This is a genomic window from Herbiconiux sp. VKM Ac-2851 (assembly GCF_013205105.1).
Classification (GTDB): Bacteria; Actinomycetota; Actinomycetes; order Actinomycetales; family Microbacteriaceae; genus Herbiconiux; species Herbiconiux flava.
In genome coordinates this window covers 53,614-107,983 of the sequence record NZ_JABMLJ010000005.1, presented here as the reverse complement: position 1 = coordinate 107,983, position 54,370 = coordinate 53,614, and the positions used below count along the sequence as shown (strand labels likewise).

At 63.0% G+C, this 54,370-nt stretch carries 57 protein-coding genes and 2 pseudogenes (2 of these 59 running past the window's edge); 27 read left to right on the top strand and 32 right to left on the bottom strand.

What is annotated here, in order from left to right; all coding sequences use genetic code 11:
- From HQQ85_RS20495 to HQQ85_RS20455, 9 genes are all read right to left on the bottom strand, one after another.
- Positions 1–58 carry the 5' end (the start) of a recombinase family protein gene (locus HQQ85_RS20495; protein WP_173184650.1) on the bottom strand. Its footprint begins 500 nt before the window's first position, so only the first 58 of its 558 coding nucleotides appear in the window; its start codon is at positions 56–58; its stop codon lies off the left edge, out of view.
- Positions 59–355: 297 nt separating this feature from the next.
- A complete protein-coding gene (locus tag HQQ85_RS20490; protein ID WP_173184648.1) occupies positions 356–1,387 on the bottom strand; it encodes a hypothetical protein in 1,032 nt (343 codons plus the stop codon).
- Positions 1,380–2,075 (bottom strand): pyridoxamine 5'-phosphate oxidase family protein, encoded by a 696-nt coding sequence (locus HQQ85_RS20485; protein WP_173184647.1) that lies wholly within the window; start codon positions 2,073–2,075, stop codon positions 1,380–1,382. The genes HQQ85_RS20490 and HQQ85_RS20485 overlap by 8 nt, the downstream gene beginning before the upstream one ends.
- Before the next feature lie 189 nt (positions 2,076–2,264).
- The gene (locus HQQ85_RS20480) at positions 2,265–3,113 is read right to left on the bottom strand and encodes an alpha/beta hydrolase (RefSeq protein WP_216851945.1); all 849 of its coding nucleotides are present in this window, start codon (positions 3,111–3,113) and stop codon (positions 2,265–2,267) included.
- A 20-nt stretch (positions 3,114–3,133) separates the two neighbouring features.
- A complete protein-coding gene (locus HQQ85_RS20475; RefSeq protein ID WP_173184646.1) occupies positions 3,134–3,400 on the bottom strand; it encodes a hypothetical protein in 267 nt (88 codons plus the stop codon).
- Positions 3,401–3,417: 17 nt separating this feature from the next.
- Positions 3,418–4,173, bottom strand: coding sequence for an alpha/beta fold hydrolase (locus tag HQQ85_RS20470; RefSeq protein ID WP_173184645.1), 756 nt, complete (start codon positions 4,171–4,173; stop codon positions 3,418–3,420).
- A gap of 148 nt (positions 4,174–4,321) precedes the next feature.
- A complete protein-coding gene (locus HQQ85_RS20465) occupies positions 4,322–5,185 on the bottom strand; it encodes an alpha/beta fold hydrolase (RefSeq protein WP_173184644.1) in 864 nt (287 codons plus the stop codon).
- Positions 5,186–5,272: 87 nt separating this feature from the next.
- The gene (locus HQQ85_RS20460) at positions 5,273–5,842 is read right to left on the bottom strand and encodes a TetR/AcrR family transcriptional regulator (RefSeq protein WP_173184643.1); all 570 of its coding nucleotides are present in this window, start codon (positions 5,840–5,842) and stop codon (positions 5,273–5,275) included.
- A 49-nt stretch (positions 5,843–5,891) separates the two neighbouring features.
- The gene (locus HQQ85_RS20455) at positions 5,892–6,656 is read right to left on the bottom strand and encodes a tetratricopeptide repeat protein (protein ID WP_173184642.1); all 765 of its coding nucleotides are present in this window, start codon (positions 6,654–6,656) and stop codon (positions 5,892–5,894) included.
- A 132-nt stretch (positions 6,657–6,788) separates the two neighbouring features.
- On the opposite strand from HQQ85_RS20455, the gene HQQ85_RS20450 reads away from it, so the two are divergent.
- From HQQ85_RS20450 to HQQ85_RS20425, 6 genes are all read left to right on the top strand, one after another.
- Positions 6,789–10,055 carry a BTAD domain-containing putative transcriptional regulator gene (locus tag HQQ85_RS20450; RefSeq protein WP_216851944.1) on the top strand — a complete coding sequence of 1,089 codons (3,267 nt, stop codon included), beginning with the start codon at positions 6,789–6,791 and terminating at the stop codon, positions 10,053–10,055.
- Between the two features lie 69 nt (positions 10,056–10,124).
- Complete coding sequence (locus HQQ85_RS20445) at positions 10,125–11,762, top strand: cyclic nucleotide-binding domain-containing thioredoxin-disulfide reductase (protein ID WP_173184641.1); 1,638 nt, start codon at positions 10,125–10,127, stop codon at positions 11,760–11,762.
- On the top strand, positions 11,759–12,391 hold the full coding sequence (locus tag HQQ85_RS20440; protein WP_173184639.1) for a DNA-3-methyladenine glycosylase: 633 nt from the start codon (positions 11,759–11,761) through the stop codon (positions 12,389–12,391). The genes HQQ85_RS20445 and HQQ85_RS20440 overlap by 4 nt, the downstream gene beginning before the upstream one ends.
- Before the next feature lie 267 nt (positions 12,392–12,658).
- Positions 12,659–12,958 (top strand): hypothetical protein, encoded by a 300-nt coding sequence (locus HQQ85_RS20435; protein WP_173184638.1) that lies wholly within the window; start codon positions 12,659–12,661, stop codon positions 12,956–12,958.
- A 256-nt stretch (positions 12,959–13,214) separates the two neighbouring features.
- Positions 13,215–13,607 (top strand): hemerythrin domain-containing protein, encoded by a 393-nt coding sequence (locus HQQ85_RS20430; protein WP_254069631.1) that lies wholly within the window; start codon positions 13,215–13,217, stop codon positions 13,605–13,607.
- 96 nt (positions 13,608–13,703) lie between these two features.
- Complete coding sequence (locus HQQ85_RS20425; RefSeq protein ID WP_371741984.1) at positions 13,704–14,294, top strand: M23 family metallopeptidase; 591 nt, start codon at positions 13,704–13,706, stop codon at positions 14,292–14,294.
- A 537-nt stretch (positions 14,295–14,831) separates the two neighbouring features.
- Here HQQ85_RS20425 and HQQ85_RS20420 read toward each other — a convergent pair.
- Positions 14,832–15,773 carry a helix-turn-helix transcriptional regulator gene (locus HQQ85_RS20420; protein WP_254069644.1) on the bottom strand — a complete coding sequence of 314 codons (942 nt, stop codon included), beginning with the start codon at positions 15,771–15,773 and terminating at the stop codon, positions 14,832–14,834.
- Positions 15,774–16,429: 656 nt separating this feature from the next.
- Between HQQ85_RS20420 and HQQ85_RS20415 the strand changes: the two genes are divergently transcribed.
- Positions 16,430–16,678 (top strand): hypothetical protein, encoded by a 249-nt coding sequence (locus HQQ85_RS20415; protein ID WP_173184635.1) that lies wholly within the window; start codon positions 16,430–16,432, stop codon positions 16,676–16,678.
- Positions 16,675–17,304, top strand: coding sequence for a CDP-alcohol phosphatidyltransferase family protein (locus HQQ85_RS20410; protein ID WP_173184634.1), 630 nt, complete (start codon positions 16,675–16,677; stop codon positions 17,302–17,304). The genes HQQ85_RS20415 and HQQ85_RS20410 overlap by 4 nt, the downstream gene beginning before the upstream one ends.
- 183 nt (positions 17,305–17,487) lie before the next feature.
- Here HQQ85_RS20410 and HQQ85_RS20405 read toward each other — a convergent pair whose 3' ends face one another.
- Entirely contained in the window at positions 17,488–17,880 is a 393-nt protein-coding gene (locus HQQ85_RS20405; protein WP_173184633.1) for a ChaB family protein, read from the bottom strand.
- 936 nt (positions 17,881–18,816) lie between these two features.
- Complete coding sequence (locus HQQ85_RS20400; RefSeq protein ID WP_173184632.1) at positions 18,817–19,056, bottom strand: hypothetical protein; 240 nt, start codon at positions 19,054–19,056, stop codon at positions 18,817–18,819.
- A gap of 397 nt (positions 19,057–19,453) precedes the next feature.
- Here HQQ85_RS20400 and HQQ85_RS20395 point away from each other — a divergent pair, with 397 nt between their 5' ends.
- Positions 19,454–19,786, top strand: a complete 333-nt coding sequence (locus tag HQQ85_RS20395) for an ATP-dependent DNA ligase (protein WP_173184630.1) — start codon at positions 19,454–19,456, stop codon at positions 19,784–19,786.
- On the top strand, positions 19,783–20,001 hold the full coding sequence (locus HQQ85_RS20390; protein WP_173184628.1) for a hypothetical protein: 219 nt from the start codon (positions 19,783–19,785) through the stop codon (positions 19,999–20,001). Before HQQ85_RS20395 ends, HQQ85_RS20390 begins: the two co-directional genes overlap by 4 nt.
- 10 nt (positions 20,002–20,011) lie before the next feature.
- Here the strand turns inward: HQQ85_RS20390 and HQQ85_RS20385 are convergent, their stop codons facing one another.
- A complete protein-coding gene (locus HQQ85_RS20385) occupies positions 20,012–20,356 on the bottom strand; it encodes a hypothetical protein (RefSeq protein ID WP_173184626.1) in 345 nt (114 codons plus the stop codon).
- 419 nt (positions 20,357–20,775) lie between these two features.
- Positions 20,776–21,200 (bottom strand): annotated as a pseudogene (locus HQQ85_RS20380) (recombinase family protein); the annotation flags it as partial.
- A gap of 1,014 nt (positions 21,201–22,214) precedes the next feature.
- On the opposite strand from HQQ85_RS20380, the gene HQQ85_RS20375 reads away from it, so the two are divergent.
- The 4 genes and pseudogenes from HQQ85_RS20375 to HQQ85_RS21750 form a co-directional block, all read left to right on the top strand.
- Entirely contained in the window at positions 22,215–22,442 is a 228-nt protein-coding gene (locus tag HQQ85_RS20375; RefSeq protein WP_173184624.1) for a hypothetical protein, read from the top strand.
- A gap of 418 nt (positions 22,443–22,860) precedes the next feature.
- The gene (locus HQQ85_RS20370; RefSeq protein ID WP_173184622.1) at positions 22,861–23,202 is read left to right on the top strand and encodes an ATP-dependent DNA ligase; all 342 of its coding nucleotides are present in this window, start codon (positions 22,861–22,863) and stop codon (positions 23,200–23,202) included.
- A 191-nt stretch (positions 23,203–23,393) separates the two neighbouring features.
- Entirely contained in the window at positions 23,394–23,528 is a 135-nt protein-coding gene (locus tag HQQ85_RS21415) for a hypothetical protein (protein WP_256430743.1), read from the top strand.
- Positions 23,529–23,630: 102 nt separating this feature from the next.
- Positions 23,631–23,768, top strand: a pseudogene (locus HQQ85_RS21750) (helix-turn-helix domain-containing protein); the annotation flags it as partial.
- 897 nt (positions 23,769–24,665) lie between these two features.
- On the opposite strand, the gene HQQ85_RS20360 reads toward HQQ85_RS21750, so the two are convergent.
- Positions 24,666–25,679: a YhcG family protein gene (locus HQQ85_RS20360; RefSeq protein ID WP_173184620.1), complete on the bottom strand. Its 1,014-nt coding sequence runs from the start codon at positions 25,677–25,679 to the stop codon at positions 24,666–24,668.
- A gap of 647 nt (positions 25,680–26,326) precedes the next feature.
- Between HQQ85_RS20360 and HQQ85_RS20355 the strand changes: the two genes are divergently transcribed.
- The 4 genes from HQQ85_RS20355 (at position 26,327) to HQQ85_RS20340 (ending at position 32,901) form a co-directional block, all read left to right on the top strand.
- Positions 26,327–26,869, top strand: a complete 543-nt coding sequence (locus HQQ85_RS20355) for a DUF4365 domain-containing protein (RefSeq protein ID WP_254069643.1) — start codon at positions 26,327–26,329, stop codon at positions 26,867–26,869.
- A 23-nt stretch (positions 26,870–26,892) separates the two neighbouring features.
- Positions 26,893–28,035 carry a hypothetical protein gene (locus HQQ85_RS20350; RefSeq protein WP_173184616.1) on the top strand — a complete coding sequence of 381 codons (1,143 nt, stop codon included), beginning with the start codon at positions 26,893–26,895 and terminating at the stop codon, positions 28,033–28,035.
- Positions 27,983–28,657 carry a GNAT family N-acetyltransferase gene (locus HQQ85_RS21745; RefSeq protein WP_371741983.1) on the top strand — a complete coding sequence of 225 codons (675 nt, stop codon included), beginning with the start codon at positions 27,983–27,985 and terminating at the stop codon, positions 28,655–28,657. Before HQQ85_RS20350 ends, HQQ85_RS21745 begins: the two co-directional genes overlap by 53 nt.
- 767 nt (positions 28,658–29,424) lie before the next feature.
- On the top strand, positions 29,425–32,901 hold the full coding sequence (locus tag HQQ85_RS20340) for an N-6 DNA methylase (protein WP_173184612.1): 3,477 nt from the start codon (positions 29,425–29,427) through the stop codon (positions 32,899–32,901).
- Between the two features lie 250 nt (positions 32,902–33,151).
- On the opposite strand, the gene HQQ85_RS20335 is transcribed toward HQQ85_RS20340, so the two are convergent.
- The gene (locus HQQ85_RS20335; protein WP_173184610.1) at positions 33,152–33,730 is read right to left on the bottom strand and encodes a recombinase family protein; all 579 of its coding nucleotides are present in this window, start codon (positions 33,728–33,730) and stop codon (positions 33,152–33,154) included.
- A 444-nt stretch (positions 33,731–34,174) separates the two neighbouring features.
- Here HQQ85_RS20335 and HQQ85_RS20330 point away from each other — a divergent pair, with 444 nt between their 5' ends.
- Positions 34,175–35,914, top strand: coding sequence for an LPXTG cell wall anchor domain-containing protein (locus tag HQQ85_RS20330; RefSeq protein ID WP_173184608.1), 1,740 nt, complete (start codon positions 34,175–34,177; stop codon positions 35,912–35,914).
- 355 nt (positions 35,915–36,269) lie between these two features.
- On the opposite strand, the gene HQQ85_RS20325 is transcribed toward HQQ85_RS20330, so the two are convergent.
- The 9 genes from HQQ85_RS20325 to HQQ85_RS20285 form a co-directional block, all read right to left on the bottom strand.
- Positions 36,270–37,379, bottom strand: a complete 1,110-nt coding sequence (locus HQQ85_RS20325) for a DNA alkylation repair protein (protein WP_173184606.1) — start codon at positions 37,377–37,379, stop codon at positions 36,270–36,272.
- A gap of 12 nt (positions 37,380–37,391) precedes the next feature.
- The gene (locus HQQ85_RS20320; RefSeq protein WP_173184604.1) at positions 37,392–37,880 is read right to left on the bottom strand and encodes a MarR family winged helix-turn-helix transcriptional regulator; all 489 of its coding nucleotides are present in this window, start codon (positions 37,878–37,880) and stop codon (positions 37,392–37,394) included.
- A gap of 69 nt (positions 37,881–37,949) precedes the next feature.
- On the bottom strand, positions 37,950–38,537 hold the full coding sequence (locus HQQ85_RS20315; protein WP_173184602.1) for a GyrI-like domain-containing protein: 588 nt from the start codon (positions 38,535–38,537) through the stop codon (positions 37,950–37,952).
- Positions 38,534–39,151 carry a TetR/AcrR family transcriptional regulator gene (locus HQQ85_RS20310; protein WP_173184600.1) on the bottom strand — a complete coding sequence of 206 codons (618 nt, stop codon included), beginning with the start codon at positions 39,149–39,151 and terminating at the stop codon, positions 38,534–38,536. The genes HQQ85_RS20315 and HQQ85_RS20310 overlap by 4 nt, the downstream gene beginning before the upstream one ends.
- Positions 39,152–39,291: 140 nt before the next feature.
- Complete coding sequence (locus HQQ85_RS20305; RefSeq protein ID WP_173184598.1) at positions 39,292–40,140, bottom strand: alpha/beta fold hydrolase; 849 nt, start codon at positions 40,138–40,140, stop codon at positions 39,292–39,294.
- 98 nt (positions 40,141–40,238) lie between these two features.
- Entirely contained in the window at positions 40,239–41,090 is an 852-nt protein-coding gene (locus tag HQQ85_RS20300) for an enoyl-CoA hydratase/isomerase family protein (RefSeq protein WP_173184596.1), read from the bottom strand.
- Positions 41,087–41,821 (bottom strand): alpha/beta fold hydrolase, encoded by a 735-nt coding sequence (locus HQQ85_RS20295; protein WP_173184594.1) that lies wholly within the window; start codon positions 41,819–41,821, stop codon positions 41,087–41,089. Before HQQ85_RS20295 ends, HQQ85_RS20300 begins: the two co-directional genes overlap by 4 nt.
- A gap of 152 nt (positions 41,822–41,973) precedes the next feature.
- Positions 41,974–42,528: a TetR/AcrR family transcriptional regulator gene (locus HQQ85_RS20290; RefSeq protein WP_173184592.1), complete on the bottom strand. Its 555-nt coding sequence runs from the start codon at positions 42,526–42,528 to the stop codon at positions 41,974–41,976.
- Positions 42,529–42,625: 97 nt separating this feature from the next.
- Positions 42,626–43,969, bottom strand: coding sequence for an MFS transporter (locus HQQ85_RS20285; protein ID WP_173184728.1), 1,344 nt, complete (start codon positions 43,967–43,969; stop codon positions 42,626–42,628).
- Positions 43,970–44,145: 176 nt separating this feature from the next.
- Here HQQ85_RS20285 and HQQ85_RS20280 point away from each other — a divergent pair, with 176 nt between their 5' ends.
- Complete coding sequence (locus HQQ85_RS20280; RefSeq protein WP_173184590.1) at positions 44,146–44,454, top strand: hypothetical protein; 309 nt, start codon at positions 44,146–44,148, stop codon at positions 44,452–44,454.
- Positions 44,455–44,477: 23 nt separating this feature from the next.
- On the opposite strand, the gene HQQ85_RS20275 is transcribed toward HQQ85_RS20280, so the two are convergent.
- The 3 genes from HQQ85_RS20275 to HQQ85_RS20265 all read right to left on the bottom strand — a co-directional run bounded on the left by HQQ85_RS20275 (position 44,478) and on the right by HQQ85_RS20265 (position 46,143).
- Positions 44,478–44,831: a hypothetical protein gene (locus HQQ85_RS20275; RefSeq protein ID WP_173184588.1), complete on the bottom strand. Its 354-nt coding sequence runs from the start codon at positions 44,829–44,831 to the stop codon at positions 44,478–44,480.
- A 4-nt stretch (positions 44,832–44,835) separates the two neighbouring features.
- Positions 44,836–45,666: a helix-turn-helix transcriptional regulator gene (locus HQQ85_RS20270; RefSeq protein WP_216851942.1), complete on the bottom strand. Its 831-nt coding sequence runs from the start codon at positions 45,664–45,666 to the stop codon at positions 44,836–44,838.
- Positions 45,667–45,750: 84 nt separating this feature from the next.
- Positions 45,751–46,143 carry a nuclear transport factor 2 family protein gene (locus HQQ85_RS20265; protein WP_173184586.1) on the bottom strand — a complete coding sequence of 131 codons (393 nt, stop codon included), beginning with the start codon at positions 46,141–46,143 and terminating at the stop codon, positions 45,751–45,753.
- A 145-nt stretch (positions 46,144–46,288) separates the two neighbouring features.
- Here HQQ85_RS20265 and HQQ85_RS20260 point away from each other — a divergent pair, with 145 nt between their 5' ends.
- The 6 genes from HQQ85_RS20260 (at position 46,289) to HQQ85_RS20235 (ending at position 51,827) form a co-directional block, all read left to right on the top strand.
- Entirely contained in the window at positions 46,289–47,350 is a 1,062-nt protein-coding gene (locus tag HQQ85_RS20260) for an aldo/keto reductase (RefSeq protein WP_173184584.1), read from the top strand.
- A 68-nt stretch (positions 47,351–47,418) separates the two neighbouring features.
- Positions 47,419–48,588 carry a low temperature requirement protein A gene (locus tag HQQ85_RS20255; protein WP_173184582.1) on the top strand — a complete coding sequence of 390 codons (1,170 nt, stop codon included), beginning with the start codon at positions 47,419–47,421 and terminating at the stop codon, positions 48,586–48,588.
- A gap of 155 nt (positions 48,589–48,743) precedes the next feature.
- Positions 48,744–49,655: an alcohol dehydrogenase catalytic domain-containing protein gene (locus HQQ85_RS20250; protein ID WP_173184580.1), complete on the top strand. Its 912-nt coding sequence runs from the start codon at positions 48,744–48,746 to the stop codon at positions 49,653–49,655.
- A 104-nt stretch (positions 49,656–49,759) separates the two neighbouring features.
- The gene (locus HQQ85_RS20245; RefSeq protein WP_173184578.1) at positions 49,760–50,539 is read left to right on the top strand and encodes an SDR family oxidoreductase; all 780 of its coding nucleotides are present in this window, start codon (positions 49,760–49,762) and stop codon (positions 50,537–50,539) included.
- Between the two features lie 161 nt (positions 50,540–50,700).
- Complete coding sequence (locus HQQ85_RS20240) at positions 50,701–51,441, top strand: SDR family NAD(P)-dependent oxidoreductase (RefSeq protein ID WP_173184576.1); 741 nt, start codon at positions 50,701–50,703, stop codon at positions 51,439–51,441.
- Between the two features lie 164 nt (positions 51,442–51,605).
- Entirely contained in the window at positions 51,606–51,827 is a 222-nt protein-coding gene (locus tag HQQ85_RS20235) for a hypothetical protein (RefSeq protein WP_173184574.1), read from the top strand.
- 65 nt (positions 51,828–51,892) lie between these two features.
- Here HQQ85_RS20235 and HQQ85_RS20230 read toward each other — a convergent pair whose 3' ends face one another.
- Together HQQ85_RS20230 and HQQ85_RS20225 are read right to left on the bottom strand one after the other, a co-directional pair.
- Positions 51,893–52,096, bottom strand: coding sequence for a hypothetical protein (locus tag HQQ85_RS20230; protein ID WP_173184572.1), 204 nt, complete (start codon positions 52,094–52,096; stop codon positions 51,893–51,895).
- Between the two features lie 41 nt (positions 52,097–52,137).
- Entirely contained in the window at positions 52,138–52,944 is an 807-nt protein-coding gene (locus HQQ85_RS20225; protein WP_173184570.1) for a hypothetical protein, read from the bottom strand.
- A 103-nt stretch (positions 52,945–53,047) separates the two neighbouring features.
- Here HQQ85_RS20225 and HQQ85_RS20220 point away from each other — a divergent pair, with 103 nt between their 5' ends.
- Complete coding sequence (locus HQQ85_RS20220; RefSeq protein WP_173184568.1) at positions 53,048–53,251, top strand: hypothetical protein; 204 nt, start codon at positions 53,048–53,050, stop codon at positions 53,249–53,251.
- A gap of 212 nt (positions 53,252–53,463) precedes the next feature.
- Here the strand turns inward: HQQ85_RS20220 and HQQ85_RS20215 are convergent, their stop codons facing one another.
- Together HQQ85_RS20215 and HQQ85_RS20210 are read right to left on the bottom strand one after the other, a co-directional pair.
- Positions 53,464–53,901: a DUF4913 domain-containing protein gene (locus HQQ85_RS20215; protein WP_173184566.1), complete on the bottom strand. Its 438-nt coding sequence runs from the start codon at positions 53,899–53,901 to the stop codon at positions 53,464–53,466.
- Positions 53,894–54,370 carry the final stretch of a type IV secretory system conjugative DNA transfer family protein gene (locus HQQ85_RS20210; protein WP_173184565.1) on the bottom strand. 1,341 nt of this gene lie beyond the right edge of the window, so the window shows 477 of its 1,818 coding nt (coding positions 1,342–1,818); the start codon falls outside the window, past its right edge; its stop codon occupies positions 53,894–53,896. The genes HQQ85_RS20215 and HQQ85_RS20210 overlap by 8 nt, the downstream gene beginning before the upstream one ends.

The window sequence follows — 54,370 nt, the reverse complement described above, 5'->3', positions numbered from 1 at the left end:
TCTGTCCGTCGGGATTCTGATCCCGGGTCGAGACGCGCGCGTAACCGATCGTTACCATGCCTCACTGTAACGCGAACGCCGCTCGCTTTACGTAGATTGCGAACACGAGTCATGAGACACGACACGCCGTTCTCGGATCGAAGGGCGTCGACCGTCTCGCAAACGTTCGTACGTGTACACGACATGACGTCATTTGAGACCTCTTCAGTGACGCCGCATCCCGGCAGCAAGGCCCTGCCGCACGCCGAGGGGTGCAACATCCGCCTGAGCGTGAATTTGAACACTTTGCCATGGGGTGGCGTGTTGGTCGAAGTGGCTGCTGTGCCGGCGAGCTGGTCGAACGGCGACAAATTGTCTACTTCCGTTCGACCGCGTTGTCGGCACGGCGAAGCACGCTCTCTGCTCGCTGCACTCCGCGACTGACGCTTGTGACGAGCACGAGGGACCGGATACCGATGAGGATCACCACCACGGTCACGAGTGCCACGAGAAACCAGGCAAGGTATTGCCAACCTTGGAATTCTGCGATGGACAGCCATTCCATTCCGTAGCCGCCGGCGGCAGCGAGCGGGAAGGTGAATGACCAGAACCCGAGAGAGAACGGTAGCGTGCGGTAGCGCGGAATCAGCGCCACCTGTTGCAGCGCCATGATCACGAGCAGGCCCAACAGGGCTGTCGATATGAGATCGGGGTGTTCGCCGTTGATGGTGAACCAGGCTGCTCCTGCGACGGCCGGCGGGGCCAGCAGGATTGCACATGTCGGGGTGAGTGCTGCCGGCAGGGGGGCGAAGAAGGCGAGCCTTGCTAGCAGAACGGTTGAGATGACGATCCAGAAGAAGATGCCAACGGCGAAGCATCCGATCGCCAGCAGCGGCAGTCCCACTTTGGATGAGGTCGTGGCCGCAATGAGCCCGGCCGCGACGGTGGGCAGCAGGTAGCCGCCGTGGAAGGCTTCTGGGCTGAGGTTGCCAGTGTGCCAGAAGGCGAGGATCCACGCGGCGAACACTGCGGCTGCTCCGATCGAGAGCACGACGAGGATCTCGCCCGGAACGGGGAGGAACCGGTAGAGGTCCGCCCCGAGAAGCATCCCGACGACCGGTACCAGAGCCGCGATCGGTCCTTGAGCGGGGTGTCGCAGCTGCTGTGCCAGGGTCTCGGCACTCTTCGCGCCGCGGCGGAGGTGCGCGACGATCAACCACACCCAGGAAACGAGCACTGCAGCCCAGAGCACCTGTCCGATCACCTCGGAGGTGCCGAGCAGGTGAGCGGCTGTCGTCCAGATGGTGGCGAGTCCCGCCAGGCCAAAGGCGATGGCGAAAGTGTTCAGCGGAATCCGTTGCACAGCTCGTCCTTGACGAGCACGTGAGGCGGCCGTTTCTTCAGTCATTCGACGCCTCCATCCGGCCACTGAGAAGTGGTGAACCTGCGGCAGCGCCGGTCGCGTCCATGACGGACAGCTGTCGGCGGAGTTGTGCGTTCTTCCGCTCCAGCGTGGACACGCGGGACCGCAGAGCTTCGGTGGCATCTCCGATTTCGTCCGCGGTGTATCGGGGTGTGATGTGTTGGGGGCAGTTCCAGTCGAATGCGTTCACTGTGACGATGATTGCCCGTTCGGCTACGGCCTCGGTGTCATCTGGATGCACCAGCCTTTCGACTAGGGCAGGGTTCTCGTCGTAGCGAGTCACCTGTGCTGTTCCGTAGATCTTCAATCGGCGTCTTCTTGGGTAGTCCATCGCGATGATTGCGATTCGGTCATTGGTGCGGAGGTTGCCGGTTGTGATGTGTTGAAGGTTGCCTCGATAGTCGGCCCAGGCCAGTGAGTGCCCGTTATTCACCCTGATGAACCCTGCTGGTCCGCCTCGGAACTGCACGTAGGGCCACCCGGTTTCTCCGACAGAGGCTAGGTAGAACGAATCGCGGCTTTCAAGGAAGTGCTTTTCCCGGTCCCCCAGGGTTTCGGGTGCTGGATCTTCGCAATCCGCCTTTCCTCGGCCATAGAATTCGGCGCTGCCGTAGCTCTCTTGTTCCGCGGAGACGGTGTCTGTGAATGCGATGCATCCGTATTGGCGGCTCATGGGTTCACCTCTGCAATTCGGTCAACCCGATGCTTGCATGCGGGCCGGTAATGGATGTTGGGTCGGGATACCTGGTGGCGATCGACTCACCCTGCGACGCATGGAACTGACAGTTCAGGTCGTAGCGGCCTCGTGTGCCTGGGGGTTCCGCAACTGTTACGGAACCCCCAGGATGACGGTTACTTCACATCAAGGTGCGAATTTCCGTACGAATGCGAGGGCTGTATCGGCAACCTCTCGCCATCCCGAGTCGATGATGAGCGAGTGCCCACGATTCGGGAGGATCGCCAGCTCGGTCTCGCCGACGTTCTTCTTCTGGATGCGGTACTCGTTCTCCACGACGGCCTGCGGCACCGTGTTGTCGTCGCTACCCGAGATCAGCAGCAGCGGTCCGCGGCCGTGGTTGTCCGTGACCACCTTCGTCTCCGCAAATGGGTTGAAATTGGCGGTCGCGGCCTGAAAGATCGGCACACTCGACGCCGGCACGTGGAACTCCTCGTAGAGGGCGCGGCCTTCCTCTTCGCTGAGAGCGTTGGACCAACTGAATGCGAACTGCTCCCAGGTGAGCGTCACGCCATGCCTGGTGTGGTTGAACCGCAGCAGGGCGGGTGCCGCCGCTTTGAGTGCTGCCGGGGGGAGCGCGGTCACGCCCTTGAATTGGGCCGGGTCGATTGCGACGGTCACGGCGTTCTTTGATTCGCCGGCGAGCTTCTGCGCGATGAGGCCGCCGAAGCTGTGGCCGATGACGACGGGGGCCTGGTCGAGGGCGTCGATCGCCTCGGCGTAGTGCTCCGTGACTTCCTTCACCATCTTGCCCGCGAACGCGTCAGGGTCGGCTTTCGCCTGCTCGACCGTCTCGGGGTCATCGGGCCAACTGGGCGCCAGCGTCGCGTAGCCCTGTTCTTCGAAGAGGTCGCGCCAGGCCTGCCAGCTGCTGGAGAGCAGCCAGAGTCCATGCACGAACACGACCGGCGTCTTGCCGGAGTTGTTCGCCGCGGTGATCTCGTCGAGTTCTGGGGTTGAGAGGGTCATGGTCATTCCGTTCTGTCGTGTGGTGTTCACAATTTGATCCGCTGCCACGCCATCAGGCTGATGTGCGTGACCACGTCGTGGTGGGGGGTCGGGTCGGGCTCGGGTACTGCCCGGATGCCCGGGGTGGTGTCCAGCAGGACGAGTCCGGAAGCGATGAGCTCGGAGACAAGTTGAGGAACGTCCTGTTCGACGCCGGGCTGAAGGGTGACGATGCCCGATCCGCGTAGCTCTGCGAGCAGCTGGGGGAGGTCTCGTTCTGCGATCTCGGTGTAGGCCGAGAGCTGCACAGTCATCTCCGTCTCCGGCAGTTCTACAGCGCCGACGAGCCGACGGGCTCGTTCTGCGCAGCGGTCACGGAGGTGAGTGCGTCGCGGATGACGGCCACAACCGCGTCGGGGTGGGCGTGCATGACGAGGTGGGAGGAATCGACCTCGATGACGGAGGCTCCGGCGCGCTCGTAGCCGAAGCGCTGAACGTCGGGGTTGATGGCCTGGTCGGCGGAGGCGACGATGCCCCACGCGGGCTTCTCGGCCCAGGCGGGTGCGCCGACGGCCGGCTCGCCGAAGGCGGCTGCGGCCAGCGGTCGCTGCGACACCGCAAGCACCGTGGTGAGTGCCGGGTCGACCTCGGCGGCGAAGATCGCCGGGAATTGGGCGATATCGACCGACACGTCGATGCCTGGCTCGGAGGAGCCCTCGATCGGGTACGGCGTGTAGACCAGGGCCTGTCCGAGGGGCGAGGGGGCGAAACGGTTTTGCAGCTCGCCCAGGCTCTCGCCTTCGGCCAGCACGTACGCGGCGAGGTAGACCAGACCGACCACGTTGGGTTCGTTGCCGGCCACGGTCACGATCGCACCGCCATAAGAGTGACCGACGAGCAGCACCGGGCCGTCGATCTGGCGGACGACGGAGGCGACGTAGCCGGCATCGGAAGCGAGACTCCGGTTCCCCGATGGCGGCGCGACGACCGTGACGCCGTCGTCGAGGAGGCGACGGACGACAGGTGCGTAACTCGAGGCGTCGGCGAATGCGCCGTGGACGAGGACGACCGTGGGGGTGTTCGACATAGTGATCTTCTTTCAATGGACCGCCGGGCGGTGACGAAGATGTGCCGGATGACACTCGTCCATCGGGAGGTGATGGCTGATACGTCAGACGCTAGACAGGGCCGGTTGACGGCGAGTGACCGATCTGTGCACTCCCGCACCGAGGATTTCAGAGGTGTTTGTTGAAGAAGTTCGTTACGAGAGAGGCGACATCGTCGAGAGCGGTCTCGAGCAGGAAATGCCCACCGTCGAGAAGATGCACCTCGGCGTCAGGCAGATCTGTGGCGAAAGCGAGTGCGCCGGCGGGCCCGAAGACGGGATCGTTGCGTCCCCAGACCGCGAGCAGCGGCACCTGGGTGGTGCGGAAATATCGCTGTACCGCCGGGTACAGCGCCAGGTTGGTGGCGTAGTCGCCAAAGAGCGTGAGCTGCACCAGGTCGTTGCCTGGGCGGGCGAGAAGATCGTCATCGTGCACCCAAAGCGAGGGATCGATGAGTGTTTCGTCAGGTGCTCCGGACAGATACATCCAGCGGATGACTTCGAGGGAGAGCGTGTCACGGACGACCTGCTCGGTGCCCAAGTCGGGGTTCTGCCAGTAGGCGCGCATTGGAACAAAAAATTCGGGCTGGAATCCCTCGTTGTAGGCGTTGCCGCTTTGGCTCACGATCGCCCTCACAGCATCCGGGTCGCGCAGTGCGAGGCGCCAGCCGATCGGTGCTCCGTAGTCGTGCACAAACAGTGCGTAACGCTCGATACCGATCTCCGTGAGCAGGCCGGCGGTGACGTCGGTCAGCGAATCGAACGAGTATGGGAACTCTTCCAGCGTCGGAGTGTCCGAGAGTCCGAACCCGAGCAGGTCGGGCGCGACCACGTGCCACCGCTCCGCGAGCAGCGGCAGGATGCCCCGGAACATCGTCGAGCTGGTCGGGAAACCGTGCAGGAGCACCACCGTGGGGCGGTCGCGTGAGCCGGCCTCGCGGTAGAACACCCGGTGCCCGCCGATGACGGCGTACCGATGGTGAATGGGGATCATGTCTGCGCCCCCAACCCAGGTTCTCGGATGCTTCGTGCTCATTCCGAGCGTAAAGACGCCTTGTTGACGATCAGTTGACGCGCATCGTCACGGCTTCAGAATGGCGGCTTCGACACGCTCCAGGAGCCACCGTTGCGCCCGGTCGATGCCCCACCCGAAGGTCTCGGAAGCGAGCACCAGCTGGGGATTCCGGAAGTGGAAGTAGACGATCTTGGCCGCGTCGGTCACGGAGAGCCCGTCGGCGAGCTCGCCGACATCCGCGATGCCCTTCGTGATGATCTCGAGCGCCTCGGTGTGCCTGCTGTCGGCGATCTCCATGAACTCTTCTGCTGGAGTCGAGCTGGCTGCGGCTCTCTCGACGATCCGCATGATGTCGCCGGCCTCGGCCGCGTGGGCGACGTAACCGTCGGCGAGGATGCGCAGCTTGTCGCGGCCGGTGAGCCCTTCCGCGGCGTCGCTAATGATGCGGCCGACCGTCGGACTCGTCGTCCACATGTCCATCAGGGTGCTGAGAAGACCCTCTTTCCCGCCGCACTGCGCATAAACCGTGGCAGGCGAGACTCGCGCCTCGCGGGCGATCATGGCGACCGTGGTTTGTTCGTAGCCGTGCTCGGCGAACAGCTTGCGGGCGGCGGCGGTGACGTCGCGGCGGGTCATCTCCGCGTACTCGTCGCGCCGGTTCTGGACCGCGGTCTGCTCGGTCTGCTCAGGCATCGTCGTCTTCCTGCATCGGTCCGGATGCGCGGGGCCAGGTGCCGCCGAAGGCCTCGGCGAGCGACCAGGATGCGCCCGTAGCGAGTTCAGTCTGCACCGCTGTCGCCCCGATCTCGGCGACGACGCGGCGCCGCAGCGCCGCCAGTTCGCTGGCGTCATCCGGGTCGGGTACCTGACCGATGCCCGCGAAGGCCTGGTCAGCGAACCCGATCAGGCGTGCCGTGCGGCGCAGATCACCATCCGTCAGAGCTAAAGCGGCTCCGGCGATACCGAGGTAGGGCACAAAGTCCTCGAGGTGTCCTTGACGCACCCGATTGATGCTTGCGGCCATCAGCTCACGGGCACGATCAATATGTCCCAGTTGCAACTCACTCAAGGCGAGGTTGTGGCTCTCGGTGTGCACGTTGACCTCGTTGCCGAGGGCGCGGTTGAGGTCGATGCTCGCCTCGTACAGCACGGTCGCTGTCGCGTGATCGCCAGACAGCCGGGCGACGGCGGCCAGCACGTGGAGAGGTCTCTCTTCCAAGCGGCGATCACCCGTCTGCTGGGCGACCGCAAGAGCTTCTTGTGCAATGTCGCCGGCGACCGGGAGATCCTGATCGCGGAGCGCCACCCGGGCTAGGGCGTAGAGCCCTTCCACCTCTCCGGCGGTGTCACCGAGCCGGCGCGCCTCCTCAATTTGGAGAGTGGCCACCTCCTTGACTGCAGCGCTGTCGCCCTGGCGGAACGCCGTGCGAAGGGTGTTCGCGTCGGTCATCACCCCTCCACTCAACAAAATTACACTGGCTGGAGTGGTGCTCCAGGCTCTAGAGTGTACCTTGACACCATGCCAGCGCACACCCAATGAGGGTGACATTCGACTGGGCCGGCCCCATAGAGGGAGTCGTAGATGACCATGGAGCTCGTCGCGGAAAGCGCCGACGACCTGGAGCCCGAAGCGGTGAGCGGCAACCTGCGCCTCCAAGTGCTCGGACCCCTCCGGCTATGGCAGGGTGACACCGAGCTGAGCGCGGGCCCACGTCAGCAGGCCTACCTTCTCGGGTTGCTGCTCGCTCGGGAAGGCCGCCCGACTGGGGCCGACGAACTCATCGATTTGATCTGGGGCGAAAACGCGCCGGCGAGTGCACTGAACGTGCTGCATAAGTACATCGGAGCAATCCGCCGCATCCTGCAACCCGAACTGCCTCCCCGCGAGCCCGGCATCTTCTTGCTCAAGCGCGCGCGCGGATACGTCTGCACGATCGGGCCCGACATTCTCGATCTCACCCATTTCCGGCAGCTCGCCACCCGCGCGCGAACCGAACTCGCCGGCGGAGATGCCCCGGCAGCCCTCGCCTGCCTGCTCGACGCCGTCGCCCTGTGGAGCGGACCGGCCGGTGGCGGGTGGGCGCAGAGCCTCGACGCGACACCGATCTTCTCCGCTCTGAACGACGAGTTCTTCGAGGCGTGCGTCGAGGCGGCCGCGATCGCCGCTGCGCTCGGCGAACCGGCTCGCGCTCTACCCGCCCTGCAGCGGGCGGCTGCGATGGCACCCTTGCACGAGCCGGTACAGGCCAGCCTCGTGACCCTCCTCGGTCGGGTCGGACGGCAGGCCGAAGCCTTCGACGTGTTCGAAGCCGTGCGCCGGCGACTGGCTGAGGAGCTCGGCATCGACCCCGGTACCGCTCTACGATCGGCGCGCCAGGGTGTGCTTGCCCAGCCGTCAGTCAACCTGCCTGCGACAACGCCCACGTCGGGCGCAGCCACTTCGTCATTCCCAGAGGCTCTCGACGGTATGTCGGCCGCCGACGGCAACGCGACGAGGATCATCTCCGGCAATCCAGGGCCCCGCCTCGTCGGCCGATCCGAGGAACTCGCCGCTCTGAGCCGCGCTCTGGAACCCGCGCTGGATGGCGGGAAGGCAGTCATTCTGCTTGAAGGTGAGCCCGGCGTGGGTAAGAGCCGCATCATGGAATCGCTGGCGCAGGATGCGGAGTCCCGCGGCGCCCTGGTCATCTGGGGTCACTGCCTCCAAGGTGACGATGCGCCGACGATGTGGCCGTGGGTCCAGGTCGCGACGGGTTTGCTTGAGGCGCTTCCCACTGCCCGGAGCGAGCACTGGCTCTCGCGCGACCTGGGACACTTCGTGGGCGCTCACCGCGACGAGACTCCGGCCAATTCCGATGGAAACGCCCGATTCCGTCTGCTCGAGCAGATGGTCGACGTGATCGCCGAATCCGCGGTCGACCGACCCGTGGTGCTCGTCCTTGACGACATCCAGTGGGCGGAAGCGAGCTCATTACAGTTGCTCGACTCCGTCGTCGCCCGCCTTCCCGCCGGCGTCGCGGTAGTCGCTGCAATGCGAGACCGGGGCTTTGCCGCCAGCCTTGAGCTGACCCGGACCCTGGCGACGATGAGCCGAACGTCCGGACACCGGAGGGTATCTGTCGGCCCGCTCAGCGCGGCGGAGGTTGGCGAGCTCGTGCACAGCGAGACCGGCGTTACCCCTCCGGCCGGTGTCATCACCGTTATCCATCAGCGCACCGCGGGCAATCCCTTCTTTGTTCAGGAACTCGCGCGATTGCTCGGCCCGCAGGGCGTCGGCAGCACCGAGGCAGTGGCCTCGAGCGGTGTTCCACTCACCGTCCGCGACGTCGTACGCGATCGGCTCGCCACACTAGGCAGCGACACGATCGCCCTGCTCGAGGTGGCGGCGCTGATCGGGCGCTCTGTCGAGCTGCTGCTCCTGGCCCGTGCAGCGTCCCTCGACGTCGGCACCTGCCTCGAGCGCCTCGAGCCCGTGCGCGAACTCGGTCTGATAGGCCCAGCCGCCGACGATCCCTTCTCCTACCGATACACACACGACCTCGTTCGTCAGGCAGTGTCGGAGGGAGTCTCGCCAGGTCGCGGCGCGACGATCCACGGCTGCATCGCCGACGCGATCGAGGCAGGGGCACTGAGCGACGAGTCCGGTCCCGAGCGGCTGGCCCACCATCTGTGGGCAGCCGGCCCAGTCACTGATCCCACCCGAACCATCTCGGCACTGATCGGTGCAGGCTCCAGGGCCACCGCCAAGACATCGTTGCAGGCCGCAGAACGCCACCTTGGGTCGGCGGTCGACCTGGCGCGCAAGTCGTCGCTGCCCGAGTTTGAGCTCGCCGCTCTCTCACAACTGATCGCCGTCGTAGGCATGAGATCGATGTACGGCATCGACTCCGTCAGCCTGCTCAAGCGGGCCGAAGACGTGGCCCGAGGCCTGGGAGACGAACGCGCGGCCACCGGATTCCTGTTCTCGCGGTGGACCGCCCTGGGCCAAGGACTCCAACTCGACCAGAGCACGATGCTTGCCGATCAGCTCGACCGGCTCTCCTCGACATCTGCCGATCCCGTCGTTTGCACCTACGGCGCGACCGCGGCCGGCATCCATCGGTGGTGCGTCGGCGAGGTCGGCGAATCCTTCCGGCGCCTGGACGCCATCAGCGCAGCCCTGGTGCCGCAAATCGATCCGAATGAAAACGACCCGGTCCATGACGGTGTGCAGCTGATGGCCGCTGGCATGTTCGCCGAGATTGCCGGCTACCACGGAGACCTGTCGCGCGCCGATGACCTGTTCGCAACCCTCCGCACAGCGGCCGGTCGCGACCCCTATGCGCTCACTGTTGCCACCTCCTTCGAGGCCAGAACTGCCGCCGTGGCAGGCGACGCACTCGGAGCCCTTCGAGCGGCCGATCGCGGCATCGCCGCCGATCCCGAATTCTCGTTCGTCTCCCTCGGCACCTACCTCAGGCTGGCCCGCTGGTGGGGGCAAGCACTGACCGGACTCGATCCGGCAGGCGCTGCCCACGAAGCCGACCGGCTCATCCGTAGCAACCTGACCAGCCCCGCACGCACCTGCGTCTCAACATGGCTCGCTCTCCTTGCAGAGATGCACTTGGCCGCCGGCTCGCTCGCCGCGGCCGCGGCCGCGCTCGATCGTGCCGATGGCACACTCGACCTTCATGGGCAACGATCCGCTGAGGCCCTCCTCATACTCGTCCGCGCCGAACTCGCTCAAGCCGGGGGCGACGACCGGTCCGCCATCCGTGAGGCCGAACGCGCACAGGCGCTGGCCCGACAGCGCGAGGCTCACCTCTTCGCCGACCGCGCCGAGCGATTCCTCGTCGAACTGCGCAGCTAGACCGCTGAGGGTGCGTTAATCCACTAGCTCTCCACTTGGTGTGCACAGCACCCTCGTAGTTTCGGGGTCATGAATCGAGACGCTCACGACCGATTGACCCCGGATCAGTTCGGTCGCCTCGCCGTGTACGGCGTGCGCGAACATGTCAGTCCGGGCCAAGTCCTCTCCCGAAGTGGCGACCATCGCTACGACCTCTTCCTGGTGGAGTCCTGCTCGATCGATGTGGTTTGCGACGCCACCGGCACCGATACCGAACGGGTCATTTCCACGCGAAGCGCAGGCGACTTCACCGGCGAACTCGGAATGCTCACCGGACAGAGCGTCTTCCTCACGCTACGCGTCGATGAGCCCGGCACCGCCGTGCGGATCGACGCGGCCAACTTCCGCAGGGCCTTGAGTGAACAGTCGGATGTCGCCGACATCCTGGTCCGAGAGTTTGGCCGGCGCCGTCAGGCCATCATCGAACTGGTCAGCAGCGTGGCACAGATAGTCGGAGTGTCCGACTGCGCCGACCACCGGGCTTTGAGAACCTTCGCCGCACGCCACCAACTCGCCCACACCACGGTTGACGCTGACTCCATCGCCGGACAGGCACTCATGGCAGAGCGGGGCCTGACGATCTCCGACCTCCCCGTTGCAATCGTCACCGACCGGATGCTGAAGCACGCCACGCCACATGATCTCGCCTCCGCGATAGGCCTCACCTATTCACCCGGCGACCATGACGTCGACCTCGTCGTCATCGGAGCCGGCCCCGCCGGGCTCGCCGCAGCCGTGTACGCGGCGTCCGAGGGACTGGTCACGGTCTTGTTCGACGCCTCCGGCGCTGGTGGTCAAGCAGCAACCAGCTCGAAGATCGAGAACTACCTCGGCTTCCCAGGGGGAGTGAGTGGTAGCGATCTCGCCCAGAACGCCGCCCTTCAGGCGCTGAAATTTGGCGCACAGCTCTACAGCCCATGCCAGATCGTAGGAATCACCGCATCCCCACCAGGAGCGGCCGGGCGGACAGTGACTCTCGCTGATGGCACGACCCTCCGAGCCCGTGCCGCGATCGTCGCAACCGGAGCCCAGTACCGCCGTCTCGACGTTCCCCGGCGGGATCACTTCGAGCGACGAACGCAGATCCGGTATTCCGCGACCGAGCTCGACGCCCGTGACTGCCACTCGCAACCCGTGACAGTCGTGGGAGGTGCAAACTCTGCGGGTCAAGCCGCCCTGTTTCTGGCGTCGAAAGGTTCTCGAGTCGACCTGGTTGTTCGGGCGTCCGCCCTGGAGACAAGAATGTCCCAGTACTTGGCCCGACGCATCAATGCCCACGAGCTCATCACGGTGTGGGTCGAAGCCGAAGTTGTCGGGCTGTGCGGCTTGGACTCGCTCGCAGCCGTTGTGATCCGAAGCAGAAACGGCTCGACCAAGACCCGAGAGAGCCGGATCGTTTTCTGCCTCGTCGGCGCGGTACCGGACACCGAGTGGCTTACCGATCTCGCTCGTGACGAGTCCGGCTTCATCCTCACCGACACTCGACTCCCTCACCGCTCCGGCCATGACGAGACGCTGCCCTTCCAGACAAGCGACCGACGGGTCTTCGCTGTAGGTGACGTGCGAGCAGGGTCGATGAAACGGGTGGCATCTGCCGTCGGCGAGGGCGCGAGCGCCGTCTCCTCAGTCCATGCGCTGCTTGCGACAGAACGTGAGATGGCACGATGACCACCCGCAGGCCGGACGATACCGCCTACTCGGCACTCGCATCCGCAGACCCCGTTCTAGCAGAGCTCGTGCTTCGAGTAGGCGAACCCGACCCATTCGAATTCCCCGACGACGGCCGCACAACAGCCCACCCGTTCGCCGGCATGGTCCTTCATATCCTCGCCCAGCAAATCTCAGTGAAAGTGGCGATCATCCTCTATGACCGCCTCTCGCACACCCTTGGTGGCACCCCGACCGCCGAACGTCTCCTCCGGATGAACCCTGACGAGTTGAGAGCGCTCGGCACCTCGCACGCCAAAGCAGGCTACCTCCTCGACCTCGCGACACGAGTGCACTCGGGCGACCTTAATCTCTCGATACTCACCGCCCTAACCGACGAAGAAGCGATCGTCGCGCTGACACAGGTGAAGGGAGTTGGCCCGTGGAGCGCCGAGATGTTTCTCATCCACCAGCTGAAGCGCCCCGACGTACTACCTGCGGGCGATCTGGGCATCCGCATCGCCGTGCAGCGCGCGTACTTCCTTGACCAGACACCCACCATTGCGGCAGTGAGGGAACGCGCTGAGGCTTGGGCGCCTCAACGCACCTACGCAGCAGCACTTCTCTGGCAATTTCTGAAGACGCCGTAAAGATCAGAGTCAGGGTGTCCCGCCAGTCGAGGAGCGGAGATTCGCCCCTGACGTAGAGCGGGTGCTGAGGGGCCGGTAGTCGCCACGGATGTCTGCGGTAGCAGAGGCGAAGTGGGCCGCGACCCCCGATCGTACTAGGGTCGGCCGACGCGACAATCCCAGTGCCCGCTGAGGGATCCCCAGCGGGCAACGTGCTGGTCCGCTGTGGTGATTGTCGCGTGTCGAAGTTAGCGTTGAGTGAATGGCGCCAAGAAGGGATCGTCCACCATGCCCCCGAAACTGACTTCAAAGCAGATGTTCATTGCCGGACTGATTTTCAGTGTTGTTGGAATCGTGGCCAGGCTGTTCGGGTTAGAGATCGCCAACAGTCTCGTCGGTCCTGATTTGCTCGCAGGTACCGCGTTCACAATCGCCAGCATCCTGGCCGAGGTGCTGCTCACCCTTGGGCTGGTCCTTATCGCGGTCTCGCCCTTAGCGAGACTCGTCGAACAGTCACCGAAACGCCCTGACGACACAACATTGCTCATAAGGGACACGCTGGATCGACGCTCAAAGAGAAAGCGCTAATCCCATCCGGAATGCACGATGGCCAAACCTCAGCGGGCGCCAATGACCTGATCCGGTGGGCTTCCGGTATGTCTGGCGGTCATAGGCGTGTCTGGCTAGGATCGTTGCAGCGTCGCGTGCTGGTGGCAGTCCGTGTCAGGCATGGAGGCGCCGAACCGAAGGATTGCTGATGCTCGCATCGCCGCGTGACTGAGCGCGACACGACCAGGCTCAACGCCTGGAGCGCCGAACTGCGCACCAGCGCATCCGCGATGCTTTGCGCGTCACTCGCGAGGCCGCACCGAGTGGCGGATCCGCAGAGCGGGCAAGCCGTGACTTCCTGATTTACTGCCACGGTTTCTGCTTAGCGCTCGATGGTCACCATCGAGGCGAAGACCGCGCGCTGTTCCCTGCGATCGAGAAAGCGCACCCGCATTTGGTGCCTGTGTTGCGTGCGCTCGAGCAGGACCATTCGATGATCGGTAACCTGCTTAGCGGTCTTCAAGATGCAGTGGACAGGACCGCGTCCGCAGCGGAACTCGATCGTCACTTAGGGGGACTGGCGGCCATCATGGAGAACCACTTTCGCTACGAGGAACGGCAATTACTCACCGTTCTCGACGACCTCGAGCTGCACGACGCGGTCCGTGACGTGTTGGGACCGCTGTGAACCCGCGGGCTCGTTCTTGCTGGGCCTCTATGCGCTGCTCTCGCATTCAAGTGCTGGGGTGCGTGACGTGATTTGATCGATTTGGAATACCCCTTCGTGGGCCGCTGGCTCGTGCAGAACAGCCCTGCCAACAGGGTCCCCAGCCATGGCACAGTGTCATTCGCATCGTCGTACGCCATCGACTTCGTTCCCGTCGACGCGCAGGGCCGCACGGCGCCTGTCACGGCGCGCACTCTGACGCGACCCGAACCCCCAGGACGGTTCCCCGGCTTCGGGCGCGCCCTGCTGTCACCCGTTCACGGGATCGTCATTGGTGCACATGGCGTGGAGCCGGATCATCCTGCGTACCGCGGCGTCCCTTCGATCGGCTACGCACTGACTCAACGGCGTCGAGCGGAAGCCGGGTGGGTAGCACTCGCCGGTAATCATGTCCTGATCGAGAACGCCGGCATTGTGATCGCGCTGTGCCATCTCCAGCAAGGTAGTCTCACGGTCCGGACAGGACAGTGGGTGCAGGTAGGGGACGTGCTGGGTCGGTGCGGGAACTCTGGCAATAGCACCGAGCCGCACGTCCATGTCCAGGCTGTCGACAATCGAAATCTAGACAGCGCCAAGGCTGTGCAGATCGCTTTCCGGGGGACACTGCCACGAAACGGACAGGTCGTCACCGCTGCTCTCCAGCGCTGATCTCGCTCGCGAAAGGGCGGTGGGCCCCTAAATTGTCAGGACGACCTCTTGAAGTCTTCAACCGCTGTTTAAGCACATGCCGAACTCGGCGGCCGGCTTACCCATGACGAGGACTCGGATGCCCGTAAGCTGGTCGCCTACTGCACACGATGCGGCTCGCGCAGCTGCCGGGGGCCGTCATTCCTGGAGTACCCGTTTATCTCGTTCGATTTATTCGCCCGCACGGGCGCCCTAGACGGACGGGCATGACGTCTCGGAACCCTACGGATACGAGATGGAGAGGTTGCGCGACAGATCGTGGTCGCGCTGCGGAAATTCCCTTGCGTTATAGCCGGCCTTTCGTGCAATAAGCCGCCGTGAGGACACGTTTTCGCGCCGAGGCTTACGGTGAACGAATCCTGACGACGTCGCCTGAGGGCGATCTTTCCGGAACCTGATGAGATGCGCCACGGCTCCGATCGCTTCTGTGAGGACGCCGTTGACCTTGCTGTCTGGTTCTCGATGAGTTTCATGGTTCTGGTTAGGAGCTGACGCGTCTCACATGCTTTGCAGGGTGTGGCTCGGTAGCTCGCCGTAGGCCGCCTGATACGTGGCAGCGAAGCGGCCAAGATGCCCGAATCCCCAGTGCAACGCGACTTCTCTCACAGACGTCACGTTTGGGTTTGTGGAGAGCAGTTCTGCCCGCGCATAGTTCAGGCGAACCCGGCGGAGATAGTCCAAAGGGGTGATCCCAAGGATGCGCCGGAATGAGACCTGCAAGCCCCGAACAGAGACAAACACAGCGGCTGCGATGTCCTCGATCGTGATTGCCTGTGCTGCGTTTTCATCCATGAAGACCTGAGCGCGGCGCACAGTCGCCGCGCCAGCCCCGGTCCCCGGCGGTGTGGGAATTGTGGTCTGGATACCAAATGCTTCGACAGCGACGAGGCTGAGGGTGCGGAACGCGCTTGTGCGGATGCTGTCGTTCTGTGCGACACCCCCGGTGAGGATGGTGTTCCGAACGAAGTTCAGAGTCTCCACCCACAGCCGGTCCATGGCCGGGTTGAGCGGAGTGAGATGAGGGTACGTAAGGTCGACCCGATCGACGCCGTGATAGGCGCGCAGCGTGTGTTTCAGGGCGTTCTCGGTGAAGTTCGCCATCACGATGCTGGCGTGATCCAGCAGCGAGCTGACTTCTCCTGGCCGGGCAAGGCCGGGGCGGCCTGGATCGGTCCCCTCGGCCCCACTCCACACACCGAACCGGCCCGATTCAACGATTACGACAGCGAACGCATTTTCCAGTTCCGCGGTGGCTGTCATGGTGCCGCCGAAGTCGGTGATGGCCAGAGTGGCCGTGTCGTCACCAATGACTGTTTGGCCGTAGTGGAACGCTTCTGCCCGGCTGGGTTCCTGGAACCTGAAGTCGGGGTAGATCTGGCCCAGTGCTGATTCGGCCCGTTCGGGGTCGGTAGTGCGGAACTGCTGCGCAATCAACGCCATAAGCACTCCCGATCCAAGCTGTAGTGCAACGCTACGACCGACGCACTGTGCTGCAAACGGGTTGACGATGGAACGAAAAGCCTCACCGCGTGAACCGATCGCCGATGCGATGTGAAGCGCGTGGGGTTGCTCTAAGCGACTTCCTCCATCGTGAACGAATCTAGATCGATAAAAGCGGACCCCGGTAAAGCCGAGTCGGTATCAGCGTCAGGCTCATCTGGGAGCGGCTCGATTCGGACAGCGGTCGCCGCGGTGATGAGCATCTCGGGTGCCCCTTCGGGACCAATCCGCACGAGGGCGCCACCGGCTCTAGCTGCGGCCACTATCTCGTCTCGGACACGTTGCACGACCGCAGGGTCGATCAACACGATGTGCTCGTGGTGGATCCGGATCAGGACTCGCATGACGCTCCCGCGCCCGCTGCTAGAACGATGGCGCGCCCTCCATCATCTGTCGGAGAGATGAGAACGGAGGTTGGGCCGCGGTAACCAATGCGCAATTTGGATGCGGATAACGCTGGTTGGATACACGGTTGAGAAGTCAAGATCTGTGAGCTGCTCTCGCATCGATGTGGTTACCTAGCCGCTTTTCCGACCCAATGGAAGCCCCTTTCTCTTCTGCCCGGGGCGAGGTGTGTGGGGATTAGGGAGGGTTACGTGACTACACAGTGGAGTGCTGAGGCGCGCGACGTTCGAGCTCGTGCTGCTTTGCTGCTTGCCGAGACCATCGGACACACCGAGAACGGGCTGGCTGCGGAACGGATGACGTATATGGCAACCGTCAAGCGACTTGATCGCGGAGAGATCACCGCGGAAATGGCGATCGAAGAGTTCGAGGGGATTCTTGAACGACAAAGGAACTTCTCTGCTGGCCTCCCAAGCGGCAGCACCGAAGCAAGACGATGAGTGCCGCCCAATCGGTTTGGCCGGGCGGCCGGTGGGTGACGGTGCCAAATATCGTGACGGTGTTGCGTCTGATCGTGTTTGCGCCTCTGTTCGTCATTCTGCTTCTCGTCGTGCAGTCCCCGTTGTGGGCGTTGATCGTTCTGATCGTGCTGGGAGCGACGGATTGGATCGACGGGTGGATAGCGCGCCGGTTCCAGCAGGTCAGTGACGTCGGCCGGGTTCTTGATCCTGTCGCGGACCGGGTCAGCCAGATCGTGGTCGCGACCGCGATGGTGATTGCTGGTCTGTTGCCGTTGTGGATGGCCGTCGTGGTCGTCGCTGCGGATGTCCTCCTCGGGGCCACGATCGTGCTGAAGAGAACGGGTGTGCTGCCGGTCAGCTGGATGGGACGCATTCGCACAGCCTTGCTCATGGTCGGGCTGCCGGCCGTGCTGGCGGCAGCCGCGATCGACCCAAACAATGTGCTGCTGCGCACCGCCGCACTCTGCGTGCTGGGGGTTGGTGTGCTTTTGCACGCAGCCGCAGATGGCGCCTATGTGATGCGTATCCTGGCCGGCACAATCCAGAACCAGACCGATGCGCACCCCGACGGACGTCCCACCGCAGGGCAGGAGCTACGACGATGACCGACACCAATGCACCTCTCGCAGTTGATAGTGCGCCCGATGATCTCGAACGGTACGGGGACGCGATGCAGCACTTCGACGAACACGCGCCCCGAGCACATGACGTTGCCGGACGGGTCGCTCTAACTTTCAAGTCCGCCGTTCAGCCGGTGGGTCCATCGCACACGGCTGAGTAGCGTTTGCTCATCGGCTTGGGGCCGTCGCGCGGCGGTTAGCTTTCTTGATCGAGTCGACCAGTTCCGCTTTACTCATCCTGGAGCGACCGGAGATGTTGAGTCGCTTCGCGATATCAAGTAAGTGAGTCTTTGATGCGTTCGCGTCCACCCCTTCCGCGGTCTCGCCCTCGCCCCTGCCTGCACGGGCGGCGCGCTCATCGGATGGTCCGGGCCGACCCTTTTTCTCCCAGTGATCGCCAACTTTCTCATAGTCGTGCTTGAGCGCAGCGAACGCGGTGCGGTGCGCTCGTTCGCCTTCGCCGTAGCTTTCGACGGCGGAGTCGTGCGCTTTCGTCCAGATCGCCTGGGCGTGTTCGGGGGAACGTTCGATTGTGGAGGGTATTTCTTCGGAACCGGGCATCGTGAATTCCTTCGTTCAAGGTGAGGCGCGCGTCGCGCAGGCGGGTTTGAGCTTGAGCTCGTTTATTGGGTCCTGGCGGGCTTGCTGGTGGGGTTAGGTCGCGCATCTGGAAGTCTGCTCAACGGTCTCGCCGGTTGCGGCAGAGGACGAGGCGCGGGCGATATTGGTTTGACTGGTGATGTCCTCGTCGAAGTCTCGCAGGAGGGCTGCGTCGATGAGGGTGTTGTTCTCTCATATGCAACACGGGTGGGTCAGTTGGGTCACGGCGACCGTCCTCACTCTTGCCGTCCTCCTTCACTGTCGTTGCTGCGGACCTTATGACCGGTCCCGGAATCGGGGCGGGGCTCGACACACGTGTCGTCGGATGGACGTGACGGACTTCCGCAACGCTGTCGAATCGGAAGAAGCTGTCATATCAACGGTCCGTCCGTGCTTTCGCGGCGCATTGCGCGGAACAGTAACCGGGGTGACCAGCCGCGGTACTGGCGTGAAGCGTTGTCGTTCGTGCGCACGAGGTGTGCTGGCACGGGCGGCGCCAAGTTTGTCGCTGCTGTAGCGTAAAGGCACGCCGCACCGTCGCGGATTCAACCTCAGTACTGGTTACCGGGTCCATGATCCTCAGCCGGTCGGAGACAACTCATGGGCGTCGACCGGGCTGCTTTCGGTAATGTAGCGGGTTCCGCTTGGCCGGTAACTCTGTTCGTTGTCCACAAATGGGCCGTCGGCGCTCCAAAACATGTACTTGGGGCCGACGGCGGTTTCGAACCGCCGCTTCAATTTGGATTGTGGTTGGCCGTCGCGAGTCAGCGGAACGTGATCCAGTATTTCGACGGTTCCGAGGACCCCGCTTCCGAGGAGCATGACCCGGTAGTCGCTGGATGATGGCTGCTTGTCACATGGGAGTAGTTGAACACCCGCTTTAGTCACGGTCACGGTTCACCGCTGAGACTGTTGGTTGCAGAGCGAGCTGGCGGTTTGGAGGGCAGCTTCGAGCGTGTCAAAGTGCTCGTGGGTGATAGCCGGGGTGAGCCAGACTGCGTCGAAGCCGTTTCCGTCGGCCTCGACGAACCCGAGGAGCCCGCGAGAGTCGGATTCTTGACGAGAGCGGTCGCGGAGACGCCAGCCTGAGGATGCGATCTCGATGACTTCCACTGCATTGTTGGAGGACGTGGTCATGGTGATACCTCTTTCTCGGTTTCACCCTGCGCCCACCGCTGTACGTGAGGAAGGGACTTTACATTGCCCGCCGTAGCCGCTAAAGGCGGGGCGATTCTCTATCAATCGGAGCGTGCTGGCGGCAAACCTGCAACCGCGTATCGGCTCGGCGCCGGGCTACACGATGCCTCGTGAGGTTCGTAAGGCGCTGCCGTGGCTGTCAAGTGCTTCCGCACTAAATCGGAGATAGGTTCGTGAATTCCCAGTGGGCTGGCATGCTGGGACTGCGCCTTCTTCTCATCGGTTCTGTGGTTGGAGTCTCTGGCAGGCTGCGCGGCTCGAACATAACCCTGCTGCGCTTCCTCGACAGCTCTAGTCAGGGACGACCAGTTGAGGATGCAAGGAAAAGGAGCCTCCCATGGGGAAGTTGACGTACGACTCGACGATGGTCGTTGACTTCGATGACCGAACTCTCGCCCATCTCCATCTGGTGGTCGGTGCGAAATTGCGCCGCGGTGAAGCCTTCTTCTTCAGCTGGAAGGATGATCCCGGGGCGGGTGATGGACGGACCTCGATTTGGTTGCACCCCATGATTCCTATCGCGTTCAAGTTCCATGGCGGCCGTTCCCCGTCGATCAATCGGGCGTGGATCGATGCGCTGATGCTCAGCGCCAACTCCGCGCAGGGTCTGCAGCTCATGCCCGAACCAGAAATGCCTGCCCACACCGGTTCAGTCGAGGTCCACGAATGAAGCGCGTCGACATCAAATACGACGGGGCCGAGTACTCGATCGGTCAGCGAGACATCGACGACGTGCAAGCTGAGATCGACGCTGGACTCGCGTCCCGGGAGCCAACGTGGCTGAGCGTGAACTCGGGCGAGGGCCGCCTGCGAACAGCACGCCTGCTCATCACACCCGGTGTCAGCTTTTCACTTATTGGCATCACCGACCTCAACGACGAGTGACGCGGCTACCTCACAGCTCGTCGAAGTATCTATCGTCCTCTGGGCTGGATGGCATCTGATCGTGTGGGCCGGCTGACGGCGGCGAAACCAGCAGCCGGGTCTTCTCCCGCATGTAGGCCACAGCATCGGTGTTGTCCGGCTCAGGTATCGACGAGTGTGTGGTCTCAGCCATCAGCACGGTCCCAGAGTCGAGAACGAAAGTGGCGTTGACATCCTGTCCGTCCGAACCGAAGGCAGACAAGGTGACCGTATCGGCCGACGCGTGTTTGGCAAGAGCTGCCGCGTACTCCGTTATTGCCTCCGCTGCGTCATCGCCGACGAGCAGGGACTTCTCCGCGAACGTGATGTGCTTCATACGCGTCACGATACGACGACCCACGGCGACCGCGTACGGGATTGACCAACCCACAGCAACCGACTATCGAAGGGTCGGATGGCAGGGAAGGGCCAGACCCCGTCCGATTCCACAGACGGTGCTTAAGCTGACCCGCAGAAGCCAGGCTGAAGAACCAGCGTGTTGGCGCTCGTTCCCATACGACACTCCACCGGTTGTTGTTCCGGAAGGCCTAACGAGAACCAGGAATTGACTGGGCACCAAGCAGTTCAGCTTGGCGGCATGCCGACGAAGCCGAGAGTGGTACTCAGGAGGTTCTCGCCAAACCTGATCAGGAGCAACTACGAGCCGCTAACTCTCAGCTCTGGCGCTGAACACGGGAGATGTTTGGATGCATGCGTTTGGTGAGCTGGGATTTCGTCAGTAACGTTCTTGCACCATCACGACGCGCGGGGGCTATTTCTCGGTCCGTGGTGCTGCGGCAGCCTCGAGTCGGGGGCCGCTTGATGGCGGTAGAGGGTGGCGCGGCTCCGCCCCACAAGTTGCGCGGCCTCGGCAGCGGTCTTTCCTGAGGCGCGAGCGGTGGCGATGATCGCGAGCTTCTGGCCCACTATCCTCGGGTCGGACTTGGGGCGCCCGAAGCGGGTGCCGGATTCGCGGGCGACTGCGATGCCGGCGCTGACGCGTTCGACGATGAGCTCTCGTTCGTGCTCGGCGAGGGTGGCGAGCATGTTCAGCATCAGCCGGCCCGTCGACGTCGCCGGATCAATCCCGTCCGAGATGGATCTCACATGATGCCCGCGCTGCGAAGGCCGTTCACGGTGTTCAGGACATCGATCAGAGAGCGGCCGAGCCGATCGACGCGTCGGTTTGAGGTACGCGAGGCGGTGAGACGACTTACCGAGAAAATCGGTGATCCGGAATTTCGGGGGAGTGGAGTCGCCAAGGTTCGGGTGTCCCGGATCATATTTTCGAGAGGTCGGGTTCTCTTTGGCAGATAGAAGGAGAATTTGGCTACGGGAAAGCTCGGGGTGCCGTTCTTGTAGTTCAACCGCAGTCCGGGACGTGCTCCCCGCCCGTTAAGCCGAGTTTCGACAGCCCGAGCAGCTTCCCAACAATTTTGGTCGGCCTTGGACTGCGTCGTTGCGAGATGTAGGTGCTGCGCCTGCGCGCAAATCATCCTCGAGCGTGTTGCGGAGGTGCTCCGATGAGGTGTGTGTATTCACCATTCCACACGCTGCAGCAAACGACGAGACGCCGCCCCACTTGCGCCTGGCGAAAACTGTTCGTTCCTGTTTCCAGTATCCGCTCCAGTTTGGAATCGACGTAGTACTTAATCCAATGCGGCTTCGCTTTCGTCACGGTCGTACTCCACTGGAGCAGGTTCCGCACTAGCCGGAAACTCTTGGGCCCTTTCGGATTCGGATTTAGTGGAAGATCCCTGTGGCCTCGCGTCCCCAGGCTCACGCGATTCAGCGGACTCGGTTTGACGTTCGTCGGTCATGAAATGATCCTACGACCGACCTACTCCGAGTGCAGGAAGGACGAATTCCATTAGCCGCGAACTGGGTGCGACCAATCGGAGGTCGGATGGCCTGGATGGGCAGATGGCCGGCTGACGGGGGCCAGATAAATGCGACTCTCGGAGCGATGCCTCGGACCAACGGTGACGGATGAGAATCTCAAGTATCAGTAGATGCAGTGGTCCGCGAAAGCGGCTCCGCGGCGCACTTTGCCGAAGTCCCCGTACGGGTAGCTGTACCGGCCCTTAGTTTCCCGAGACATGGACCCCGTCTTCTCTGACGCGGACCATTCACGCCCGTTCAGCCCTATCCCGACCCTGGATCCGTTTAGATCGCAGTCGGAGCATCAGTGCCGGGTGACCTTCTTCCGGACTTTTTTGGCGGTGTCTTCGGCCGCCTTCACTCGGGTTCCGAGAACGTATCCGGTGATCCCTGTGGCGATGATCATGATCCAGACAACAGGTTTTGGCATGGACGGTTCCTTACGATCGAGCGTGTTCGGGGAGAAGGGGCTTTCCGGAGGGGTTTTCGACAGGGATGCCGTCGAGTTCGGTTCCCTCGTCGGGGTCGCCTTTGTTCGGTGAGGGGTGTGTTCTGGGCGGGGTCACGCGTCGTCGGCGCCTCCTCCGGATGCAGTGTCCTCCCCGTTATCGGACTCGCTGCCGTCGGAGTTGGAACCGTCCGGGATCTCGTCTGAATCAGGTCGGCCAGAATCGTGGATTCCCATGTGTCTCTCGTTTCGTTGGGCAGCGCGTGGTGCCGCCTTGATTCGTGACCATACGCCTGTAGGGCCGGCGGAAGAACCGGGTCGACGAAGCGGACGAAGTTGGCCTGGTCGGGGGTGTGTTGTTATGCGGATTTGTTGCGCGGGAAGTGGATACGTTTAGCCGTCGAGTCAAGCCGTTGTGGTTCTTGTTGTCATGGGGGAGGTTAGGGGCACCTCTCAGGGCGCGGGCAGCTGTGCACCCTTTTCCTGAGCCGACGCAACAGAGAGGTCCCCTGATGGGTTCGATCATCTATGACGGCACGACCGTTCAGTTCGATGACCGTCTGCTCACTCATTTGCAGATCGTGATCATCCAGAAGTTCCAGCGAAACGAATCGTTCCTGATGTCGTGGAAGGACTCACCGACTATCGGGGATGGGAGAGCTGCGATTTGGTTGACTCCAAGTATTCCGATCTACTTCAAGTTCCTGGGTTCGCGGCTGCCGGAGATCAACCGGGATTGGTTGGCGAGTCTCGCTGAGTCCTCTGACAGTTCCCAGGGCCTGATCGTTGTGGGAGAAGACGGCAAGCTCGCCACCAGCATGCCGCACGGCAAATACCCCGGCTCACTCACTTAGGACACGGTCGTACACGCCGATCACAGATCGGTTGAGCGGTTATCGCGGAGGGATTTGTGGCTTGGAAACGATGCGGCTATCGAGCACGGCCACCGACGAAGCCCCCGAGGGGTTAGGTGCGTTCTTCCCCGGCTTGGACATCGGGCCTTCCCCTTGTGCACGCGTCGACTTCGAGATGTGGCCCAGAGGCGATGATCGAGTACTCCGTGACCGGACGCCAGCACAGAGCCAACGGCACCGATGCCGGTGTCATGGCCACCCTGTCGACCATTGCAGGAGACCTGACGGACGGCGGGACGACGCTGACACGTCGCAACCATTCCTGACGACTTCCGGTCCGGGGCCTGTAGCACGCCTTTCGCCGAGAAATCGGTATTGCCCCACTCGGATATTTACGCAATATGTGACTAGCGGACGCGCGCCGAACACTCCGTGACGCTGCGCAGCACGACGCCAGAACGATCGCGCGAATAGCCGCAACAGCAGGATTCAGCCACCCCTCCCGATTCGCAGCTGATTACCACGACGAATTCGGCGAACTTCCCAGCCAAACCCGCCGCCGCTGACGGCCGATGCCTCCCCGGGAAGCCCCAACTTTCCCGGAGAGGTTCACCGAACCGAGTAGACGTGACGGCGACGTCTTAGACCATCGCGTCTCTACCACCCCAAAGTGAGACGGCCGGGCAACTCGTTCACACCCGTACACAAAAGGCTATTCTGCGTGAGACGGTTGCGCAACATCGCCAATGTGCTCGTGCTATCTCCGTCGACGATCGCGGCGACCAGCGCACCGCGGCGCCGACCCCACCCAAAAACCGGTCGGCGCCCATGGCATGCTGATTCGACGAACCATCCTCTTAGCGTGGTTCCCCGTCAGCGCGTTTGGGGCCGTACGGACGGGGAACCACAGGCCGTGCACGGCGCCACTGAGAGCACACTCAAGTGCAGCAAGGCCACCGAAACCTCAGACGTCATCGGCCTCGACAGGTTGACACTATTCCTCTCCCACGATTCCGACAGGGACTTGATTTATGCCGAGATTCCTGAAGGGAAACTTGCTATTTGGGGGCGCCGTCATCTTTACGGCCGATCGATCCGTCGTGCTGCCGGGGCAACACGGTGGGAGGTTTCTCATAGGGAACCCTTCGACATACTCATGGAGCAGTTGTGCTCCGCGGTTTGAACGCACCCCGTGAGTTCGCCGAACGCTTCATCAACGTGCGATTCTGGCGCGAGTTCGATCGCGGAGGTCACTTCGCTGCTCGGGAATCGCCCGATGACTACCTGAGCGGAGTTCGACCGGGAATCGAACTTGCGGGCGATTAGCGACCCGCTCGACGCAATTGACCATCGCTGCCTATGTCGGTCGGTTACTCATGGTGTTTATGACGCACGTGTCTGCACTGCTGATAATGTACCTTATGTCAATAGCGACGTTGCCGCCGCCTCGATGCGATTGCTGGTCACTCAATCCTCAGCGCTGCGGCGAGGTCTTCTTCGGACGGTAGAGCCGCTTGAATTGCAGGCGGGAGCATGTCGTAGCTCGCCACTCCGATCGGGGTCTGCTGCGATCCGAGCGAATAGCGGACGACAGCGTCGTTCTTGTTGGTAACCAAGAGCAAACCAACTGTTTCGGCGTGCTGAGACCTGCGGAGCTTGTCGTCAACGAGTGCCACGTAGAACCCCAATTGGCCGAGGTATTCGGGTTTGAACTTTCCGGTCTTCAACTCAATGACCACGTATCGGAGTTGTTCCACATGGAAGAACAGCAGGTCGACGAAGAAGTCATCCCCGTCCACATCGAAGTGGACTTGGCGGCCGACGAATGCGAAACCGTCGCCGAGCTCGCGGAGCGTGTCGATAATCCGGTCCACCAAAGCCTGCTCGAGATCACGTTCCTTGGCGTCCCCATCAACGGCCAAGAAATCAAGAACATAAGGGTCCTTCGTGATCTGCCGGGCAAGATCCGAACCAGATCGGTCGAGAACACGATCAAAGTTCGAGAGGGCCGCTTCGAAACGAGTATGAGCGCCTGTGCGGATGTGATGCTCGAGGACGTTCCGCGACCACCCGTGGATCAGCGCTCTGCCCGAATACCACGCGCGCAGATCCTGATCGCTCAACCGGTCCAAGAGGACGGTCACATGTCCCCAAGGCAATTGCGCAACAGTCTGTTGCGCAATCGCCAAGTCCGGCCACGCTGCGGCAAACGTCCGCATGTACGTGAGGTTCCTCGGTGAGAACCCCTTCATGTCTGGGAACGCTGCTCGGAGGTCGTCTGCCAGCCGGGCAATGACCCTCGCACCCCAGCCCTCTTCCGCTTGGCGAGCCGCGATCGTGTGCCCAATCCGCCAGTAGAGCCCGACAAGCTCAGCATTCACCTTCCGCTGCGCCACAAACCTCGTCGAATGCACCTGCTCCTTGAGCTCGGCAAGAATAACGTCGTAGGACGACGGCACAGGAACGTTCTCAGACATCACTCCTCAGTCTCACCCATGCACCTAGCCCCTCAGCGGAAGCCTCACCGGACAAACCCTTTCCGCCGCTGCGCATCACGCCCGATCGCGCAACAGCCTGTTGCGCAATTGCGACCGCCCGCATATCCAGACCAGAAACTAGGGCGGCCCCTCCCCCGCTGTCGTCACACCGCTCGGTGATGACGCACACCTCCGCGGATAGTGGACGTTATGACAAGTAAAGGATGGTGTCTTCGCATTGAATGCGAATTGGCCGGTCCCCGCGACCTCCCTTATTCGCGACGATCTAGACCCACCATGATGTCGATGAGGAGCGTGATGAAGGGTTGGACTGTGGGAGCCTGTGCACCGGTGTCAGACGAACAGAGCAGAGGCGGACATCCCGACGTGGGCTGCGATCTTGGCCCACCGGTCTTTGTTGTCGCGTTCGACGTCGTAGCCGAGCGTCACAACTTCTCTGCGCGTGCCGCGCGAAAGACGGTGGATGCCATAGCGCCGATTAGCGCGCAGACACGCCGCGTTGAACCTAGGGGTAGGTTAATGTGCTCCGGATGGCGCAAAGAGACTGACATTTAAGGCGCGCCTGCGAGGCAAGTGCCGATATCGTAAGCAAACGGCGAACGAGGTGGGGATTTGTGGTGACGACGATGCCTCCCACAATCCCGCCTGGTGTTGCACAGCCTTTCAAGCTCGGAACCACCTCCGTTGACGCGAATTTCACCGATAACGGCCGCAAGGCGCGATATGCGCTGGCTTACTTCCGGTCAATCTGTGCCCAAGCCGGCGTCTCTGTGGCGGAGACCGAACCGGACGAAGACATCATGGCGATCGACGTTGCCGTTCACTTTCCACGTCTCTCTGCGCGCGTACAGATAAAATGCACTTCCAAGTTCAAGCTCACGGGCAAGAGCGTCACGATGGACTTGGATCCGAAGTGGGTCGAAAGCTGGAAAGAAAGCTTTGCACCCGTGTACTTCCTCGTCGTCATAGTGCCGGCCGTCATACCTGACTGGATCGTCCACCCCGCAACGTCTACCTCCCATAAGACCGGGGCGTATTGGGTACGCTTCGACCCCACGATCCATCGCGAGAAAATCACCGTCCTCAAAACCAGTCGATTCACACTCGACACCCTCCATGAGTGGAAATCAGATGTGGACGCCACGCTCGGGATAGGAAGCGAGCCATGACAGTCTCTGCTTCAGGCGGCCCGATGCTCGCCACCTACCTTCAAAGCCACGGCTGGAGCATCACCCACGAAACCAGTTCTTCAGCCGTATGGGCGCGTCAAACTGACAGCCGGTCCGACGAGCTCGGAGTACCAAGCGAAGTCAGAGTGGGCGGGTTCGAATGGAGCGAGATCCTCCGGCGCATCGCTCTAAGCGAGGGCCGGCCGGAGCGCGCGCTTGTTCTCGAATTCGACTACGCCATGTTCGACGGCGTCCGCTTCCGCATCGCCAACGACGGATTTATCGACGAGACCGTGCCGCTCCATTCTGGCGTCGCGCTAGTTTCAGCTGCTTACTCGATGCTTCGAGCCTCAGCGACGACAGCGCAGCGCCTCAGGAGCCATATAGGGAGCGCATATTCGCGAGTGGGAGATGAGTACGTGCAGCGTGCCCGGCTCGCACACACCGAGCAAGGTTCATTCGTAGTCCCCATCCTCTTCCAGCACGATGAGCCGATTGTTCCCTCGAATATCGAGCCCATTGCTGGAACAGAACGACTGACTCTGGAGTCTCCTCAACGGCGAATCGTTCGCACACTTGCCCAGACCCTTGAGACGTATAAGAAGCGCATCATCGAGCCGGGAAAAGAAGTCCGCGAGGGAAACCTCACTTCTGTGATCGCCGCGGGAGGCAGTAGAGAACTTTTTGCCGGCTTAGAGAAGGTGCTCTACGACCCAAGCGTCAAGGAGTTCTCCACCAGCTACTCGTGGGGCTTGAGCTTGCCCGAAACGGGCAATGCGCCGGCGAGCGTAGCGATACCAGGAGAAGCGCGGGAACTAGTCAGGCAGACCGTTTCCGTGTTGACGCGCGGGCAAAAGCAGCCGACTCGCATCTTCACCGGACCGATTGTTGCGTTCGAGCACGAGCCTGGTGACCCCATCTTGCGGATTGCTTTGCAGACGCCGGCATCGAATGGCCGAATGAGTCGGGTTTATATGACTGTTCCCGTCCGCATGCAGACAGAAATTCTGCAATGGATCAGAGATAACCACACCGTTACGGTCCAGGGGGTAGTAGAGCGCCTACCCGGGCGCCCTCTTCAATTGCAGGGTGTTGCCACTCCCATGCGCTTAGATGACTCTTTCCTCTCCGAAAGCGGAACCTCCAACGAAGGCGTCAGTACCTAGCGTGAGTGACAGCGACTCCGTGACCAATGACTTTCTGTCGATCGCGAATCCAGCTGACGTGCCAGAACTCGCTGCCATCGCGCGAGCTGAACTTCCATCAATGACCGCGCTGCACGACGAACAAGGGTGGCAAACCTACAACAGGTTTGGCGCGGGAAGTCAGCTCTGGGGCAATTGCACTCTGATTCTTCGACATGGCGGTGAGGACGGACCCGCTAGCGGATTCATCTGGGCCGACTCAGCAATGCACACCGATAGTGGAATCGAAGAGCCATGGTGGTGCATCAATGCCGTGGCCATTGCCCCGCACTGTCGTGGCGCAGGCCGCGGAACAGCACTTGTCTCTCGGGTAACTTCCGCTGCTAGAACCGCAGGCGTTCAATTGCTGTATGGGCAAAGCGTCCCCGCTGCGGTTCCCTTCTGGAAGAAACTCGGCTTTATTCTTGCCGGGGAAGCTGAGCCAATACGTACTCATAGCCCCGCTAGACGCACCGTGGGTGGGCCAGTAATGCTAACTGCTGAGCCCGGTGCAGGCGATCGCTGGTTCGTGAAATATCTGGCCACTGCCCCCGGCTCAGTGAGCTCAGGTCTACTCCCAGTATCTATGCTGCCGCCGCTCTGACTAAAACCATGCCACGTACACACACCAGGGTCCTTCACGAGATCACGTGCCGCGGATGCGGTGCGACCTTCCAGAATCACAACCGCAATCGCGCCTACTGCCACATAGCGTGCAAATTCCTTTACACGAGCGCGCAATCATGGTCCTGCGACGGCTGCGGAGCTAACGATCGCCCCGAGATCGTCCTCTATAGCTCGTTGGAGGTAAAGATCGACGATGAGAAGCAGCGTCGCGCCTTCGCGATCCAGCACCAAGAATGTCGCCGCCTATGGCTGGACAACCACGAAAGGACGCTGACCTGCGACTGCAAAAGATGCCGCGCAGAGGCTGGTCTAGAACCCGCGACCCCCATGACTTTCGAAAATCCCGACCGGGTGCCCCGCAGCACGGGCTATCGAAGACACGCCTCTGCTGTTTACGAGCGCGACGGTTACATCTGCCAGATCTGCGAGCTCCCGACGATGCCGAACGCCCACCCCTCGGACGATATGTATCCGACGCTCGACCACGAGCTCAGGCTTCAAGACGGCGGCTCGGACGCTCTCGGGAATCTTCGGACAGCTCATCGGTGGTGCAATATCAAACGCGAAGGCATCTGGGAGTGGAGCGGGGATTATGCCATTCGGTATCAGGCACGCCTGAGATTCGTTGACCGAATCGCCTAACCGCCCGGTCTCCTCGTATACCCCACTCGTAAGCCCGACGCGCAGGCTCGGCATTGACAACGCGCCCTTCCGAGGCAGTGCGTGGCCACTAAGGTCAGTCATGTGAATGAATGGGGCTTCGCGGGGGAAATCAAGTCATGGTGGGATGCTCTGATCGCCAGCGAGCCAGAACTCGAACTCGGCCGCGTGACGATCGAGGAATCTCCTGAGGGTGAAAACTCGCGCGCCGACATAACGCTCTATAACCGCGCCGACCAGCACCTAATGGTGCTCGAACTTAGGTTGCCGGACCATCCTGAAGCAAATCCGCTCTCGATGCCGAACATGCTAAACGGCATGACAAAGGCAAGCCAGATGGGTGCGCGTTGGTCCGCTACGTCAGATGCCGATCAGTTCCGGCTGTTGGATCATCAGTTGGGTAGTCGGCCGCTTCGGGAGCGTGCGGTACCGGTTTCTGCTCTTTCATATTCGGCGACGCGCAGCAACCTCGAGAACCCCGCAATTCGAGATGAGATCCGCTCGGCCTGGCAGGCTCTTCTTCGGAGACTGGCGCCGATTCTCACCGATCGACAGCAGGCGGTTCGGGTTGCGCCAGATGAGTTCTTCATCGACTCCCTTCGCGCATCGCTGGCTCGGCCATTTGCGGAAGTGCGTGACGAGATCGAGTCCAAACGTCAAAGTGATGAAACATTTCGTGATGAGCTCATCAAGTGGATGGTAGGAGAACAGGGATGGACACACGACGCGCAAAGCTTCCACACAGAAATTGAGCGTGTTGCCCGCGTCGTTACATACGTCTTCGTCACCCGACTGCTTTTCTATGGAGCGCTGCGCCGCGCCCGGGGTGATCTTCCCGCGGTAGAGCTTCCCGCTAGCGGTGATCCAGTGGTGAGCCATGCGGTGCTTGATGGGGTCTTCAGGAATGCCCGCGATGCCACTGGCGATTATGCGACCGTATTTGTAACCGACTCAGTCTCTAACTGGGCGCTCATCTCCGACAAGTCTTCGCGAGCCTGGATACGCGTCCTCGACGTACTGGACCATTTCGAACTCGAGACACTTAGTTTCGACGTGCTGGGGAGACTGTTTGAACGACTCATCGACCCAGAAGAGCGCTACGAATGGGGCCAGCACTACACCTCTCCCGATGTAGTGGATCTCATGCTGTCTGCCGCCCTTCCTAGCGGTGAAGGTGCGGTGATGGACCCGGCTTCGGGCGGGGGGACATTTCTCGTGCGTGCGTATGCGCGCAAGCGCGCGTACGTCCCCGAGATACAGCACAATGAACGGTTAGCAGAGATCGTCGGATTTGATATTTCGGCTTTCGCGGCGTCAGTTTCAACGATCAATCTCGCCTCACAAGATCTATCGAGCAACGCGAACTATCCACACGTCGCGGCATCTTCTTTCTTCAAGATCCAGAAGGATCGTGCCTTCGTATCGTTACCAAACAGCGAAGGCAATAAAGAGCCCCAGTACGTGCCAGGTCTCTCTGCGGTGGTCTGCAACCCGCCCTATATCGGCTATTCCAAGATTGGATCGACTCGAAAGATCGAAGCCGACATGACTTTTCGTGCGGCAGAGCCTCAGCGCTCGCTCAGAGGTAGGTACAACTATCACCTGTACTTCTGGTTCCACGCCGCACAGTTCCTTGCAGAGGATGGTCGTCTTGCGTTCATCACCTCCGGCGAGTGGTACGACTCTGACTACGGCGTAGCCCTGCAGTCGTGGCTCCTAGACAAGTTCCACATCGAACTCGTTCTTGAGTCAATGGCCGAACAGTGGTTCTCAGAAGCTCGGGTTGGCACCGTTGTGCTGATAGCTCGCAAGCGGCGGCCCGACGAAGACGAGTCAGAACTGAAAGTTCGATTTGCTACCCTCCGCAAACCCCTGTCCGCACTCTACGCAGTCAACACGTCGGACGACACCACGCGACTTCTTGCTGTTGACGACGTTCGTGATCGTCTGTATGGGCTGGAGGGATCAGGAGAGACGTCCGATTTTGACTTCTCTGTGACGACTCAAGCCGACCTCCGCGCCATCGGCTCAGACGAAGAAGGAACCTACACGGGTGGCACTTGGCGCTCGACATTTCTTCGGAGTCCGAGCCAGGCACGCATTATGGCTGGCCGGACGGACTTCATCGAACTTGGAAAGCTGGCCACGATTCAGCTCGGGCTCAAGACCGGCAAAGACGACTTCTTCTTCGTAGAAGTCTTGCCGGGTGCCAGTGGCTCAAAGCAGAAAATAGTAGGCCTTGAAGGATGGGAAGGAACCGTTGACAAGGCCAACCTAAGACCTGCGCTCCAGAATCCTCGCGATTTGGACATAGCTGGAGGCAGAAGATTCGTCGTACCGCAGAAGGGTCTTCCCAACCGATATTTCATGCCACTGCCCCGCAGCCGAGATGCGGGAATGCGTGACTATGTAGCAACTGGCGAAGATCAACGCGTTCATGAGAAAACGCTCGTCAAGGCCAATGCCGGAGACGTTTGGTACAGACAGACCAGGGCTATCGTTACGGCGCCGTGGGCACTCCCCTATAACTCGGCCTACGACTATTTCGCCGTTGACAACGCTGTTGGGGCGGTACTGAACGGGCGCTTCCTCGGAGTCACTCCGTTTTCGAACGTCGACTCGGAACTCCTTGGGGCCATCCTCAACTCGACGTTCGCGCTGATGGGCAGACTTCTCGTCGGGGTTGCGACAGGCAACGAGGGCGCCTACGACGTCGGGCCACCCGCCGCTCGCCGGCTGCGGGTTCCGGACCCATCTAAATTCGTGGAAGAAGAGATAGAGAACGTCAAACAAGTGCTCGAACGGGTGAAGGCCCGGAATGAACTTCTGCCGGCGCCAAGCGCACTTGGCGCCGTCGACCCGCTGAGGCGAGAGCTGGACCTGGCTATCCTCAAAGCTCTCGGGCTGGGAGCCGGAGAAGCGGCGGCAGAGCTTGATCGCGTGTATGCCTCGTTCGCACGATGGCGACAGTCCGTCGAATCCGTCGAATCGATCGTTCGGGAAAACCGTCGCGCCGTAGGCGCACGGGGGGGAAATCGGGGCGGAGACCCGGTGCTAAGACTTGCCTCGGCCATCGTGGACGAGCTCGGTGGCGACACGGCCGTTGATCTCGATGAGCTTGCACTGCCAACCCAGCAGGTCGATGTCGTGGATGCGCAACGGCCTGATGACGAAGACCAGACTGCCCTAATCCGCCAGACCAATGTTCGGACGCGCACAGGGGTGGTCTTAGATCTCGGGTATCCCGAGCGCGTTGATCTCGTGAGGCTCCTGCGCGACCTGGGATGGGCCGGCCCGATCCCAATCCCCGTCGACCCACACACCGCCTCTGTACTCGTGAAGGCGTTTGCATCTGGCAGAGATAAGACTGAGGCTCTGGCGCGAGCTCGGGCACAATCTCAGATCAGCGAGGAGCAACTTGAACGAGTTGTCAGGTTGTCCGTGGGTCGATGGTCGGCGATTGAGCTCACAAAGTTGCGGGCTGCGCTTCCCCAGGGGTCCGAGGTAGAACCTAACCTGCTGCAGCCGGATGGCTTGGTGCCTGAGGTACCAATTAGCTGACTACGGCTGCGCCGACACCGGCGAGCCGGGCCCGATGAACAAAGGGCTCAACCTTCATAGCGTCGATCCCTAGCACCTCCGCTTACGAGGGGTTGCCCGATAGTCAATCGATCACTGCATCCCTAGCGACCCGAATCACGGCCGCGGAGTCCGCGGGGTCAAGGTGCCGTACAAAGCATCAGGTGCAATCTATTGCCGGTGAAGGCCCCACAAATGCAGCACATCTCAGATGGCACTGCCAACGTCAGCCCTAGTCCAGCAGAAACATGCGCCGGTACAACGTCGCCCGCGAGATCTTCAGATCCTTTGCCACCTGGGCAATCGGTTCGCCCTGCCCGACCAACATGGCGGCGCTCCGGATCTGAGAATCCGTGAACGTCTTCCGTCGGCCGCCCAAATCCTTCCCTGCCGCTCGCCGCTTCGAGACCGAGTCGCCGACGCGTTCGCGTTTGATGTCGAGCTCCATCTGCGCCAGCGCGGCCATCACCGTGAACACCATCGCTCCCATCGGGGTTCCCGTATCCACGTCACCGCCACCTAGGTTAAGCACCCGGAGGCCGGCACCCCTCCCCCGAAGCTGCTCTGCGAAGGCGAGCATGTTCTGCGTCGACCGCCCCAACCGGTCCAACGTCGTGATCACCAGCGTGTCGCCGGCCTCGAGTGCATCGATCGCCTTATCGAACTCCGGGCGCGACGCCTTGGCTCCAGAGACACCCTTGTCTATATAGAGGTCGTCCCGGCGTGCGCCGGCCGCAATCAGGTCTGCGACCTGCCGGTCGGTGTTCTGCTGCTTGGTAGATACCCTGGCGTATCCGATCAACTTGCCCATGCACCCAACCCGTCTCACAACTCAGTTCGTTTACACGAATCTAAGCACCCACTTGAGACACATAGATGCGAGAATCGCCGACCCTGCATATCCGGGCGCGCACCTCCGCGATTTCGCGACCGGATGAGACGTCTCGCATCCCTAGGGTTGAGAGACGATGTCTACGACGTTCGAAAACTAGGCCATAGCGAGACGTGCTTGGGTTCGCCTGGTCGTTGCAACACCACCGTGATTCGGAGTATTGCAGATGGGATCAAGGCTGGTGCACTTATTGTTGATGGCTAAGACGCCGAACTGGTCGAAAACCCGTGGCGAAAGCGCGAGCGGCCGGGTGATGCGGACGTCGACGCCGCAGTCGGGCACTGGATGCTCGTGGCGATCCACTGGACCTCTTCAGGCGGTCGGAGAGGGCGCCGATGAGTCCACGCCCGATAGCATGCTCCCATGCTCGTGCGCGCCGCTTTGTCCACCGTCCTCCTCGGCACATCGGTCCTCACAGCCCTGGCCGGCCCCACCTTTGACCGCACCGAGCACGACGTAACAGGTGCGTCCAGCGCCGTAGCGACGGTGACACCCACACCGAGCACGACCGCGATACCGGACGACGAGGGAACCACTCAGAGCCTCGAGGCCACAGCCTCCTCGGCAGTCCCCGGCGCGTGTGTCTCGAGTGACGTCGACCCGGGCATCCCGGCGGCGGATTTCGGTGACATCGCACAGTATTCGACGACCCCGCTCGCGCAGGGTGTGGACTGCACGGGCTTTCGCGCCTATCTGTCCACCGGTCTGCCCCAGTACGACTCGCAGTCCTTCGAATTCTTCGGCGAGCTCATCGGCAGCGACGGCAGCGAGAACTCCGTCGCGATCATGTCGCAGGGAAATCCGCTCTCCTGGGTCGACCCTGCCCTCCCGGTGCCGATCACGGTCGAGGAGGCCGGGCTGATCTTCAACCGGCTCGACGAGAACGCGGGCCCGGTCATCGGCGGCATCGACGGCCTCGCGCTGCCGGACCTCCCACCGACCACAGCGACGGCCGACGTCTCGATCGGCTACCAGCCCTGGAGCATCGACGTCGCCGGAACGACCGGAACGGAGGCCGAGACGATCTCCATGACAGCCATCTCCGGCGCTCCCGGCGCGGTCGGCACCACCTACGAGCTCACCGCCGTGCTCGCGACAGGCTACGCCGGTCACAGTACGACCGAGCCGACGACATTCACTGCAGTGGTGAACGATCCCACGGGCATCGTCCAATGGGGTTACGGGCCGAACGGCTTCTTCCCGCTCTGGATGTTCGACGGCACGCCGGTTGACGGCATCGCGACGAACGATCAACGCGACGCGATCATGAACGAGTACGGCGGCGACATCGGCGCCTACCTGACGGCCACGAACGACCCGATGACTGGGCAGGGGTCGCAGTACTATTCGATGCCTGTTCTGAACGTTGAGCAGTGGTCGGTCACTCGAGGCGAGTCCTACGTCGGCGGCGGCACCTCCGGCACGCTCTGGTTCGACAATCTCACCGAGACCTACAACGAGACCGCGGACCACGTTGTGCGCAACGGGTACCAGTGGACCGAGTTCTCGATGATGCTGCCCGATACGGGACAGGGTCTACTTATCGCGAAGACGAGCCAGGCCGACGTCGGGAACCTCTACTACGCGATGCTGGCCGGCGCAGACTCGACGCAGAACGCGAACGGCACCCTCGCCCCGACCGCGAACTGGCCGCAGGCCGCCATCGAGGTCGAGGCGGTCCCCGGGAGCGAATGGACTTCTCCGCAGAGCTGCTACGTCTACACACTCGCAGATCACGTCACTCTCGCGGCGGTCGATGGCAGACCTGCCGTCGACGTCGTCCTCAGCGCAGTCGACCACCCCGACCAGGAGATCAACGCCCTCGGCCGCCCCGTCTACGAGGGCCTCTTCTCCTACACCGGAACGATCGACGGTCAGGCCGTCAGCGGCAAGGCCTGGGGTGAGATCCAGGGCACACCACCGACCGACGACTGTGGCGGCGGCAGCAGCAGCCCCAGCGGCAGCGGTGAGGCGGTGCTCGCCGCCACCGGACAGGACTTCACACCGATCGCGCCCGCCGCGGCACTGCTCCTGTTCACAGGAGCAGTGCTCCTCTTTGGGCTCCGTCGCCGCTCGAATTCGGCCGTAAATCGTCGCATCTGAATTATTCGTGGCGCGTCCAATGCCGCGGTTGGCCTACGCCCGCGCGCCGGAGTAGGCCACCGGGATGAGCCGCTCGCACCAAATCCAGCCTGGGACGCTGCCGCGCAGCAGGGAACACAAGAACTGCCCGAACTCTTGGCGCCTACGATTGGCGCGGGCGGGAGTCGTAGCCTCGAGTCCCTTCCCCCCACGGGCGCTCCCGCTCCACCAAGTGTCTCGAATAGCACCCCGTGACCGAACTGCATTTCGGACCAGGCAAACGGGTTGCAGAATGTCGGCGTGTCTGACGGCTTGTTCGGCGGCCGCTGGAAGATCCCCTATCGAGACAGCCAAGTCCAACATCGCAGTCAGACTCTCATAGGCCAGTCGGCTGCAGGAGCTCAAAGGGCGTTGTCGGTGAGGTGATGCCGTTTACCTGTAGGGCTATTGCGTGTGTCCCGGGGTAATAGCGGCGGGTAGTAATCGCTCGGAAAGAGTGAGCCCGCTCGATTTTTACCGCTTCACCGGGGGCGATTTCCGCCGTCGTGAGCTTGAATACCTTCGGCGTCGTCGCCCCAGTGTTACGGCGGTGATGGATCACATAATCGATTGCCACGCGAGCAGTCTCGGAACTGTGGTTCTGAACGGTGGCGCGGAAGCGAATAGATCCACCGAACGGAATATCGATCTCCTCGAGCTCGGGAGGACCGAACGTGATGTTGACCCCTTGGTAGCCCATGAGAGCCAGGGCGCCTTTGTCGCCGCGCTTGATAAGCGTTCGGAGCGCGCGTCTAGCGAGCGCTGGTGTGTGGACGTCGGGCTCTGCGAGCCAGCGTGCCGCTGTGGCGACTACTAGCTCGGGCTCGTCTCGGCTGAGGTCGTTGAGGTGGTTGGCGACGGACCGACGTACGTAATCGCTTTCGTCCAGGTAGAGAGCGTCGAGGATTGCGATCGTCGCCCCACCGCTCTTGATGAGTGCGGGAACGCGGACCGACCAGGGAAGGTAGGGGCGGGAGCCTTCAGACGCCAGGCGGCGTACGTGCTCGTCTGGCGATGCGGTCCAAACCAGCATGGTCTCCAGCGCGCGTTGCGGATCGTGTCGGAGGAGCGTTCGGATTGCGAACTCTGAGCTGAGACCTCCGGTGAGCGCCGCGAGGAGTTCGAGAGCGGAATCGAACGCGACTTCCGTGTCCTCCTGAACAGCACGAGTAGCGACCGCACTGGTTACGGGCCAGATTAGCCAGCCCGAGAACGACGGTGATTGTGCAGCCTTCCGCACGACGGTGTCGAGCTCAGCGTAGGAACCTGGAACGTCCAAGAGAAGCGCGTTACGTAGGACGTCGGATCTTTCTCGAAGAGCTAGGCCATCGAGCTTGGCAGCAGCGGCACGAAGGTTTGTGAGTTCCTCCTCCGGGAGAGCAGCCGTGATACCGCGGGTGAGCGCTTCGGCGACGTGAGGGCCCATGAGTTCGTCTGCAAAGGGCATGTCCGATTTTCCTTAGGTCTTCCGGCGACGTCGTGACGCGGAACGTGGCGGAGTTGAGCGCATATGGTCAGCGGCTTGCCCGAGGATGCGTGCGAGTTCGTTGACGTCGCCGGTGGAGGGGGTTGTGAATAGCAGTTCTTGAAGGACCTCCCTGTGGCCGGGTAACACTGTTGCGAGCACAGCGCGTCCTTCATCCGTCATGGCGACGACGGTGCTCCGTTCGTCGTCTGGTGACGGCAAACGGGTGACGAGCCCGCGTTCTTCCAGAAGTTGGGCTTGGTATGTCAGACCGCTACGGCTGTAAACGACACCGTCGGCCAGGTCGGTCATCCGACGCCGCCCATCGCGGGCGTCGCTCAGACGTGTGAGTAGCTGGAACTGCACGTAACTGAGACGACCGGCGTCGCGAAGCTGCTTTTCGATCGCGTGCCGCAGCAGAGCGCTTACCTCAGTGAGGGCGTAATACGCCTCAAGCTGGGTGGTGGTCAGTGCTGAAGGCATCTACGTTCTCTTCCGGGTGGGCTGCTCGCTGTCGACGATCGGGTACCGATCGCAGAGTCGGGCCCGAGGTCAGGCGACCGGGTCTCTGAGGATCGTGCGAAGGGTGTCCTGCGGGGTGGAGCGGGTGAACGCGTCGAGGTGGATCTCGTGATGCGGGCCCGCACGGTGCAGATCGAGGTCGGTCGCGAACTCTCCGAGTCGCTGGAGGGTGCCGAACTCTTCTGAAAAGGGCCCGTGGTGCATGACCTGCACAACGTCCTGCTCGGGAATCGTGAAGGTCGTCACGTCGTCTGCGGCGGTGTCTGCGGTGCTGGCGGCGCGGGCCCGTGCGTCGGCGATGTCGGCGTCGGTGGTTCCTTCCGGGACCTGGGCGAGGACTCGGTAGAGCAGGGATGGGATCGGGTTGACGCTGTAGAAGTCGGCGATCTCAACGGGTGTGGAGTTCTCGGGGTACCAGAACTGGAGTTCAACAACGGGAGTTGCGTCTGTCTGGTTGAGGACGCGGGCGATGTCGGAGACGAGGATCTTCTTGCGGTAGAACTCGTCGCTGCCGGGGGCGCCGTCGCCGAGGACGGCGACGTAGTCCACGCGGGGTGCTCGAACGTGCTCGGGCTTGTCTGCGGACTGCAGGTGCTCGGGAAGCAGGGTGGTGGTCATTTCGTATCTCCTTCGGTTGGTGTTGTTACTGGGGCGGGGAAGCCGGCCATGACGCGGTGTGCGGTGGCGAGAAGGGTTTCGCGGGGTGTCCCGTCGGCGGCGCGGATGGCGAAGCCGGTCGTGGCCGTGATGAGGAATGTTGCGAGTTCGTCGGCGTCCTCGCCGGCAGGGAGATCTTCCTCAGCGATTGCACGGCGGAACCGGTCGGAGAGGAGGGTTTCGATGTTCGTCCGGTTCTCGGCGAGTAGTGCCTGTTGTGTTGATCCTTCTGGTGCGACTGCCGCCTGCACGGACAGGCATCCTGCGGGTCGGCCCGGCATGGTCACTGCGAGTGCGTTGCCGGTGAGAAATGCGGCAGCGACAGCGTGGGCGGTGGTCTGGTTGAGGGCGTCTGTGACGTAGCCCATGTTGCTGTCCACGTACCGCTGGAGTGCTTTCTGGAACAGCTCGGCCTTGTCGCCGAACGCCGCGTAGAGGCTTGGGCGGTTGATGCCCATTGCTGCGGTGAGGTCCGACAGGCTCGCGCCGTCGTAGCCGCGGCGCCAGAAGACGTTTACCGCGGCGTCGAGCGCCGTGTCGGTATCGAATCCGCGGGGCCGTCCGGAGTTCGCCATCTCAGCCGCCTCTCTTTCTTACTGATCGGTACAGAATCCATGGTGACATAGAGGGCCGTGCATTGATAGGGCCAATGAGCTGTGGGTGATGCACGTGAGGGCCGCGTGTCGGCGCGGCCCTCACGGTGGTGCGGCTGGTGCTACTTGCTGGTGGCGGCGGTCTCGATGACCTTCGCCACCTTCTTGGGCTCCTTGACCATGGCCAGATGTCCGGCCTTGACCTCGGTGACGGTCGATCCGGCGCGGTCGGCCATCTTCAGCTGGAGGGCGAGCGGGATGCTGGCGTCCTGGGTGCCGGCGACGTACCAGGACGGAAGGGTCTTCCAGGACTGGGTTGCTGATGCCTTCTCGTTCACGGCGCCGAAGGTGATGGGGCGCTGCTTGGCGTAGTACGACGCCTGCTCGGCCTTGGAGAGGCCGTTGGCGAAGCCGGGGCCGAAGGCGTCCTTCTTCAGGTACAGGTCGACGTCACCCTCGGGCGCTCCGGGGTAGGGGATGGTGTCGAACAGCTGCGTCGGGTCGACGGGACCGGCGCTGTTGAGGAGATCGAGGAGGCTCTCTCCCTCAGCGGGGACGAAGGCGTCGACGTAGACGAGGCTCTTCACGTCGGGGTCGCTGAGCGCTGCTTCGCTGATCACGGCGCCGCCGTAGGAGTGGCCGACGAGAACGACGGGACCCGTGGTGCGGGTGGTGAGGAACGATGCGAGGTACTCGGAGTCGCCCTTCAGTGAGCGCAGCGGGTTGGCGAAGTCGAGTACCGGGTAGCCGTCCTTGGTGAGGATCTTCTCCACGTCGGTGAAGGAGCTCGCGTCGGTCCAGGCTCCGTGCACGATGACGACGGTGGGCTTGGCGGGCTTTGCCTGCGTGGCCGAGGCGCTGCTCGCGCCAGCCAAGCCGGTAACGGCAAGGCTGGCGACTGCGGCGATGCCGGCAGCGACGGTGAGGATGCGGCGCTTGGCGCCGCGTTTGGTGCTGAAGATGTTCGTCATGGTTTTTCCTTTGTGTGATGGTGCTGGATGGGTGTTAGTCGACGGTTGGGTCGACGGGTCCGGCGTCGGGCCGCTATTGCGGGCGGCGACGGGCGTTGTTATGCCTGGGCTTGGGCGATGGTGGCGATGTCGCGGCCGAGGTTGTATTCGAGGGGTCCGCGCTGCTGCATCCCGCTCTCGAGGAGGCGGCCGACGATGCCCCCGACTTCGGGGCGGGAGACCCCGGCCCAGTAGGCGTCGGAATGCAGCGGATACTCGGCGTCGGGAAGGCGGGTGTACTTGTCGATGAACGCCTTGACCTCCACGATCGCCTGGTGGTCCCAGCCGGAGACGCGCCGGGCGAATGCGGTGATGAAGTCCTCGAACTCCGCATCGGGGATGGCACGGTTGACGTACCCGTACCGCTCGGCGAGGGCTCCGTCGAAGTCCTCCCCGCCGAGCAGGATCTCCATGGTGCGGCCGCGGCCGACGAGCGAGGGGAGTCGCCCGCTGGCGCCTCCGCCGGTGACGGCCTTCAGCGCGATCTCGACCTGCGCGAGCTTTGCCTTTTCGAGGCTGGCGAAGCGCATGTCCATGGCGAGGACGAGCTCGCTGCCGGCGCCGCGGGTGATGCCGCGGATGGCGGCGATCGTGACGGCGTTCAGTTTGCTGATCCGAACGGTGATGTCCACCCACGCGGTGTAGCCGGGGGTGCCGGGGAGTGCTTCGGCGGCGTCGTTGTCGACTTCCACGTCGTAGTGGGCGATGTAGAAGTCGGGGTCGGCGCTGTCGAACACCACCACGTTGACGGTGTCGTTCTGCTCGAGCTCGGTGAGGAGTTCTTTCAGTTCGCGCATCATTTCGAGTCCGATCACGTTGATCGGGGGGTTGTCGAACGTGACCCGCCAGAAGGTGGGCGATTCGACGGTGAGCTTCAGCTGGGTGGGGTTGAAGTCGTCGAGGAAGCTCACGCGACATCTCCGCTCGTGGCGGCGGCGATGATGACGTCGGCGACCTCGCGCGGGTGGGTCACCATCGAGAGGTGGCCGGTCTCCACCTGGGTGACGGTCGATCCGGCGCGCTCGGCCATCCGGAGCTGCAGCGGCAGTGGGACGGACCCGTCGACCGTGCCGGCCACGTACCAGGAGGGCAGCTTCTCCCACGCCTGCCCGGCAGCCGCCGGTGCGCCGACGGCGCTGAAGGTGATCGGGCGCTGCTTGGCGAAGAACTCCGCCTGCAGCTCCTCTGAGAGCCCGGTGGCGAACGCGGGCTCGAACGGGCCACGCTGGATGTAGAGGTCGAGATCTCCCTCAGGGGCGCCGGGGTAGGGCGCCATGTCGAACAGCTTCGACGGGTCGACGGGGCCGGCGCTGTTCAGCAGATCGAGCAGACTCTCACCTTCGGCCGGAACGAACGCGTTCACGTAGACCAGACCGGTCACCGTGTCCGTTGCCGCGGCGGCTGCCCCGATGACGGCTCCGCCGTAGGAGTGGCCCACCAGGACGACGGGGCCGCTGGTGCGGGTCTTCAGGAAGGTGGCGAGGTAGTCGGCGTCGCCGACGAATGAACGCAGCGGGTTCGCGAACTCCAGAACCTGGTAGCCCTGCTCCGTGAGGAGATGCTGCACCCCGGTGAAGGAGCTTGCGTCAGTCCACGCTCCGTGGACGATGACGATGGTCGGTGTGGTGGCGGTGCCGGTCATGATGACCCTCTCTGATCCTTTACCGGAGAGTGCCTCCGGTATGGGATAGACAGCGTCAGATGGGGTGTAGTAATTCCCGCATTTCCAAGAAATGTTCGGCGGGGAGTGTCCGCTCAGGGAGAACGCGCAAGCGAAGGCTCAGCAGGGTGGACCTAGTGCGCCGGCTGAGGGTGCGTCAGCCCATTGAGGACGACGGCAAGCATCTTTCGCACGTCGTCTGGGACGATGTGGCCCACTTCGGCGACCATTGCCACGCCGGTGACGAGGCGGCTGACCTCGATCGAGTCGACGGGCGCACCGATCACTCCTGACTTGATGGCGCGGTCGAACACTCGCGTGTTCGCGTTGATGATGACGTCGTGGGCGGTGCGCAGGGGTGAGGACTCGTCGCCCTCGGTGGAGGCGAGGGTGGAGGCGAGACCGTGGTAGGTCATGGCGTAGCCGGCCAGGCGCACGAGCCAGTCAAGGACTTCTCCCCAAGCGTGCGCGGCGGTCCTGTCGGCGTCAGCTTCGACATCCACGACCCAGGTCAGGAGTAGTTCACTGACGAGAGCTTCACGGGTCGGGAAATGCCGATAGAGAGTTCCTGGCCCAACGCCTGCACGCTTGGCGACGTTGTCGAGGGAGCACTCGGTTCCGCCCAGTTCGACCTCGATGCGGGCGGCCTCGAGGATGCGGGCGCGGTTCTTGACCGCATCGGCGCGCATACGACGTGGAGGTGAGGTGTCGGTCGAGATGGGGTTCTCCTTGTCGTGAGGTTGTGCTGTGTCCAAGGATAAGTTCGGCGCCCTGGCACCCGGGGTGTTAGACATGCGCGTTGACCTGTGGTCGAACCGCGATTCTGGACTTCGTCTTCGTCACAGTGAAGATCGCGACGAGAGTTGCAGCGACAGCGAGTCCCGCGCCCGTCAGCATGGCACCAGCGAAGCCGGGCAGGTACTGGCCCTCAATGGCACCGGTGGCGTAGACACTGACGGCGACCGCGATACCAACGGACCCGCCCACTTGTTGCACCATCTGGAGCATCCCGGATGCCGAACCGGTATCTGCCTCGGGCACGGCATCCAATGCAGTGAGGGTGCCGGCGGTGAAGATCAGGGCGACTCCGAGGGCGTGGACGATCAGCGGGATGACGACAGCGACATAGGAGGCATCTTCGGTCAATGGTGACCAGAGGAGGAAACTCGCGGCGACGAGAACTCCACCGACGACGAGCGGAATGCGGGCGCCGAATCGAACGACGAGACCCGGCACCCACCGGGTCACCACAAAGACCGTGGCGGTCAGCGGGATGAACGCCAGCCCCGCGAGGAGCGGGCCGAACTCGAGCACGCGCTGCAAGAACTGCACGATAAAGAACAACATGGCGGCGTTCGCACCCACGATCAGACCCATGTTGATCAGGGCACCGACACGGGGTGTGTTTTTGAGCAGATGGATGGCGACCAATGGGTTGGCCGAGCGGCGCTCGACGATGACGAGCGCCGCGATAAGGATGGCGGCCAGCGCGAAGAACAGGATGGTCGACGTGGTGGCCCACCCGTTCTCTCCAGCATTGATGAACGCCCATACAAGTCCCGCGGAGGCGGAGCTCGCCAGGATTGCCCCCAGCACATCAAAGGCGCGCGCACGATGCCGGTCAGTCTCGAGAACGAGTTTCACGACCGTCGCAATGACCACGATGCCGACGGGCACATTGATGAGGAGACCCCACCGCCAGGAGAGCAGATCAGTCAGCAGACCGCCAAGGATCAGTCCCACCGACGACCCGATAGCGGAGGTCGCCGTGAACCACGCCAGCCCCTTCGCTCGCGCGGCTTCATCCTTCGCCATCGTGGCAATGAGTGCCAGCACACTCGGCGCGGCCACGGCTGCGCCAATGCCCTGCAGGACGCGCGCGGCGATCAGCATGACCGGGTCGATCGCGAGGCCGCCGATCAGGGATCCCAGCATGAAGACGCTCGTGCCGATCGTGAAGACCCGCACACGACCGAACGCATCCCCCAGCTTGCCTCCCAGGAGGATCAGGCCACCGAAGGCAAGTGCATACGCGTTGGGCACCCACGACAGGGACGCGGGCGTGAAGCCGAGCTCAGCCTGCACGGCGGGCAAGGCGACGGTCATGACCTGAGCATCTAGTTGGAGCATCAGCTGCAAGGCCAACACAGCGGCAAGGGCGAAGCCCGCAACGCGGGGCCTATTTGAGACGAGGGACACAGCATGCTCCTAAAGGGAATTGTTCGGAGGCACTCTCCATTTACGTTAGTGAAGCCGGAGAATGTCTCCGTCTATTCCCCTTTTTCGGAGTCAGACATAGGAGTTACGTGAACATCGACGACGAATACAGTGCACACGGCGATCCGATTCACGAGGGGGACCGCTTGCTGCTGCATCCGATGATCACGGGTTTGAGCGATCTGGCTTGGGGCGAGGTGGAGATTGTTGACGTCGTCGAGGACCCCACGTCGCTTCCGTGGAATGCCGGGCCGGCGTATCCGTACCGTGTGGGTTATCGCGTCGACGTGACTTCCGACGAGGGGGCGGCTAGCCATCGTGGGACCCTCTGGCTGAATGCGGACGGCCACGACCCAGTCGTGGGAGTGCGCCGCATCGATTCGGCCGCGCTCGGGTGATGTCGCGTCAGGGCCTCAGGCCCTCAGGGCGCGGTTCGCTCGATGGTCTTTTCGAGCCCGGACCGGATCGTGTCCATGGTGGTGGTGAACGCCTCATCGAGATCGATGTCGAGCTTGTCAGCAAGAACGAACAGCCACCACATCGATTCGGCGAGTTTGTGCTTGAGTTCGGCGTCGACGTCGCCGTCGATTCCCCAGGTGCCGTCGTTGGCGAGCAGCAGACGGCCGATGTAGCCGACGTCGTTGCTGAACCCGATCATCAGCTCGTGCAATGACCAGGTCTTACCGTTGAAGCGCTCCTCGAGCACCTCGTAGAGCGCTCTGACGGCCAGAGCCTGGTCTCGGGCGGCAACGAGCCCTGAATTGTTTGCGGTCATTGGTTCAGCTCCTTGCTCGCCTGGTGGCGTCGATCGTTCCCAGCAGCGCAAGTGCATCCGCGCTCGGTGACCCCACTGGGGCGGTGGCGACGGTCAGCTGCTGTCCCGGGGCATCCCGCACGTCGAGGGTCTGGTAGGTCAGCTCGATCCGTCCGACGTCGGGGTGATCGATGACCTTGTAGGTGATATTCAGGCCGGCAACGGTGTGGTCGGCCCAGAGCGCGGAGAAGGTTGGGCTTTCCCGGAGCAGGCGGTCGACCAGTGGTGGGACGTCCGGGTGCGGGGCGGCGTACCCGGCGGCGAGCCGGAGTGCGCTGACGGAGGCGCAGGCGACGACATCCCACTCGACGAAATAGTCGTGGGATGTCGGCTCGAGGAAGATGTACTCCAGGCCGCCGGCCTCGAGCTGGGTCGGCCCCAGCAGTGCCCGGGCGGTGGCGTTGGTGGCGATGACCCGGAACGCGGGATCGACGACGTACGCGGCAGCTCCCGGGAAAGCGTCCATGAGCTGCACGAGGTCGGCACTGACCGTGCCCGGTGGCTGTTGGATGGTTGGGGCGAGCTTGGCGAGCCGGTACGCGTGCTGTCGCGCGTCCGGGCTCAACCGAAGCGCCCCACAGATGGCGTCGACGACCTGAGCCGATGGTGTCCGCTCCCGGCCCTGCTCGAGGCGCGTGTAGTAGTCGACGCTCACGCCGGCCAGCACGGCGACCTCTTCGCGGCGGAGACCCGCGACACGACGGCCCGCGACATCAGGAAGGCCCACGTCTGCTGGGGCGACGCGGGAGCGCTGGGCGCGGAGGAAGTCACCGAGCGGGCTGGGCTGGATAGGCATGGTCTTCACGTTAGTTGCCTCCCGTCGACGCGGGCAGGGTGCAGCGCACCACCCCTCCTCGGCTCGGAAGCGGAGTCGTGTGCATCAGTTGTTCTCGTCGCGCTCGGTGTTGACCATGGTGAAGTTCTCACACAGCTCGGGGGTGCGGAAGCGGACGGTCCAGTGGTTGTCGAAGGTCCCGAGCTTCGCGTAGCGGCCGACACCGGTGATGACAGCGGTGGGACCATCGATCAAGACGAGTTCCCAGTCGAAGTCCCAGCCGCCCTGCTGCCAGTCCCAGCGGCTCTGCCAGCCGTCGATGATCTCGGCGCGGCCGATCCAGTCGGTCTCGTAGGGCCCTTCGTGGTATTCGCCGTCTTCGGTGAAGAGAGCGGCGATGTCGTCGGGGTCGTTGCTGCGCCAGGCCGTGAGGTAGCGGTCGACCCAGGCGGTGATGGTTTCGGCGGTGATGGTGAGGTCACGGGTTGAACTGGTCATGTGCCCAGCGTGATCGAGTATCCGGCACCCAGGAAGGGTGCGGATGCCTAGGTGCACTGCACCCCCTCTCGCCCGCCCTTCCCGGGCCAGCGGCCAGCCCGAAGACTCAAAGCACTCACCATCCATTCCGCACTCCGGAGGCATCATGACCATCGACTCTTACCGAACACTCGGCACCAGCGGACTTCGAGTCAGCCCCCTGGCACTCGGTGCGATGAACTTCGATGACGGCAGCTGGGGCTCCGCCCCCGAGACGTCGTTTAAGATCCTCGACCACTATCTGGACGCCGGCGGCAACTTCATCGACACCGCCAATCAGTACAACGGTGGCAAGTCCGAAGAGACCCTCGGCGAGTATTTCCAGAAGCAGCCCGCCCGCCGTGACCGCATGGTGCTCGCGACGAAGTTCGGCGGCACCCTGCACCCGGCCGACCCCAACGCCGGCGGCGCCGGCCGCAAGGCCATCTACACCCAGCTCGACGAGTCGTTGCGCCGACTCAAGACCGACTACATCGACCTCTACTGGATGCACCAGTGGGACCGCCACACCCCGATCGAGGAAACCCTCTCCACCCTCGACGATTTGGTGCGTGCGGGAAAGATCCGGGCCGTTGGAGTCTCCAACGTGCCCGCTTGGTGGGTCGGCCAGGCCGTCGGCATCACCCGCGCTCGAGGCTGGGAAACCATCGCTGCTTTGCAGGTGGAGTATTCGCTGCTCGCCCGCACGCCTGAAGGCGAACAGTTCGGTGCAGCCACGGCCCTAGGACTGGGGATCACCCCGTGGAGCCCGCTGGCCTCCGGCGTGCTGTCCGGAAAATACTCTCGCGCGGTCCGGTCCGTCGAAGGATCCAGCCGATCCGGCTATGCCGCTCCAAGCCTCACGGAGGAGACCTTCGTGCTGCTGGATGCGCTGGCAGAGATCGCGGCCGCGCACTCCACCACCGTCGCCGCCATCTCCCTTGCCTGGGTACGTCAGCGGTCTGAAGTGACCTCCACCTTGATCGGGGCACGCACGGTCGACCAGCTGGCGGCAAACCTCGCCTCGGCCGCCGTGGATCTCACGCCGGAGGAGATTACCAGGTTGTCGGCACTCACCGAGCCCAACCTGGAGTACCCATCGAACGTGATCCGCAGCTTCGCCACGGGTTTTCTGCAGGGCGACACGACAATCAACGGCCTCAGCTCCACGGCCTTCACCCGCGCATGAGCACTTCGCCCCTTGCACCCTCCGCCCACCCGTCCGGCATTCGACCAGCGGGCGATCGAGCGACGTCGTTGGAGCTGTTCTTCGATCTGGTCTACGTCTTCGCTTTCACACAAGTCACTCACCTAATGGCAGCAGGCGGGAGCCTGACCAGTGTGCTCGGAGGTATCGCCGTACTCGGGGTGCTCTGGTGGTCGTGGGCCTCGCACGCGTGGCTGGCCAATCAGAACATCGCCGACCGCGGCGTCGTTCGAACAGGAATCCTGGCCGCCATCGCGATTGTGCTCGTGCTCGCGATCGCTATACCCGAGGTCTATCCCGGTGCGGGCGAAAGCAACTTCGGAGCGCTGATTTTCGCGAGCAGTTTCGTTCTGCTCTCGATCGTCTACACGGTCGTCAACATCACAGTCGCGCGACGCAACGTGCCACTTCGCCGCCAGGTCATCCGAACCATGGGTGTCACGATTGTGCCCGTGTCGACTGCCCTCGTAGTTGGGGCGGTGCTTGGAGGGACGGCGCAGATTGCTCTCTGGCTGGCAGCCGTCACGATCGAAGGCATCACCGTCTATCTCACCTCCCGCGACGGTGAGTGGCGACTCCCATCAGTCGCTCACTACGCAGAACGACACGGGCTCGTCGTTATTCTGGCGCTGGGTGAATCCATCATCTCGATCGGCCTCGGAGTCACCCACGCCACCCTCTCCCCCACCATCATCGCGGGTTCACTGCTCGCGATCACACTCGCCCTCGGAATGTGGTGGCAGTACTTCGGGAACCTATCCGCCGCAGCAGAACGCCACATCAACACCCTGTCCGGGGCTCGACGAGCCGCCATAGCCACGGCTGGCACATATTTCCACTTCGGCATCGTCGCGGGAATCCTCTTCGTGTCATTGGGCATGGGCCGGGCAATCGAACACATCGGATCGGGCCAGCAGCTCGAAGGTTTCGGCGCATTGGCCCTCACAGGAGGCCTAGCCCTCTTCTTGGCCTCCACGAGCCTGTATGAGTGGCGCACTTCCGGTGGACTTCCATGGTCCAGGCTGATCACTTGCCGCCATAGCGCTCAGCCTCACCCCGGCACTGTCGATCTTCTCTCCCATCGCCGCACTAGGGACAGCGGCCCTGCTGCCGCTCGCGCTGGTGCTGTATGGACGGTTTCGTCGACGTCGAGTCCGATCAGAACGCGATCAAGAAGTTTTTGGCTGACGGGAATTCCTAAAGCCGCCCTAACGCTCTAATCGCTAACGGAGGTGCTCTCCGTCTGCGAATGATCGGCACCGCAACCACCCCGACCATCGTCATCGTCCACGGAGCGTGGACCGAGGTAAGTCCCTTCACCTGGGTGAGGCGCGCGACTCCACTGTCGCGCCTTTCACCGGAAAGCTGAACCCCCATGCGCGCTGCCCGATACCATTCCTACGGAACTCCCGACGTCCTCGTCGTCGAGGACGCACCGGAGCCCCATGCCGGCGAGAACTCGATTCGCATCGCAGTCCGCGCCTCGAGCGTCAACGAAATCGACGTGTTCCTGCGTGCCGGCCGCCTCGCGCAGGTTCTCCCGCTGAACCTCCCCACCGTGCCGGGCATGGACGCGGTCGGCGTCGTGGACGAAGTCGGCTCGGGCGCGACCGATACCGAGGTCGGTGACGTCGTGTTCGGGCTCGCCGGAGGGGTCAGCGACACAACGGCCGAGTTCGCCGTCCTTACTGCATGGAGCGCCGTTCCGACACGGTGGACGATGGCGCAAGCCGCAGCAGCAGGCCTGGCGGGCGCTACCGCCGCCACAGCCATCGAAGCGCTGGGCGACCTGGAGGGCGCGACGCTGCTCATCGAGGGCGCTTCCGGGGCTGTGGGCAGCGCAGCCGCAGCCTTCGCCCTCGCCGCGGGAGCCACAGTCATCGGCACAGGCCGCGAACGCAACTTCCCTCCGCTCGAAGCGATGGGCGTCCTCCCGACCACCTACGGTCCGGGGCTGGCGGAGCGAGTCGCCGCACTCGCACCGAACGGCGTCGACGCCGCACTTCACTCCGCCCCATCCCCATCCCGCTCGCTGCCCGACATCGTGGCAATCGTCGGAAACGCCGCCCGAGTCGTCACCGTCCTCAGCGCTCAAGAAGCAGCCCAGTTGGGCGCCAAGAGTGTCAACGCCCGCCATGATTCGGCACTTCTCCGGGACGTGGCCGCACTCGGCCGGGCCGGTCTCTGGACGCCCCGAGTCGACCACGAGTTCCCCCTAGCCAACATCATCGACGCACACACCACCGCTGAGAGCAGGAATGGCAAGGTCATCGTCACGCAGCCCTGACCACTCCCCCGCGCCCTCAGGGACTCAGGGCGAGAATTCACCAGCTTCGCAGAGTGTCCCGTCGGATACTCATCCATCCATAACGCAGATACGGAGTTGATCACATGGACCTCGGCCTGAAGAACCGGCTCGTTGTCGTCGGTGGCGGCAGCAAGGGCATGGGCCGTGCCGCTGCACGGCGCTTCTCACTCGAAGGCGCACGCGTCGTCATCGTCGCGCGCACTCCCGAGACACTCGCGGAGGCCGCAACAGAGATCACGGCAGAAAGCAGCGTCCCCGTCGGGACCTTCGTCACCGACCTCACGGCCGAGGCGGGAAGAGCCGCGCTCCTCAGCGCATACCCCGCGGCTGATGTCCTCGTGACCAATGCCGGCGTGCCCCAACGCCCCGTGAACTATCAAGACATGACCCGAACCGAATGGATCGCCTGGTTCGACGCCCATTTCTTCTCAGCGATTGACCTCATCCAGGCCTACGCGCCAGGCATGGCCGAACGCCGCTTCGGGCGCATCGTCAACGTCTCGGCAAGTTTCATCAAATTCCCCCAGACAAACGTCCCCTCACACGCTGCCCGACTCGCCCTCGCCGGAGCCATCGCTTCAACAGTCCGCGACGTCGCGCCGTACAACGTCACCATCAACAGCGTCCTGCCCGGCCTCATCAACACCGGAGCCCTGCGGGAGGCGCTCCAGGACTCCGCTACAAAACGCGGCGTCACCTACGAGACGGTCGAAAAGGAGGTCCTATCCGGGACCGCCGCCGGCCGACTCGCCGAGCCGCATGAAGTCGGCGACCTGATCGCAATGCTCTGTTCGACTCAGCTGGGATACGTCACCGGGCAGAACATAGTCATCGACGGCGGCACCTACACGGGCCTGTTCTAGTGGCGGTTCGGATGCGAGTGCAACCGCTGCGGCGAGGCGGGAATTTGTGACGAGCGTCACGGTTGGCTCTTACGAAAGTGAACGGAGGCTATCTCCACTTTAGCCGGAGCGGAAGCGAAGAACTTCGCTACCTGTTCCCAGCCGGATTAGGAGTCTGAAAAATGAATGAATTGACGAACCGGGTCGCGCTCGTCACGGGAGGATCACGAGGTATCGGTGCCGCGATCGTGCGCCGGTTCGTTGCGGACGGAATGGACGTGGCCTTCACCTACGCATCCTCGGAATCGACCGCATCCGCGCTGGCCGACGACATCAGCGCACAGGGAGGCATCGCCCTTCCGTTCCGCGCCGAGACGACAGACGCCGGTGCCTTTGAGGAGGTCGTCGAGTCTGTGCTCGAGCGCTTCGGGCGGCTGGACGTGCTGGTCAACAACGTGGGCGGCGGCATCTTCGCCCCTTTGACCGAATTGCCCGTGGCCGAGATCGACAAGATGATCGATATCAATGTGCGGGCGCTCGTCATGGCCACGCGTACCGTCATACCGGTGATGAAAACCGGCGGGCGGATCATCAACATTGGAAGCGTCAACGCTGATCGCACTCCCTTCCCGGGAGGGTCCGTATATGCACTGACCAAGGGTGCTGTCCCGAGCTTCACACGTGCTCTCTCGCGAGAACTCGGCCCCCTTGGGATCACGGTCAACAACGTCCAGCCTGGCCCGACCGATACTGATGCCAACCCGGCTGACGGCCCCGGGGCCGATGCGCTCCGATCGCATATTGCTGTGGGCCGCTACGGCCACGTTGATGACCTGGCCGGGATGGTGTCGTACTTGGCCAGCGCCGAGGCCGGCTTCGTGACGGGCGCAACGCTCAACGTCGACGGCGGCTTCAGCGCCTAAAGGACACGATGTTCGGGGTTGATCCACGATGCGTGCGACGCCGGGGGCGTCCCGGCCGGGGACTTGCGGCGAAGGGTGCCGTACCGCCCGCTCTGGCGGTCTGGCACACTCACCAGTAACTGACTGCGCTGCATCCTGGCGTTGGTGGCTCGTACTCTCGGGGTGTGCTCTACATTGCCCGCGGTATCGAGGATGACCATTACTGGGTGGTTCAGGAGCTGGATGGCGCCCTGGTGGAGACGCCATGGCGGGTCGAGCGGGAGGCCGGTAGTTACCGCCTAAGCCACGCGGACGACAGCCGCAAGACAGCTCGCGGCTTGGGGCTGGGCGAGTTCGCAACACCGCAATCCGCGGTTGAGGCGTTGCGACGCCTGTTGCAGCTCTGACGTCGGGACGTCTCGATCTCTCCAAGAGCTGCCGCGCGCGGTGCGCTTGCCCTCGATGGTGTGGGCTAGTTGGTGGGGTCGTTTCCGACCGCGCCGGTTGGTCCGCGGCGACTGTCGCGGTCGCGTGCTTCGAGCCAGAGCTGGTGGCGGCGGAGTGCGCTTTGCACGGCGGATCGGATGACCCAGTGGAGGGCGAAGAGCAGGATGGCTGCGAGCACGAGGTAGATGAGCAGGCTGGTGAGGATGCCGGGCCAGGGGCTGGAGATCATGGGGTTCTTTCTGCTCGAGTTTGTTGACGCGTAGGTGTCAATTAGTTGGTGGTGAGGGTGCCGTCGGTGAATCCGACGTCGATGTGGAGGTGGTTGCAGGTGTCGTCGAACTGCGTGAAGTGGCTGGTGCTGATCGTGGTGCCGGCTTCGGCTCGACACTCGACTTGGCCGACGCGGGCGCCGTCTGGCATGACGGGGTCGAGGGTGGTGATGAGGCGGATGGAGTTCCCGTCGGCGCGGGTGAGTGATTGGCCGTTGAGCCTGTAGAAGTCGACGGCCAGGCCACCACCGTTGAAGTAGTGCGATGACGCGGTCCCGGCGCCTTCAATTTGGCCGGTGCATTTGCGGTTGATGTCGGAGACGCCGACCTGGTCGAAGACCTGGAGGGCGAGGACGAGCACTTGGAGGATGCGGACGTCGACGCCGCAGTCGGGCACGTTCTGGCCTTGGGCGATCCACCGGATTTCTTTGATGTGGTCGGGGGTGGAGCCGATGAGGCGGCCTCGGTCGGCGGCGTCGACGAGCTGCTGCGCGAGCTGCTTTGCGTCGCCACCGATGGCGCAGGCTCCCGCGCCTCCGGTGGAGATCAGTCCCTGAACGACCTCGGTCGCGGGGGCGTAGAAGGGCGTGTAGTAGTACGGATCGAGGTTGATCTGCACGGCGTGCGCCGCCAACGTTGGCTCCATCGTTTCCCACCCGGGCACCCCCATGAGGCGGGTGAAGAACGCGGTCGCGGCTTTGAAGGGGTCCATCCGGTCGGCGAGTGGCCCGGAGCCGCGTTCTTGCTGCTGGAACAGCCCCGGCTGTCCTGGCCCAGGGGATCGAGTATTGAGGATGTTCTCAACCATCTACGCAATTAAGCGAATCTGAGACGTAACCCTAGGCCTAGGGTTACGTCGCGGCATGTAGCGTAGCTCTCTTCGCTCGTGCGGAGTCCGATAGGAAAAATCGATGAAGCGTTACGACGCCGTCGCCTTCCAGGACCGTACCTGGTGGATGATCGAGGTTCCCGAGCTCGGCACGATAACTCAGGCCTTGAATCGATCCGAAGTAGCCTCTCAAGCTCGCGATCTCATCGCGGTGTGGCTCGGCATCAATGAGAAGCACGTTGTGCCGCCTCGCATCCGCTGGTCATCGCCGCGACACTTCGACTGAGCCGCACGCGAAACGTTCGTCCGGCAGCTCGTCGAGGCAACTTGAGAGGCCCCGTCGTTAAGCCAAGTCGAGGTCAAACCCGTGGCTGGGTCGGTCGACGCTGATGTAATCGCCGGACACGCGTGCGTGAGGCACGCCCGGGTACACCGACACGGAAACCACGGCGTCTCCGAACACTCGCTCGGCACTTGCGGTGTACTTGTCGTCGCTACTCACCGCTGAGCCGCCGCACGAACATCCGGGAACAGGCCCGGGGGCGGGGCGTTGTAGGGCAGCTTCTCCCCCGGGTCGTTCTGATCCTTCGATTCCGCGAATGGACCCTCGACGTCCATCAATACAGCCATGTGTGGGTCGAGGTGATCGCGCCACCACACGCTTGAACCGGTGGCGCCATCTTGTCGCAGATGCTCCCATGCACGCCAAATTGCCTCGAGACGTGAGACGGCTTCCGGATATCTCCACCAGTCCGCAGCCCAACGTCGGTGTGCGCGCCCGCTGGGCCCCACGACGCGCCGGTATTCCTCGATCAGCTGCTCACGCACGAACTCGTCAACAGAGCCGAAGAAGAGGCCTGCATCGGCGTCGGCGCTCTCGTCGACCTCGGAATCGTCACCTTCTGCAGCGTCGAGGTCGTCGTCGTAGTCAGTCATCCCGCTCCCCGTCCCTCGCTGTACCAGCCTCAACCCAGGCCTGAACTGCCTGGTCGACCGGCGTCGGCGTTGCCGCTACCCCGGCGCCAGCTGGATCGTGCGCGGCGATCGACGCCCGAACCGAGTCGGCATGGGGACCGCGCATCCACGGCACAGTTTCGATGAGCGTAGCGGGCGCACCCGATGCGAACACCACGGCGCGGCCGCGGGGCATTCCGCTGAGCTCGGACACGTCGAGAGTGCGCTCCCGGTGGATCTCATGCGACGTCGACCGATGGCCTTGCCCGACCGACGTCGACGATGTGTGCTTGTCGTAGTCGCCCACCAGCTGCGACAGCTCGCCAAGGAACTCCGTCTCCGCGACACCGCCGCCATAGACCTTCACATTCGATGCGGACCACAGCTTGCGCATGCCCTCTCGGCCCCACACCTCGACGCCCTGTGACCACGACTGCAGGATGGTCATTAG

What these genes read in the sequence shown, in the direction of transcription:
- HQQ85_RS20490 (WP_173184648.1), bottom strand. Translation starts at nt 1,387, where the DNA reads ATGACTGAAGAAACGGCCGCCTCACGTGCTCGTCAAGGACGAGCTGTG.
- HQQ85_RS20485 (WP_173184647.1), bottom strand. Translation starts at nt 2,075, where the DNA reads ATGAGCCGCCAATACGGATGCATCGCATTCACAGACACCGTCTCCGCG.
- HQQ85_RS20480 (WP_216851945.1), bottom strand. Translation starts at nt 3,113, where the DNA reads ATGACCATGACCCTCTCAACCCCAGAACTCGACGAGATCACCGCGGCG.
- HQQ85_RS20475 (WP_173184646.1), bottom strand. Translation starts at nt 3,400, where the DNA reads ATGACTGTGCAGCTCTCGGCCTACACCGAGATCGCAGAACGAGACCTC.
- HQQ85_RS20470 (WP_173184645.1), bottom strand. Translation starts at nt 4,173, where the DNA reads ATGTCGAACACCCCCACGGTCGTCCTCGTCCACGGCGCATTCGCCGAC.
- HQQ85_RS20465 (WP_173184644.1), bottom strand. Translation starts at nt 5,185, where the DNA reads ATGATCCCCATTCACCATCGGTACGCCGTCATCGGCGGGCACCGGGTG.
- HQQ85_RS20460 (WP_173184643.1), bottom strand. Translation starts at nt 5,842, where the DNA reads ATGACCCGCCGCGACGTCACCGCCGCCGCCCGCAAGCTGTTCGCCGAG.
- HQQ85_RS20455 (WP_173184642.1), bottom strand. Translation starts at nt 6,656, where the DNA reads ATGACCGACGCGAACACCCTTCGCACGGCGTTCCGCCAGGGCGACAGC.
- HQQ85_RS20450 (WP_216851944.1), top strand. Translation starts at nt 6,789, where the DNA reads ATGACCATGGAGCTCGTCGCGGAAAGCGCCGACGACCTGGAGCCCGAA.
- HQQ85_RS20445 (WP_173184641.1), top strand. Translation starts at nt 10,125, where the DNA reads ATGAATCGAGACGCTCACGACCGATTGACCCCGGATCAGTTCGGTCGC.
- HQQ85_RS20440 (WP_173184639.1), top strand. Translation starts at nt 11,759, where the DNA reads ATGACCACCCGCAGGCCGGACGATACCGCCTACTCGGCACTCGCATCC.
- HQQ85_RS20435 (WP_173184638.1), top strand. Translation starts at nt 12,659, where the DNA reads ATGCCCCCGAAACTGACTTCAAAGCAGATGTTCATTGCCGGACTGATT.
- HQQ85_RS20420 (WP_254069644.1), bottom strand. Translation starts at nt 15,773, where the DNA reads ATGGCGTTGATTGCGCAGCAGTTCCGCACTACCGACCCCGAACGGGCC.
- HQQ85_RS20410 (WP_173184634.1), top strand. Translation starts at nt 16,675, where the DNA reads ATGAGTGCCGCCCAATCGGTTTGGCCGGGCGGCCGGTGGGTGACGGTG.
- HQQ85_RS20405 (WP_173184633.1), bottom strand. Translation starts at nt 17,880, where the DNA reads ATGCCCGGTTCCGAAGAAATACCCTCCACAATCGAACGTTCCCCCGAA.
- HQQ85_RS20400 (WP_173184632.1), bottom strand. Translation starts at nt 19,056, where the DNA reads ATGACCACGTCCTCCAACAATGCAGTGGAAGTCATCGAGATCGCATCC.
- HQQ85_RS20395 (WP_173184630.1), top strand. Translation starts at nt 19,454, where the DNA reads ATGGGGAAGTTGACGTACGACTCGACGATGGTCGTTGACTTCGATGAC.
- HQQ85_RS20390 (WP_173184628.1), top strand. Translation starts at nt 19,783, where the DNA reads ATGAAGCGCGTCGACATCAAATACGACGGGGCCGAGTACTCGATCGGT.
- HQQ85_RS20385 (WP_173184626.1), bottom strand. Translation starts at nt 20,356, where the DNA reads ATGAAGCACATCACGTTCGCGGAGAAGTCCCTGCTCGTCGGCGATGAC.
- HQQ85_RS20370 (WP_173184622.1), top strand. Translation starts at nt 22,861, where the DNA reads ATGGGTTCGATCATCTATGACGGCACGACCGTTCAGTTCGATGACCGT.
- HQQ85_RS21415 (WP_256430743.1), top strand. Translation starts at nt 23,394, where the DNA reads ATGATCGAGTACTCCGTGACCGGACGCCAGCACAGAGCCAACGGCACC.
- HQQ85_RS20360 (WP_173184620.1), bottom strand. Translation starts at nt 25,679, where the DNA reads ATGTCTGAGAACGTTCCTGTGCCGTCGTCCTACGACGTTATTCTTGCC.
- HQQ85_RS20355 (WP_254069643.1), top strand. Translation starts at nt 26,327, where the DNA reads ATGCCTCCCACAATCCCGCCTGGTGTTGCACAGCCTTTCAAGCTCGGA.
- HQQ85_RS20350 (WP_173184616.1), top strand. Translation starts at nt 26,893, where the DNA reads ATGCTCGCCACCTACCTTCAAAGCCACGGCTGGAGCATCACCCACGAA.
- HQQ85_RS21745 (WP_371741983.1), top strand. Translation starts at nt 27,983, where the DNA reads ATGACTCTTTCCTCTCCGAAAGCGGAACCTCCAACGAAGGCGTCAGTA.
- HQQ85_RS20335 (WP_173184610.1), bottom strand. Translation starts at nt 33,730, where the DNA reads ATGGGCAAGTTGATCGGATACGCCAGGGTATCTACCAAGCAGCAGAAC.
- HQQ85_RS20330 (WP_173184608.1), top strand. Translation starts at nt 34,175, where the DNA reads ATGCTCGTGCGCGCCGCTTTGTCCACCGTCCTCCTCGGCACATCGGTC.
- HQQ85_RS20325 (WP_173184606.1), bottom strand. Translation starts at nt 37,379, where the DNA reads ATGCCCTTTGCAGACGAACTCATGGGCCCTCACGTCGCCGAAGCGCTC.
- HQQ85_RS20320 (WP_173184604.1), bottom strand. Translation starts at nt 37,880, where the DNA reads ATGCCTTCAGCACTGACCACCACCCAGCTTGAGGCGTATTACGCCCTC.
- HQQ85_RS20315 (WP_173184602.1), bottom strand. Translation starts at nt 38,537, where the DNA reads ATGACCACCACCCTGCTTCCCGAGCACCTGCAGTCCGCAGACAAGCCC.
- HQQ85_RS20310 (WP_173184600.1), bottom strand. Translation starts at nt 39,151, where the DNA reads ATGGCGAACTCCGGACGGCCCCGCGGATTCGATACCGACACGGCGCTC.
- HQQ85_RS20305 (WP_173184598.1), bottom strand. Translation starts at nt 40,140, where the DNA reads ATGACGAACATCTTCAGCACCAAACGCGGCGCCAAGCGCCGCATCCTC.
- HQQ85_RS20295 (WP_173184594.1), bottom strand. Translation starts at nt 41,821, where the DNA reads ATGACCGGCACCGCCACCACACCGACCATCGTCATCGTCCACGGAGCG.
- HQQ85_RS20290 (WP_173184592.1), bottom strand. Translation starts at nt 42,528, where the DNA reads ATGCGCGCCGATGCGGTCAAGAACCGCGCCCGCATCCTCGAGGCCGCC.
- HQQ85_RS20285 (WP_173184728.1), bottom strand. Translation starts at nt 43,969, where the DNA reads ATGCTCCAACTAGATGCTCAGGTCATGACCGTCGCCTTGCCCGCCGTG.
- HQQ85_RS20275 (WP_173184588.1), bottom strand. Translation starts at nt 44,831, where the DNA reads ATGACCGCAAACAATTCAGGGCTCGTTGCCGCCCGAGACCAGGCTCTG.
- HQQ85_RS20270 (WP_216851942.1), bottom strand. Translation starts at nt 45,666, where the DNA reads ATGCCTATCCAGCCCAGCCCGCTCGGTGACTTCCTCCGCGCCCAGCGC.
- HQQ85_RS20265 (WP_173184586.1), bottom strand. Translation starts at nt 46,143, where the DNA reads ATGACCAGTTCAACCCGTGACCTCACCATCACCGCCGAAACCATCACC.
- HQQ85_RS20260 (WP_173184584.1), top strand. Translation starts at nt 46,289, where the DNA reads ATGACCATCGACTCTTACCGAACACTCGGCACCAGCGGACTTCGAGTC.
- HQQ85_RS20250 (WP_173184580.1), top strand. Translation starts at nt 48,744, where the DNA reads ATGCGCGCTGCCCGATACCATTCCTACGGAACTCCCGACGTCCTCGTC.
- HQQ85_RS20245 (WP_173184578.1), top strand. Translation starts at nt 49,760, where the DNA reads ATGGACCTCGGCCTGAAGAACCGGCTCGTTGTCGTCGGTGGCGGCAGC.
- HQQ85_RS20240 (WP_173184576.1), top strand. Translation starts at nt 50,701, where the DNA reads ATGAATGAATTGACGAACCGGGTCGCGCTCGTCACGGGAGGATCACGA.
- HQQ85_RS20230 (WP_173184572.1), bottom strand. Translation starts at nt 52,096, where the DNA reads ATGATCTCCAGCCCCTGGCCCGGCATCCTCACCAGCCTGCTCATCTAC.
- HQQ85_RS20225 (WP_173184570.1), bottom strand. Translation starts at nt 52,944, where the DNA reads ATGGTTGAGAACATCCTCAATACTCGATCCCCTGGGCCAGGACAGCCG.
- HQQ85_RS20220 (WP_173184568.1), top strand. Translation starts at nt 53,048, where the DNA reads ATGAAGCGTTACGACGCCGTCGCCTTCCAGGACCGTACCTGGTGGATG.
- HQQ85_RS20215 (WP_173184566.1), bottom strand. Translation starts at nt 53,901, where the DNA reads ATGACTGACTACGACGACGACCTCGACGCTGCAGAAGGTGACGATTCC.